Source organism: Kitasatospora sp. NPDC034023, assembly GCF_055575795.1.
Genome location: NZ_JBVIRY010000004.1, coordinates 338,706 through 394,566, shown reverse-complemented (window position 1 = coordinate 394,566; position 55,861 = coordinate 338,706). Strand labels below are relative to the sequence as shown.

The 55,861-nt window shown below is 73.8% G+C and carries 50 protein-coding genes (2 of these 50 only partly in view); 25 read left to right on the top strand and 25 right to left on the bottom strand.

Annotated elements, in window-relative coordinates; all coding sequences use genetic code 11:
• Positions 1–198: the start of a hypothetical protein gene (locus ACZ52R_RS08905; protein ID WP_360494747.1), read on the bottom strand. It extends 207 nt beyond the left edge of the window; the window shows 198 of its 405 coding nt (coding positions 1–198); its start codon is at positions 196–198; its stop codon lies off the left edge, out of view.
• Between the two features lie 110 nt (positions 199–308).
• Here ACZ52R_RS08905 and ACZ52R_RS08900 point away from each other — a divergent pair, with 110 nt between their 5' ends.
• Complete coding sequence (locus ACZ52R_RS08900; protein ID WP_360494744.1) at positions 309–560, top strand: hypothetical protein; 252 nt, start codon at positions 309–311, stop codon at positions 558–560.
• A gap of 16 nt (positions 561–576) precedes the next feature.
• On the opposite strand, the gene ACZ52R_RS08895 is transcribed toward ACZ52R_RS08900, so the two are convergent.
• On the bottom strand, positions 577–3,078 hold the full coding sequence (locus ACZ52R_RS08895; protein WP_465753229.1) for a helicase-associated domain-containing protein: 2,502 nt from the start codon (positions 3,076–3,078) through the stop codon (positions 577–579).
• A 352-nt stretch (positions 3,079–3,430) separates the two neighbouring features.
• On the opposite strand from ACZ52R_RS08895, the gene ACZ52R_RS08890 reads away from it, so the two are divergent.
• A complete protein-coding gene (locus tag ACZ52R_RS08890; protein ID WP_465753228.1) occupies positions 3,431–4,201 on the top strand; it encodes a hypothetical protein in 771 nt (256 codons plus the stop codon).
• Positions 4,202–4,410: 209 nt separating this feature from the next.
• The gene (locus ACZ52R_RS08885; protein ID WP_465616402.1) at positions 4,411–5,487 is read left to right on the top strand and encodes a fatty acid desaturase family protein; all 1,077 of its coding nucleotides are present in this window, start codon (positions 4,411–4,413) and stop codon (positions 5,485–5,487) included.
• 147 nt (positions 5,488–5,634) lie between these two features.
• Here the strand turns inward: ACZ52R_RS08885 and ACZ52R_RS08880 are convergent, their stop codons facing one another.
• Positions 5,635–6,003: a nuclear transport factor 2 family protein gene (locus tag ACZ52R_RS08880; protein WP_360494735.1), complete on the bottom strand. Its 369-nt coding sequence runs from the start codon at positions 6,001–6,003 to the stop codon at positions 5,635–5,637.
• A 70-nt stretch (positions 6,004–6,073) separates the two neighbouring features.
• On the opposite strand from ACZ52R_RS08880, the gene ACZ52R_RS08875 reads away from it, so the two are divergent.
• Positions 6,074–6,949, top strand: a complete 876-nt coding sequence (locus tag ACZ52R_RS08875; RefSeq protein ID WP_465616404.1) for a LysR family transcriptional regulator — start codon at positions 6,074–6,076, stop codon at positions 6,947–6,949.
• Between the two features lie 231 nt (positions 6,950–7,180).
• Here the strand turns inward: ACZ52R_RS08875 and ACZ52R_RS08870 are convergent, their stop codons facing one another.
• Entirely contained in the window at positions 7,181–7,768 is a 588-nt protein-coding gene (locus ACZ52R_RS08870; RefSeq protein ID WP_465753227.1) for a TIGR03086 family metal-binding protein, read from the bottom strand.
• 65 nt (positions 7,769–7,833) lie between these two features.
• Between ACZ52R_RS08870 and ACZ52R_RS08865 the strand changes: the two genes are divergently transcribed.
• On the top strand, positions 7,834–8,634 hold the full coding sequence (locus ACZ52R_RS08865; RefSeq protein WP_465753226.1) for an AraC family transcriptional regulator: 801 nt from the start codon (positions 7,834–7,836) through the stop codon (positions 8,632–8,634).
• Here ACZ52R_RS08865 and ACZ52R_RS08860 read toward each other — a convergent pair.
• From ACZ52R_RS08860 to ACZ52R_RS08840, 5 genes are all read right to left on the bottom strand, one after another.
• Positions 8,616–9,317 (bottom strand): VC0807 family protein, encoded by a 702-nt coding sequence (locus ACZ52R_RS08860; RefSeq protein WP_465616410.1) that lies wholly within the window; start codon positions 9,315–9,317, stop codon positions 8,616–8,618. The genes ACZ52R_RS08865 and ACZ52R_RS08860 overlap by 19 nt on opposite strands.
• Positions 9,318–9,450: 133 nt before the next feature.
• A complete protein-coding gene (locus ACZ52R_RS08855) occupies positions 9,451–10,437 on the bottom strand; it encodes an ABC transporter substrate-binding protein (protein WP_465753225.1) in 987 nt (328 codons plus the stop codon).
• An 83-nt stretch (positions 10,438–10,520) separates the two neighbouring features.
• Positions 10,521–11,357 carry an ABC transporter ATP-binding protein gene (locus ACZ52R_RS08850; RefSeq protein WP_465616417.1) on the bottom strand — a complete coding sequence of 279 codons (837 nt, stop codon included), beginning with the start codon at positions 11,355–11,357 and terminating at the stop codon, positions 10,521–10,523.
• Positions 11,357–12,424, bottom strand: coding sequence for a FecCD family ABC transporter permease (locus ACZ52R_RS08845; protein WP_465753224.1), 1,068 nt, complete (start codon positions 12,422–12,424; stop codon positions 11,357–11,359). Before ACZ52R_RS08845 ends, ACZ52R_RS08850 begins: the two co-directional genes overlap by 1 nt.
• Positions 12,421–13,494 (bottom strand): FecCD family ABC transporter permease, encoded by a 1,074-nt coding sequence (locus tag ACZ52R_RS08840; RefSeq protein WP_465753223.1) that lies wholly within the window; start codon positions 13,492–13,494, stop codon positions 12,421–12,423. Before ACZ52R_RS08840 ends, ACZ52R_RS08845 begins: the two co-directional genes overlap by 4 nt.
• A 99-nt stretch (positions 13,495–13,593) precedes the next feature.
• On the opposite strand from ACZ52R_RS08840, the gene ACZ52R_RS08835 reads away from it, so the two are divergent.
• Complete coding sequence (locus tag ACZ52R_RS08835) at positions 13,594–14,220, top strand: HAD family hydrolase (protein WP_465616423.1); 627 nt, start codon at positions 13,594–13,596, stop codon at positions 14,218–14,220.
• A gap of 60 nt (positions 14,221–14,280) precedes the next feature.
• Here ACZ52R_RS08835 and ACZ52R_RS08830 read toward each other — a convergent pair whose 3' ends face one another.
• Positions 14,281–14,511, bottom strand: a complete 231-nt coding sequence (locus ACZ52R_RS08830; protein ID WP_360494711.1) for a hypothetical protein — start codon at positions 14,509–14,511, stop codon at positions 14,281–14,283.
• A 474-nt stretch (positions 14,512–14,985) separates the two neighbouring features.
• Here ACZ52R_RS08830 and ACZ52R_RS08825 point away from each other — a divergent pair, with 474 nt between their 5' ends.
• Positions 14,986–15,369, top strand: coding sequence for a cold-shock protein (locus ACZ52R_RS08825; protein ID WP_360494708.1), 384 nt, complete (start codon positions 14,986–14,988; stop codon positions 15,367–15,369).
• Positions 15,370–15,386: 17 nt separating this feature from the next.
• Here ACZ52R_RS08825 and ACZ52R_RS08820 read toward each other — a convergent pair whose 3' ends face one another.
• The 4 genes from ACZ52R_RS08820 to ACZ52R_RS08805 all read right to left on the bottom strand — a co-directional run bounded on the left by ACZ52R_RS08820 (position 15,387) and on the right by ACZ52R_RS08805 (position 18,995).
• The gene (locus ACZ52R_RS08820) at positions 15,387–16,241 is read right to left on the bottom strand and encodes a 1,4-dihydroxy-6-naphthoate synthase (protein ID WP_465616426.1); all 855 of its coding nucleotides are present in this window, start codon (positions 16,239–16,241) and stop codon (positions 15,387–15,389) included.
• Complete coding sequence (locus tag ACZ52R_RS08815) at positions 16,234–17,028, bottom strand: futalosine hydrolase (RefSeq protein ID WP_465753222.1); 795 nt, start codon at positions 17,026–17,028, stop codon at positions 16,234–16,236. Before ACZ52R_RS08815 ends, ACZ52R_RS08820 begins: the two co-directional genes overlap by 8 nt.
• A 10-nt stretch (positions 17,029–17,038) precedes the next feature.
• The gene (locus ACZ52R_RS08810) at positions 17,039–17,569 is read right to left on the bottom strand and encodes a hypothetical protein (protein WP_360494699.1); all 531 of its coding nucleotides are present in this window, start codon (positions 17,567–17,569) and stop codon (positions 17,039–17,041) included.
• A gap of 73 nt (positions 17,570–17,642) precedes the next feature.
• On the bottom strand, positions 17,643–18,995 hold the full coding sequence (locus tag ACZ52R_RS08805; protein WP_465664679.1) for an MFS transporter: 1,353 nt from the start codon (positions 18,993–18,995) through the stop codon (positions 17,643–17,645).
• A 653-nt stretch (positions 18,996–19,648) separates the two neighbouring features.
• Here ACZ52R_RS08805 and ACZ52R_RS08800 point away from each other — a divergent pair.
• Entirely contained in the window at positions 19,649–20,533 is an 885-nt protein-coding gene (locus tag ACZ52R_RS08800) for a DUF3027 domain-containing protein (protein ID WP_360494844.1), read from the top strand.
• A gap of 180 nt (positions 20,534–20,713) precedes the next feature.
• The gene (locus ACZ52R_RS08795; RefSeq protein ID WP_465753221.1) at positions 20,714–24,010 is read left to right on the top strand and encodes a sacsin N-terminal ATP-binding-like domain-containing protein; all 3,297 of its coding nucleotides are present in this window, start codon (positions 20,714–20,716) and stop codon (positions 24,008–24,010) included.
• Between the two features lie 82 nt (positions 24,011–24,092).
• On the opposite strand, the gene ACZ52R_RS08790 is transcribed toward ACZ52R_RS08795, so the two are convergent.
• Positions 24,093–26,579 (bottom strand): HAD-IC family P-type ATPase, encoded by a 2,487-nt coding sequence (locus ACZ52R_RS08790; RefSeq protein ID WP_465753220.1) that lies wholly within the window; start codon positions 26,577–26,579, stop codon positions 24,093–24,095.
• Between the two features lie 52 nt (positions 26,580–26,631).
• Positions 26,632–26,934 carry a DUF2530 domain-containing protein gene (locus tag ACZ52R_RS08785; RefSeq protein ID WP_360494690.1) on the bottom strand — a complete coding sequence of 101 codons (303 nt, stop codon included), beginning with the start codon at positions 26,932–26,934 and terminating at the stop codon, positions 26,632–26,634.
• 221 nt (positions 26,935–27,155) lie between these two features.
• Here ACZ52R_RS08785 and ACZ52R_RS08780 point away from each other — a divergent pair, with 221 nt between their 5' ends.
• Entirely contained in the window at positions 27,156–28,616 is a 1,461-nt protein-coding gene (locus tag ACZ52R_RS08780; RefSeq protein WP_465616434.1) for an NCS2 family permease, read from the top strand.
• Between the two features lie 121 nt (positions 28,617–28,737).
• Here ACZ52R_RS08780 and ACZ52R_RS08775 read toward each other — a convergent pair whose 3' ends face one another.
• Positions 28,738–29,187 carry a VOC family protein gene (locus tag ACZ52R_RS08775; protein ID WP_360494685.1) on the bottom strand — a complete coding sequence of 150 codons (450 nt, stop codon included), beginning with the start codon at positions 29,185–29,187 and terminating at the stop codon, positions 28,738–28,740.
• 131 nt (positions 29,188–29,318) lie between these two features.
• Here ACZ52R_RS08775 and ACZ52R_RS08770 point away from each other — a divergent pair, with 131 nt between their 5' ends.
• Both ACZ52R_RS08770 and ACZ52R_RS08765 read left to right on the top strand, forming a co-directional pair.
• Entirely contained in the window at positions 29,319–30,242 is a 924-nt protein-coding gene (locus tag ACZ52R_RS08770) for a DUF4231 domain-containing protein (RefSeq protein ID WP_360494682.1), read from the top strand.
• A 210-nt stretch (positions 30,243–30,452) separates the two neighbouring features.
• Positions 30,453–32,165, top strand: a complete 1,713-nt coding sequence (locus ACZ52R_RS08765) for a hydrogenase maturation protein (RefSeq protein WP_465664668.1) — start codon at positions 30,453–30,455, stop codon at positions 32,163–32,165.
• Positions 32,166–32,260: 95 nt separating this feature from the next.
• Here the strand turns inward: ACZ52R_RS08765 and ACZ52R_RS08760 are convergent, their stop codons facing one another.
• Entirely contained in the window at positions 32,261–33,100 is an 840-nt protein-coding gene (locus ACZ52R_RS08760; protein WP_465664669.1) for an MHYT domain-containing protein, read from the bottom strand.
• A 289-nt stretch (positions 33,101–33,389) separates the two neighbouring features.
• The gene (locus tag ACZ52R_RS08755) at positions 33,390–33,806 is read right to left on the bottom strand and encodes a VOC family protein (RefSeq protein ID WP_465753219.1); all 417 of its coding nucleotides are present in this window, start codon (positions 33,804–33,806) and stop codon (positions 33,390–33,392) included.
• A gap of 122 nt (positions 33,807–33,928) precedes the next feature.
• Here ACZ52R_RS08755 and ACZ52R_RS08750 point away from each other — a divergent pair, with 122 nt between their 5' ends.
• Together ACZ52R_RS08750 and ACZ52R_RS08745 are read left to right on the top strand one after the other, a co-directional pair.
• A complete protein-coding gene (locus ACZ52R_RS08750; protein ID WP_030057117.1) occupies positions 33,929–34,363 on the top strand; it encodes a MarR family winged helix-turn-helix transcriptional regulator in 435 nt (144 codons plus the stop codon).
• Positions 34,309–36,009 (top strand): MFS transporter, encoded by a 1,701-nt coding sequence (locus ACZ52R_RS08745; RefSeq protein ID WP_396287940.1) that lies wholly within the window; start codon positions 34,309–34,311, stop codon positions 36,007–36,009. The genes ACZ52R_RS08750 and ACZ52R_RS08745 overlap by 55 nt, the downstream gene beginning before the upstream one ends.
• A 54-nt stretch (positions 36,010–36,063) precedes the next feature.
• On the opposite strand, the gene ACZ52R_RS08740 is transcribed toward ACZ52R_RS08745, so the two are convergent.
• Positions 36,064–36,582 (bottom strand): GNAT family N-acetyltransferase, encoded by a 519-nt coding sequence (locus ACZ52R_RS08740; RefSeq protein ID WP_465753218.1) that lies wholly within the window; start codon positions 36,580–36,582, stop codon positions 36,064–36,066.
• A gap of 46 nt (positions 36,583–36,628) precedes the next feature.
• Here ACZ52R_RS08740 and thpR point away from each other — a divergent pair, with 46 nt between their 5' ends.
• Positions 36,629–37,219, top strand: a complete 591-nt coding sequence (gene thpR / locus ACZ52R_RS08735) for an RNA 2',3'-cyclic phosphodiesterase (RefSeq protein WP_465753217.1) — start codon at positions 36,629–36,631, stop codon at positions 37,217–37,219.
• Between the two features lie 249 nt (positions 37,220–37,468).
• Here the strand turns inward: thpR and serC are convergent, their stop codons facing one another.
• Both serC and ACZ52R_RS08725 read right to left on the bottom strand, forming a co-directional pair.
• Entirely contained in the window at positions 37,469–38,587 is a 1,119-nt protein-coding gene (gene serC / locus ACZ52R_RS08730) for a phosphoserine transaminase (protein ID WP_360494663.1), read from the bottom strand.
• A gap of 150 nt (positions 38,588–38,737) precedes the next feature.
• Entirely contained in the window at positions 38,738–39,838 is a 1,101-nt protein-coding gene (locus ACZ52R_RS08725; RefSeq protein ID WP_360494660.1) for a citrate synthase 2, read from the bottom strand.
• A 417-nt stretch (positions 39,839–40,255) separates the two neighbouring features.
• Between ACZ52R_RS08725 and pdxH the strand changes: the two genes are divergently transcribed.
• The 10 genes from pdxH (at position 40,256) to ACZ52R_RS08675 (ending at position 54,509) form a co-directional block, all read left to right on the top strand.
• The gene (gene pdxH, locus ACZ52R_RS08720) at positions 40,256–40,888 is read left to right on the top strand and encodes a pyridoxamine 5'-phosphate oxidase (RefSeq protein ID WP_360494838.1); all 633 of its coding nucleotides are present in this window, start codon (positions 40,256–40,258) and stop codon (positions 40,886–40,888) included.
• 205 nt (positions 40,889–41,093) lie between these two features.
• A complete protein-coding gene (gene fxsA / locus ACZ52R_RS08715; RefSeq protein WP_360494658.1) occupies positions 41,094–41,291 on the top strand; it encodes an FxSxx-COOH cyclophane-containing RiPP peptide in 198 nt (65 codons plus the stop codon).
• A gap of 222 nt (positions 41,292–41,513) precedes the next feature.
• Positions 41,514–42,908, top strand: a complete 1,395-nt coding sequence (locus ACZ52R_RS08710; RefSeq protein WP_465616450.1) for a TIR-like protein FxsC — start codon at positions 41,514–41,516, stop codon at positions 42,906–42,908.
• Positions 42,898–46,911, top strand: coding sequence for an FxSxx-COOH system tetratricopeptide repeat protein (gene fxsT, locus ACZ52R_RS08705; RefSeq protein WP_465753216.1), 4,014 nt, complete (start codon positions 42,898–42,900; stop codon positions 46,909–46,911). Before ACZ52R_RS08710 ends, fxsT begins: the two co-directional genes overlap by 11 nt.
• 58 nt (positions 46,912–46,969) lie before the next feature.
• A complete protein-coding gene (locus tag ACZ52R_RS08700; RefSeq protein ID WP_465616452.1) occupies positions 46,970–48,199 on the top strand; it encodes an FxsB family cyclophane-forming radical SAM/SPASM peptide maturase in 1,230 nt (409 codons plus the stop codon).
• A 325-nt stretch (positions 48,200–48,524) separates the two neighbouring features.
• Positions 48,525–49,637 (top strand): aKG-HExxH-type peptide beta-hydroxylase, encoded by a 1,113-nt coding sequence (locus tag ACZ52R_RS08695; protein WP_465753214.1) that lies wholly within the window; start codon positions 48,525–48,527, stop codon positions 49,635–49,637.
• Between the two features lie 318 nt (positions 49,638–49,955).
• Positions 49,956–50,141, top strand: coding sequence for a hypothetical protein (locus tag ACZ52R_RS08690; protein WP_465616456.1), 186 nt, complete (start codon positions 49,956–49,958; stop codon positions 50,139–50,141).
• A gap of 64 nt (positions 50,142–50,205) precedes the next feature.
• Complete coding sequence (locus ACZ52R_RS08685) at positions 50,206–52,632, top strand: FxsB family cyclophane-forming radical SAM/SPASM peptide maturase (protein ID WP_465753212.1); 2,427 nt, start codon at positions 50,206–50,208, stop codon at positions 52,630–52,632.
• A 167-nt stretch (positions 52,633–52,799) separates the two neighbouring features.
• On the top strand, positions 52,800–53,519 hold the full coding sequence (locus ACZ52R_RS08680; protein WP_465753210.1) for an AAC(3) family N-acetyltransferase: 720 nt from the start codon (positions 52,800–52,802) through the stop codon (positions 53,517–53,519).
• A gap of 123 nt (positions 53,520–53,642) precedes the next feature.
• Positions 53,643–54,509 (top strand): hypothetical protein, encoded by an 867-nt coding sequence (locus tag ACZ52R_RS08675; RefSeq protein ID WP_465753208.1) that lies wholly within the window; start codon positions 53,643–53,645, stop codon positions 54,507–54,509.
• A gap of 19 nt (positions 54,510–54,528) precedes the next feature.
• Here the strand turns inward: ACZ52R_RS08675 and ACZ52R_RS08670 are convergent, their stop codons facing one another.
• The 3 genes from ACZ52R_RS08670 to ACZ52R_RS08660 form a co-directional block, all read right to left on the bottom strand.
• The gene (locus tag ACZ52R_RS08670) at positions 54,529–54,864 is read right to left on the bottom strand and encodes a hypothetical protein (protein WP_465753206.1); all 336 of its coding nucleotides are present in this window, start codon (positions 54,862–54,864) and stop codon (positions 54,529–54,531) included.
• The gene (locus ACZ52R_RS08665; protein WP_465753204.1) at positions 54,845–55,423 is read right to left on the bottom strand and encodes an RNA polymerase sigma factor; all 579 of its coding nucleotides are present in this window, start codon (positions 55,421–55,423) and stop codon (positions 54,845–54,847) included. The genes ACZ52R_RS08670 and ACZ52R_RS08665 overlap by 20 nt, the downstream gene beginning before the upstream one ends.
• Before the next feature lie 221 nt (positions 55,424–55,644).
• Positions 55,645–55,861: the 3' portion of an RICIN domain-containing protein gene (locus ACZ52R_RS08660; RefSeq protein ID WP_465753202.1), read on the bottom strand. The gene runs 380 nt beyond the window's last position; only the last 217 of its 597 coding nucleotides appear in the window; its start codon lies off the right edge, out of view; its stop codon occupies positions 55,645–55,647.

Sequence of the window (55,861 nt, the reverse complement as noted above, 5' to 3'; positions counted from 1 at the left end):
GACGCCCTGGCCCTCGCCGAAGAGGGAGCCGTCGGCGCGCAGTTCGGACTCGTAGGTGCCGATGGTGTTGACCGCCGTGCCGTAGTAGCTGGCGGTGCCCCGGATGGACACCTCGACGATCGGGTGCCCGTCGCCGACGGAGAGGACCCGTCGACCGGTCTCCTCGCCCTGGATCTCGCCGATGAGTTCGCCGAGCATGGTGGGTGCCTCCTTTGTCGAGAACCCCCCTGTTCCCGGACTACGCCGGTGGGAGCGGGCCGTCAAACGGGCCGAGTGACCACCGTGCGTACTCGCTCGTTGAGCTGGTCATGAAGAAGTCGAAGCGCGTTCTCACCGCCCTCGCCCTGATGGGCACGGCCTTCGCCGCCACCGCCTCCTCGGCCGGGTCCGCCCACGCTCTCGCGGGCATCGGCGAGGGGCCCGGCGGCCTGCTCGCGGCGCCGGGCTTCCTGCTCGCGGACACCGTCACCGGGGGTGAGATGCCGGTCGGGCAGGGGCAGATCGGCAGCCTGGCGGACCAGGCGGTCAAGGAGAAGATGAAGGAGTCGCAGGGGCACTGACGGCCCGACCGGCGCCCTACTCCTCCAACTCCGCGACGCCGGTGATGCGGTGGAGGGCGAAGGTGCGGAGTTCGTCGGCGTGGTGGTCGAAGGCGGTGACGAAGCCGCCCTCGACCTTGACCGGGTCGATGATGCGCTGGCTGGCGATGCCCTCGGCGTTGAGGTAGCCGATCCACATCCGCTCGCCGAGGAGGACGGCCGTCTGGAGGGCGGCCAGGGTCTCGGCGGCGGCCGTGCGCGGGAGCCGGCGCGGGTCGGCGGTGGGTTCGCGGCGGGTGGCGGTGGCCGCGCGGTCGCCGGCCCGGATGGCCTTGATGGCGGCGGCGAGGAGGACGTCGTCGGGGGTGGGCGGGCCGTCGGGGACGGGGACGGGCGCGGTCCGGGGCGGGGTGCGGTGGCTGTCCGGGCGGGTGATCAGCACGTCGCCCTCGGCGGATTCGGCGGCCGGCGCGTAGCCCATGGCGCGGAGCGTCGCGAGCAGGACGTCCGGGGCGGCCTGGGAGGCCAGGACGGTGGAGGCGAGCAGTCGCAGCCGCAGGTCGGCGGAGCGGCGGTCGGCGAGCACCTCGTTCAGCAGGGCCGGGTCGTCGCAGCGCAGGTAGGAGGAGGCGGCGCCGACCCGCAGGATGCCGTGCCGGCGGGCGACGTCGTCGATCAGGTACGTGAGCGGCTGCGGGACGGGCGTACGGCTGTGCTGCTCCAGGAAGGTGAGCAGGTCGGCGGCGGTGCGCCCGGCGTCGAGGGCGCGGCGCACGGACGCCGGGGTGAAGCGGTAGACGGTGGCGCCGCCCTTGGACTCGACGTCGGCGCACAGGGCGAGGGCGTGGGCGAGCGGGGTGAGCAGCGGGCCGGGGGCGATCGCGGTGAGGTCCGGCTGGAGGATCACGTGGTCCAGCGGCTTCGGGAGCAGCGGGGCGAGCACCTCGGCCGGGTCGGCCTCGGCGGTGAGCAGGGCACGGGCGGGGGCGGCGAGGGCGCCGCGGCCGGTGACGCCGAGGAGTTCGGCCTCGTCGAGGGTCCAGGCGGTGAGTTCGTCGCGCAGGTCGCGGCCGTCCGGGCCGGTCGGGCCGCCGCGCAGCGGGCGCTGCCAGCGCAGGGCGGGGAGCAGCTCCTCGGCGGTGGCCGCGGTGCCGGGCGGGAGTTCGGCGAGCAGCGCGAGGGCGGCGCGGCGGACGGACGGGGCGAGAGTGCGGTCGAGTTCGGGGCCGAGGGCGGCGCGCGGCCTGCCCTTGCCGTCCTGGGTGCCGGTGAGGGCCGGGACGCGGGTGGCGGCGAGCCAGGCGGTGGCGAGGACGGACCAGCGCTCGGCGGTGTCCAGCTGCAGCCAGGCGTCGTACCGGGGGGTGGGGGCCCAGCGTTCGTCCACCCCGCCGTCGGGGGCCAGCAGGCCGGCGGCGTAGGAGAGTTCGAGCCAGAACGCGGTCTGCTGCTCGGTGGCCTCCAGGGCCTGGGCGGCGCGCTTGAGGTCGCGGACGCCGAGGCCGCCGGCGCGCAGGGTGAGCGGCGGGGTGAGGCCCCAGCCGTCCAGCAGCTCCTCGATCGTCTTGACGGCGGTGTGGGCCTGCCCGGCCGCGGCGCTGTCCACCACCTGGGGATCGCGCGGGGCGGCGGCGGGCGCGAGCTCGGGCTGGACCGGTTCGACGGTGCGGTGGGTGCGGCCGCCGCGCAGGTGCAGGGCGAGTTCGCGGGGCAGCACGACGCTGCCGGGGCTGGTGGGCAGCAGCAGGCCGCGGGCGAGCAGCCACTCGACGGGGCTCTGCGCGTCCTCGGCGGTGACCGGGCGGACGGCGTCCGGGACGGTGCCGGTGGGCGGCCCCCAGACCAGCCGCTCCAGCAGCCGCAGCGCGGGCTCGGGGGCGGTGTCGAGCAGCGCGGTGCAGGCGTCGCGGTCGGTGAGCAGCGCGGTGAGCGCGGCGACGGCGGTGACCGGGTCCGGGGTGGCGGGCCGGCCCGCCGAGGCGAGCAGCTGCTGCAGCCGGGCCGGGGACATGCCGACGGTGGCTTCGGCGAGGGTCGGGCCGAGGCCGGTGCGGCCGGGATTGGCGGCCGTCGGGGCGAGTGCCTCGCGGACGGCGAGGACCAGTCGCAGGCCGTTGTCCGGGCCCCAGAGCAGCGCCCGGTCGCGCAGGGTGGCGATCGCGCGGGGCAGGGCGGCGGCCACGGCGGACCGGTCGGCCGGGGTGAGCGGGGTCGCGCCGGGGTGCGGCTTGACCTTGGCCGGGCCGGTCAGCAGGGAGCGGACGGTGGCCAGGGAGGTGCCGTCCGGGGCGGTGGCCAGTGCCTCGGCGGCCTGCAGGGTGAAGCGGTCCAGCCGCTCCAGGGCGCGCAGCGCGGAGGCGCGCGAGGAGAGCCGGGCGGACAGCTGGGTCAGGTCGCCGGGGACCGGGTTCAGCAGGTCGGGACGGGAGCGGAGCAGGGCGGCGAGCGCGTCGTCGGGACGGGCGCGCAGCTCCTCGGCGAGGGTGCGCGGGCCGGCGGCGGACCTGCCCCGGCGTTGGTGGCCCTGCTGTGTGGTCATTCGACCTAGGTTAGTCGGGCGGGCGGACGGCGAGGTGTCCCGCACACCGCCCGGACCGGCCGGTGCCCCGCGCCGGCCGTCGGACTCGCGTGGGTGGGGGCGGGGTGGGTAGCGTCACGCCGAGGGCGGTTCGGTGGGCGGCCGCGCTCTCCATGGGCGAGCCGGGCGAGGCGGGGTGTCGGTGATGACGGACGGCGAGTGGTGGCGCAAGAGCGGGCCGTGGAGCGAGCGTCCGGTCGGGGGTGCGGAGGACCGGGCCGCGCGGGGCGGAGCGTCGGGGGCGTCGGGCGCCGGGTCCGTGCCGCCCGCGCCGTCGGTGCCGCCGGCCGTGCCCGCTCACGATCCTGACAGCGTGTACGACCCGCCGGCGCCGAGCGCGGCCGGGATCCCGTCCGTCCCGCTGAACCCGCCGGACGTGGTGGACGCCGAGGCGCGGGCGTCCGCCATCCCGCCGCCGACGGTGAGCAGCACCGGCCCGTGGACCATGACGGTGTTCGACTTCTCGGACGGGCCGGAGCCCGCGCCGAAGCCGATCCCCGATCAGCGTGCGCCGGGCGAGCCCGCGGACCCGGCCGAGTCCGCCGCGCAGCCGGTGGAGCCCGGGGCGGACCCGAAGACGCTGCGGAAGTCGAAGAAGCTGCGGAAGGCCAGGGGCAAGGCGGCTGGGCAGGCCCCCGCCGCCGGAGCGCCCAAGGTTCCCGCAGGGGGGAAGGGCGCAGGGAAGGGCGCGGGCAAGGGCGCGGGCAAGGATGCCGGTGCCCGCAAGGTGTCCCCGCTGATCCTGCTCTCCAGCGTCCTGCTGGTCGGCGGCGCGGTCACCGGCTTCTTCCCGGTGATGCTGGCGGGCTGGGGCCTCGGCTACCTGTCCCGCCAGCTCTCTGATCTGATGCGCAAGTTCGCGATCCTCGGGATTCCGCTGATCACGATGAGCGCGACCACCCTGTACGCCATGCAGCACGCCAAGCAGGGCGGCGGCCAGGGCGGCGGGCTGCAGTCGGGCTCCCCGCTTGGGCAGATCGGCTGGTCGTCGGCCCCGAACGTGCTGCGGGTGTCGGCGGTGATCTCCGCGGTGGTCCTGCTGCTGGTCGGCATGCGCCGCCGTCCGCCGCAGCAGCAGGGCTGAGGCGGGGGCGGGGGATCGCGCAGCGGGAGCGCCTTGACGCCGGAGAGCACCGGGATGAGCTGGAACCGCCGAGCTGTTCCGACCGTCGGGCGCGGGGTGAAGCACCGCCGCGGCAGGGCCGGCACCCCTTCCCGTACGGGGGTTAACACCCGTACGGGAAGGGTGCTTTCCCCGTTCTTCGGGCCGCCCGGCCGCACCAGACTCGGGGCATGCCCACACAGCCCTTGACGATGACCGAGGCCCCTGCCACCACCACCGCCCCCACCATCACCACCCCGCAGGCGGGCAGCGGTGGCAGCGACTTCGCCCAGTTGAGCCGCCGGATCGCCGCCGAGGGCCTGCTCGACCGGCGCCCCGGCTACTACGCCGCCCGGATCGCCCTGGTGCTCGCCGCGTTCGTCGGCGGCTGGTACGCCCTGTTCGCGCTGGGCGACACCTGGTGGCAGCTCGGCCTGGCGGCGGCGATGTCCCTCGTCTTCGCCCAGGTCGCCCTGCTGTCTCACGATCTGGCGCATCGTCAGGTCTTCACCCGGCGCCTGCCGAGCGAGATCGGCGGCCGGATCGCCGCCAACCTGCTGATGGGCATGAGCTACGGCTGGTGGATGAACAAGCACACCCGCCACCACGCCAACCCGAACCACGAGGAACGGGACCCGGACGTCTCCCCCGACCTGGTCGTGTGGTCCAAGCGGCAGGCCCGGGAGGCCGGCGGCCTCGCCCGGTTCATCGGCCGCCGACAGGCCTACCTGTTCGTCCCGTTGCTTCTGCTGGAGGGCCTCAACCTCAGCTTCAACAGCTTCCGCGCGCTGCGCAGCCCCACGATGAAGCGGCCGCTGCTGGAGGGCGTGCTGCTGGTCGTGCACTTCGTGGCCTACTTCGGCCTGATCTTCGCCGCGCTTCCGACCGGCAAGGCGATCGCCTTCTTCGCCGTGCACCAGGCGCTGCTCGGGGTGTACCTGGGCTGCGTCTTCGCCCCGAACCACAAGGGCATGCTGATGGTGACACCCGAGATGAAGCTGGACTTCCTGCGCCGCCAGGTGCTCACCTCGCGCAATGTGCGGGGCGGCGCGGTCGTCGACTCGGTGATGGGCGGCCTCAACTACCAGGTGGAGCACCACCTGTTCCCCAGCATGCCGACTCCGGCGCTCGGCCGGGCCGCCCGGATCACCCGGGAGTTCTGCGCGGAGCAGGGCATCCCGTACTACGAGGTGGGCCTGCTCCGTTCGTACCGCGAGATCTTCGCCCACCTGCACCGGACGGGAGAGCCGATCCGCTCCGGCGAGTGAGGCAGGGGAGTGGGAGTGGGAATGGGAGTGGAGGTGGGGAGTGGGAAGTCGGTGGGGCCGACTTCCCACTCCGGCATGCCGGGCGGCGTGGTGGTCGAATTCGTCGGCTTTGGCACCCCTGGAGGAGGGCCGTCACCGCCCCCCGGCTCAGCTCTTCTTCTCGAATCCGGCGAGCAGGGCGCGCGGGTCGAAGGTGACCCGGATCCGGGCGATCTTCCCGTCCTCCACGTGCATCCAGTTCACCGTCGGCGTGGGCTCCGCGATGCTGGTGTTCAGCTCGAACCAGGTGATCACCTCGTCGCCCTCGGCGACGCGCACCTTCACGTCGATCTTCTCCAGCACCCGGCCGAGCCCCTGCAGTCCGGCCAGTGCCTGCTCCACGCCGCTGGCGGTTCCCAGTGCCCCGACGAAGTCCACGTCGTCGGCCAGCAGTCCCCGGATGGTCTCGAAGTCGCCCGCCTCCCAGGCGGTGAAGTAGGTCTCGGCAAGCTCGCGTGCGTTCTTCGTCGTCGTCATGTCTCCATCGTTCTGCGCGGCGGGCAATCCGTCCAACAGATGGATCCGATACCTTCTATCATCATGAGTTATGGAGATGCACCAGCTGCGCTACCTCGCCGCCGTGGTCGACGAGGGGACCTTCACCGCCGCCGCCCGTCGCCTGCACGTGAGCCAGTCCGGTGTCAGTACCCAGGTGGCCAAGCTGGAAAAGGAGTTGGGCCAGCAACTGCTCGACCGATCCGGCCGCCAGGTCCGCCTCACCCCGGCCGGGGAGGCCGTTCTCCCGCTGGCGAAGAGCGCCCTCGCCACCCTGGACGCCATCCGGCACACCGCCGCCGAGTTCGCCGACGCGGTGCGCGGCCGGGTCCGGCTCGGCATGATCATGGGCTGCTCGATCCCGCCGTTCCTCGACGTGGTCGCCGATCTCGGCCGTACCCACCCCGGCATCGAACTGAGCCTGCACGAGGGCCACTCCGACCTGCTCCAGGCGCAGGTCCTGTCCGGTGCCCTCGACCTGGCCCTGATCGGCTACGCGGGCGAGGCTCCGGCGGGCCTCGACGCCGGCGTCGTCGTGGACGAGCAGATCGCCGCCGTCGTCCCGACCGGGCATGCGCTCGACCGGCCCGGACTGACCCTCGCCGACCTGCGCGGCGAGAAGATCCTCTGCCTCTCCCCGGGCACCGGCATCCGCTCCGCCTACGAGCGATCCTGCGCGCAGCTCGGCCTCGACCCGCGGGTGGACATCGACGCCAGTTCCCCGGTCGCCGTCCTCCGTCTCGCCGAACGCGGAGCCGGCGTCGCGGTCCTCAGCCCCTCCTCCGTCGAGGGCCCCGGCCTGAGCACCATGGTGATCGCGGACGCTGCCGTCCGTTCCTGCCTCGCGCTCGTCAGCCGCCCCGACCAGCACTCCCCGGCCGTCCGGGTCCTGCGCGCCAAACTCCGGGCGGCGTTGGGCTCCGAGTGATCGTCGGACAACCCCCTCCCCGCCCGCCTCTTCAAGGACGCCACCAGCCCGTCCGACAACCTCACGTGGAACTCCTCGATCTTCACGGGCCGGGGCACCCGGGGGTCTGCCTCGACGCCGGCAACACCCGTGACAACATCGTCCAGCGCGGCTCCAGCAAGCTCGCGGACACCCTGTCCTGACGGACTCCCCGGGGGGCTGCGGCTTCTCGCGGCTCCCCCCGGGTGGGGGTCAGGCCTTCCAGTGCGGGTCCCGGCCCGAGGCGGCGAGCGCGCGGTCCCAGGTGGAGGCGTCGTCCGGCAGTGCCACCGCTTCGGCGAAGCCCTCGTACTGCCGGTACAGCTCGGCGTTCTCCGCGACGATCTCCAGTGCCATCGCGGCGAGTTGCTCATCGACCGAGATCTCCGCACCGACGGTCCGGGCGACGTCCCAGCCGTGCAGCACCAGCTCCAGGATCAGCATCCGGGCGATGCCCACCGCCGGCATCGGCGAGCCGCCGAGGTCGACGTCGCCCTCCCAGGCGGCCGGATCGGCCCAGGCGGCGACCGCCCGCTCCAGCTGCGCCCCGTACGCAGAGCGCCAGTCGGCCTCGGCGGTGAAGTCCCGCTCGATCAGCTCCTGGGGCAGCTCGGTGCGCCGGGCCCGGTGCTCCAGGCCGTGGGAGGTGTAGAGCACCCAGTGATTGATCAGCGCGCGGGTGTCGAAGCCCGTGCAGGGCGTCGGGGCGTCCGACGCGAAGCCGGCCGGGACGGCGGTGGCGACCTCGGCCGCAGCGGTGGCGGCGCGGGCCAGGACGGGGTGCATCGGGTGGACGTTCATGTGACCGATCCTGCACCGGCCGGAAGGTCCGGGTCTTGAAGAAACGCGACGCTACCCTGGCGGCCATGGACTCCGCCGACTCTCCCGATCTCGGCCGCGGCGTGCTGCACCCGGCCCGGGCAGCCGAGCTGATCAGCGTGGAGCGCCTGGCGCCCGATCCCGCGGTGGCGCGGTTCGTCGAGTACTACTGGCTGGTGCGCTGGGACCTGCACGGCCTGCCGTCGTACGAGCAGAAGGTGCTCGCCCACCCGAACGTCCATCTGGTCTTCGAGGCCCCACGGGCCCGGGTCTACGGGGTGGACCGCTCGCTCTTCGTCCGTCGGCTGGAGGGGGCCGGGCACGTGTTGGGCGTGAAGTTCCGCCCCGGGGCCTTCCGCCCCTTCGCGGGCCGTCCGGTGAGTGCGCTGGCCGACCGGTCCGTCCCCGCCGTCGAGTTCTTCGGGCCCGCTGCCGACCGCCTCGACGCGGCCCTGCTGGGCGGCGAAGGGGCCGGCCCGGCGGCCCTCGCCGACGCCTTCCTGCTGCCCCGGTTGCCCGCGCCCGACCCGGTCGCGGACGAGGTCGCCGCGATGGTGGAGCGCATCACCGGCTCGCCGGATCTCTGCCGGGTGGACGATCTGGCCGCCGAGTTCGGGCTCGGCGTCCGACGCCTCCAGCGCCTGTTCGCCGAGTACGTCGGTGCCTCCCCGAAGTGGGTGCTGCGCCGTGCCCGGCTCCACGAGGCGGCCGAACGGGCGAGCGGCGGCGGCGAGTTGGACCTGGCCGCACTCGCCGCCGAACTGGGCTACGCCGACCAGGCCCATCTCACCCGCGACTTCACGGCCGTGGTCGGCGAGCCCCCGGCCCGTTACGCGGCGGCGGGCTGACCGGCTTCCGCCGCGGCGGCAGCAGCGGCCCGGCCCTTGGCGCTGGCCCGCTTGGCGTAGGCGATGGTGAAGTACACCAGCCCGCCGAGCACCACGTACGGAAGGATGTTGTTGACCGTCACCACCGTGCCGTGCGACAGGGTGTAGACCAGCACGATCCGCAGCGCGGCCTCCAGGATGAACGCCACGCCCCACACGATGGTCAGGTTGCGCTGGACCAGGCGGAAGCCCGGGTACTGCCACATCGAGTTCCACCAGGCGACCATCTCCGGCGTGCCGTCGGTGGCGAACTTGCGCCCGAAGTAGAACATGATCGGCTTCGGTGCGGCGAGCGAGCCCAGGTAGAACACGCCGAGCAGGCCGGAGACGAAGGAGTCCTTGGCCAGCAGCATCTTCGGGTCCTGCGGCCCGATCAGCGCGACCACCAGGGTCAGGGCGACGAACACCAGGGAGACGACGGCGAACTCGTCGATCCGGCGGTGCCAGAGGAGGTAGATCACGGTGTCGACCACCGGTCCCAGGCCCGAGAGCAGGATCGCGGTGGATTCGCTGTAGCCGTGGTCGTGCAGCTGGTTGTAGATCAGGATCGGTGCGACGACGTTGAAGCCGATGCTGATCAGCCAGCCGAGGGCGGCGGCCCCGCCCTTGCGGGCAGGAGCCTGTGGAGCTGCGGTAGTTGACACGGTGTCGTCCCCGGAGAGTGAGCGGCGAGTTACCGGCTCATTCTGACGGGCCCGCAGGTCAAGCGCCTAACTCCAGAACCGAATCGTGATCGATCGTGCCCGAGCGGGCCGCTGCCTCGGCCCGCCCGTGCGCTCACGCCCCGAGGAAGCGCTGCAGTTCGTCCAGCAGGTAGTTGGCCCCGGTGTAGCCGATCCCCTGGAACCACAGCTGGTCGTCCACCGGGAACGCCCGGTGCGCCCGGACCGCCCCCAGCGCCTGCCAACCCGGGCTCGCCAGCGTCGCGTTGAGGCCCGCCGGCTCCGGGTCGCCGTACGTCGCGTACAGCAGCAGGTCGCCGTCGGCCTTCCCGATCTGGTCCGGGGGGACCTCGAAGTCCGACTGGTCGACGTTCTGCGGGTCCGGCCGTCCCACCTGGGCATCGGCGAGCACGCTGCCGGGGAAGCTCTGCCGGCCGTACAGCCGGATCCCGCCGCCCTCCACGAACCGCACCAGGCTCACCTTGCGCCCGGACAGTTTCGCCGCGGACAGGGCCTGCGCGACCTGGCCGGCGTGCTTCTGGTACGCGCCGACGAAGGCCGCGCCGGCGGCCTCCCGGCTCAGTGCCTGGGCGTGCAGCTGGAAGTTGGCCCTCCAGGGGGCGCCGGTGGTCTGGGTGAGCACGGTGGGGGCGAGTTCGCGCAGTTGGTCGTACCGGTCGCCGTCGCGGGTCTGGTTGGAGAGGATCAGGTCCGGTCGCAGGGCCCGCACGGTCGGCAGGTCGGGTGATCCGGCGGGGCCGACGAGCCGGATCCCGGCGGTCCGGAGGGTCGGCCAGTAGTCGGGGTACCGGGTGTCGTGGGCGGGGAGCGCGGCGCCGATCGGGGTGATGCCGAGGGTCAGCGCGGAGTCGAGCACGTCGGTGTCCAGGACGACCACCCGCATCGGCTTGCCCGGCACCAGGACCGGCCCGGTGGCGGTGTTCACGGTCACCGGGGGCAGCTGGGTGGCGGTCGGGGAGGCGGTCGCGTCGAGGCTGTCGGCGGTGGCCGGGGCCGGGGGCCGGGTGGTGCCGCCCGTGCAGGCCGCGAGCGCGGCCCCGCCGAGGCCGGTGAGCAGGGTGCGGCGGGCGATCCGGGGCATCGGCGGTCCTCAGGGGGCGCGGCGGAGTCGGGGTGCCGTCGATTATGTCCGAAATGGCACCTGAAGTGCCGTTAAGCGTGCCGTCAGGCGTCCACCGCCGCCGTCGCCGTGGTTGAGGCCCACGGAGCGCCCGGAACGACCAGCGGTGTGCCCGTCACCGGATCCGGCACCACCACCGAGTCCAGCCCGAACACCTCCCGCACCAGCTCCGCCGTCACCACCTCCCCGGGCGCGCCCTGCGCCACCACCCGGCCGTCCCGCATCGCCACCAGATGATCGGCGTAGCGGGCGGCCTGGTTGAGGTCGTGCAGCACGGCGACGACCGTCCGCCCGCGCTCGACGTTCAGCCGGCGGACCAGGTCCAGCACCTCCACCTGGTGCGCGATGTCCAGGTAGGTGGTCGGCTCGTCCAGCAGCAGGATGTCGGTGCCCTGGGCGAGCGCCATCGCGATCCAGGCGCGCTGGCGCTGGCCGCCCGACAGCTCGTCCATGCTGCGCTCGGCGAGTTCCGCGGTGGAGGTGCGCTCCAGCGCCTCCGAGACCGCCGCCTCGTCCTCCGGCGACCACTGCTGCCACCAGCTCTGGTGCGGCTGGCGGCCGCGCGAGACCAGGTCGGCCACCGAGATGCCCTCCGGGGCGGTCGGCGACTGCGGCAGCAGGCCGAGCCGCTGGGCGATCCGCTTGGTCGGGATCCGCGCCAGCTCCTCGCCGTCCAGCAGCACGGCGCCCCGGACCGGCTTCAGCAGCCGCCCGAGGGCCCGCAGCAGGGTCGACTTGCCGCAGGCGTTCGGGCCGACGATCACCGTCACCCGCCCGTCGGGGACGCGGATGTCCAGGCCCTCGACGACCGTGCGCGCCTCGTAGGCCAGGGTGAGGCCCCGGGCCTCCAGACGGTGAGCGGACGGCTGGTGGGCGGACATCAGGAACCTCCACGGCGGGATCGGATCAGCAGCCACATCAGGTACGGCGCGCCGACCATGCCGGTCACCACGCCCACCGGCAGCTCGGTCGGCGCCAGCAGCCGCCGGGCGATCAGGTCGGCGAGGACGACCACCAGCGCGCCGGTCAGCGCCGAGCAGAACAGCGGGACCTGCGCCGAGCGGGCCAGCCGCAGCGCGATCTGCGGTGCCATCAGCGCGACGAAGTCCACCGGCCCGGCGGCCCCGGCCGCGCAGGAGGCCAGCACGATGCCCAACAGCGCCATGCCCAGCCGGATCCGGTCCAGCCGCAGGCCCAGGCCCACGGCGGTCGCGTCGTCGAAGGAGATCGACCGCTGGGCGCGGGCCGCCCACAGCGCGACCGGGACGGCGGCGAGCAGCACCCAGGCGAGCCGGCCGGCCTGCTCGTAGCCGGAGCCGTTCAGGCTGCCCGTCATCCAGACCTTCGCGGCCTGCGCCTGGAAGCCGTCGCCCTTGGTGAGGAAGACGGAGGTGAGCGAGGACAGGGCGACGCTGATCCCGATGCCGATCAGCACGAAGCGCTGCGCGTGCAGCCCGCGCCGCCAGGCCAGCGCGTACACCAGCAGCCCGGCGACCAGCCCGCCGGCCACCGCCGCGTACGGCGCCTCGCCGGTCGAGCCCACCACCCCGTACGCCATCAGGCCGACCACGGTCGAGGTCGCGCCCCAGGTCACGCCCACCACGTCGGGGCTGGCCAGCGGATTGCGGGCGACGGTCTGGATCAGCGCCCCGGCCAGGCCGAGCGCCGTGCCGACCAGCAGTCCGACCACCACCCGGGGCAGCCGGAACTCGCCGACCACCAGTTCGTCCGGGCTCGGCTGCCCGAGCACCACCTTCACCACCTCGGCCGGCGACACGGTGGACTCGCCGAGGCACAGCGAGGCCACCACCGTCCCGGCGAGGGCCACCAGCAACCCGGTCGCGACGAACGCCGAGCGCCGGTGCAGCAGGAGGGAAGCCCGCCCGGCCCGCACCACGGAGTAGCCGCGCAGCGAAAGGCCGCTCCCGCCGGAGGAGAGGGTGTTCACGCGGCGACCACCTTCCGGCGGCGGACCAGGGCCACCAGCACCGGGACGCCGACCAGGGCCGTCATCACGCCCGCCGGGACCTCGGACGGCGGGAACAGGACCCGGCCGAGGGTGTCGGCGAGCAGCAGGAGGGCCGGGCCGAGGACCGCGGAGAAGGCGAGGATCCAGCGGTGGTCGGCACCGGCGACGGCGCGGGCCGCGTGCGGGACGGCGAGGCCGACGAAGGCGATCGGGCCGGCCGCCGCGACCGCCGAACCGGTCAGGACGGTCGCGCCGAGGGCGCCGACCGCCCGGGCCAGGCCGGTCTTCGCGCCCAGCCCCTTCGCCGTGTCGTCGCCGAGCGCCAGCGCGTCCAGTCCGCGCGCCACCGCGACGACCAGGACGGTGCCGACCGCCAGGAACGGCAGCAACTGCCAGGCCACGTCCGAGGTCCGTCCGGAGAGCGAGCCGACGTGCCAGAAGCGGAACCGGTCCATGGTGGCCGCGTCCGTGGTCAGCACCAGGGCGATGAGCGAGGCGATGAAGGCGGACATCGCCGAGCCGGCCAGCGCCAGCTTGATCGGCGTCGCCCCGCCCCGGCCGCGTCCGGCGAGGCCGTAGACCAGCACGGTGGCGATCACCGCGCCCGCGAAGCCGAACCAGACGTACCCGGTGAGGGTGGAGATGCCGAAGCCGGAGATGGCGACCACCACGCCGGCCGCCGCGCCCTGGGAGACGCCGAGGATCCCGGGGTCGGCGATCGGGTTGCGGGTCAGGCCCTGCATGACGGCCCCGGCCAGGCCGAGCGCGGCGCCGACGGCCAGGCCGACCACCGTGCGCGGCACCCGCAGCTCGCGGATCACCACGGCGTCGGCGGTGCTGCCGCCGTGCAGCAGGGCGTCGAGGGTCTCGCCGAACGGGACGGTGCGGCTGCCGACCGCGAGGCTCAGCAGCACCGCGGCGGCCAGCACGGCCAGTGCGGCGGCGAGCCACGGTAATCGGCGCCGAGGCGCGCGGTACGGCGTGCCGGGCGTGCCGGGCGTGCCGGGCGGGCCGGGTGGGCTGGGCGGTGCGGTGGTGTCGTCGGTCATGGGCCCTCTCCGCAGACAACTCAGGTAAACCTAAGTTCCGCCGCGAAGCCGGGGCAAATCGCCTCGTGGAGCGGGCTGCGCGTTGGATAGCCTGGCGGCATGCCCGCGACCTCACAGGCCCCGCTCACCGTCGGCTTCGACCTCGACATGACGCTGCTGGACACCCGACCGGGTATCCGCGCCACCTATCTGGCGCTCTCCGCCGAGACCGGAACCCCGATCGACGCCGACCTGGTGGTCACCCGGATCGGCCCGCCGCTGCTGGACGAGATCCGCAACTGGTTCCCGGAGGAGGAGGTGGAGCGGGCCGTGACGCGCTACCGCGAGCTCTACCGCGACCACGCCTTCGCCCCGACCGTGGCCCTGCCCGGCGCACACGCCGCCGTCGAGGCGGTCCGCGCCCACGGCGGCCGGGTCGCCGTGATCACCGGCAAGTACGAGCCGAACGCCCGCCTCCACCTGGAGCACGCCGCCATGGCGGCGGACGTGCTGATCGGCGACCTGTGGGCGGAGACCAAGGGCGAGGCGCTGCGCGAGCACGGCGCGAGCATCTACGTCGGCGACCACCTCGGCGACATCCGGGGCGCCCGGCACGCGGGCGCCGTCGCGGTCTGTGTGCCCACCGGCCCGTACGGCGCGGACGAGCTGCGCGAGGCGGGCGCGGACGTGGTGCTGGCGGACCTCACGGCGTTCCCGGACTGGCTCACCCGCCACCTGGCCGGCTAGGACCCGCCTGGGAACCGGCTTGGGCCGGTCAGGGCGCTTCCCGGGCCGGACCTGGTCCGGTCAGGGCCCGACCCGGCGGCGCTGGGCGCGCGCGTTCAGGAGCAGCCCGGTCAGCGCGGCCAGGAACCCCGCCGGCATCAGCATGCTCAGCCAGTACGCGGCCGTCGGCAGCGGCGTCAGGTGCAGGAACAGCGGGACGAAGGTGACCAGGGTGGCGAGTGCGCCGAGACCGAAGACGATCGCCCCGGCCTTGACGTACACGTCGCCGGGATCGGCGCTCTGGCTGCTCACGTCTGCTCACTCCTCGGGGCGGGGCCGGACCGACCCCAGTCTGGCAGAGCCGCCGTCGGGGCCGCCCATCGGAGCGGCTCCGTCACGTTGCGCAGTTTCCCGGCAGCTCAACGTTTTGATCCCTGCTGGGCGGGGGTATGCAGGGGGTGCCGAGGGGCGCTGCAGGTGCGCCCCGTGTCCTCAGACCCGGGGGTGTGAGCCGATGGACAGCGCCGAGACGCGACCCGGCCGTGCCAGTACCGGGTTGCCCGTGGGCCCGAGAACCCCGCGCCCCGACCGCCCCGAGCGGGCCTCGGAACGCGGATCCTTCGCGGAACGCGGATGAGGCAGTCACGGACCGTTAGTCTGCTCCTGACAGCGAGCTGACCATGAGCGCCTGCGGGCGCCGAGCCGAGGTCGCCCGCGGCTTTCCCACCACCCAGTGATCCCCGGCCAGGGCCGGGATCCCTCACACCCATTCGAGGACTGTTCGAGATGCCCACCGGCCAGGTCAAGTGGTTCAACGAGACGAAGGGCTTCGGCTTCCTGTCGCGCGACGACGGCGGCGACGTCTTCGTCCACACCAAAGCACTGCCCGCCGGTGTCACCGTGCTGAAGCCGGGTCAGCGGGTCGAGTTCGGCGTGGTCGCCGGGCACCGCGGCGATCAGGCGATGGCCGTGCAGCTGCTGGACGCGCTGCCCTCGGTGGCCGTCTCCCAGCGCCGCAGCGCGGACGACATGGCCCCGATCGTCCAGGACCTGATCACCACCCTGGACGCGGTGCTGCCGGGCCTCCAGCGCGGCCGCTACCCCGCCAAGCCCACCGGTCAGAAGCTGGCCGGCCTGCTGCGCGCGGTGGCCGACCAGTTCGACGTGTAGGACGGTGCGGGGAAGCGCTACCCGAACGCGAGCGCACCCGGGTCGAGCGGGGGCACCAGCCCCTCCGCGGCGGCCCGGGTGAGCAGTGCGCGGACGGCCGCGTAGCCCTCCTCGCCGAGGTCCTCGGTGAACTCGGTGACGTACAGCCCGATGTGCTGCTTCGCGACGTCCAGGTCCATCTCCTGGGCGTGCGCCAGCACGTACGCGCGGCTCGCCTCCGGGTCCGCCCAGGCCTGGCGGACGGAGGCGCGGATCGCCTCGGCGACCGCCCGCAGCCGCTCGGGGCCGAGCGAGCGCCTGGCGACGATCGCGCCGAGCGGGATCGGCAGGCCGGTCTCCTGCTCCCAGGCCTCGCCCATGTCGGCCAGGCTGTGCAGGCCGTACTGCCGGTAGGTGAAGCGGGCCTCGTGGATCACCAGGCCGGCGTCCACCCGGCCGTCCCGGACGGCGGGCATGATCTCGTGGAACGGCAGGACGACGATCTCGCCGAAGCCGCCCGGCACCGCCTTCGCCGCCCAGAGCCGGAACAGCAGGTACGCCGTGGAGCGCTCGGAGGGCACCGCGACGGTCTTCCCGGCGAGGTCCGCGGGGGATTCCACGCCCGGCACGGTGAGCACCAGCGGGCCGCAGCCGCGCCCCAGCGCGCCGCCGCAGGGCAGCAGGGTGTACTCGTCCAGGACCCACGGCAGGGCGCCGTAGCTGATCTTCAGGACGTCCAGCTCGCCGCGCTCGGCCAGGCCGTTGGTGATGTCGATGTCGGCGAAGGTCACCTCGGGGGCGTCCGCCCCGGGCACCAGGCCGTGCGACCAGGCATGGAAGACGAAGGTGTCGTTCGGGCAGGGCGAGTACGCGATGCTCAGCCGTTCAGCCACGGCCGGCCTCCTCGATCGTTGTGTGGCCGGCGGCCAGTTCGTGGACGGGCAGCGCGGCGAAGGCCCGCTCCAGGGCGGCCAGCGCCTCGCCGATCCGCCACGCGGCCCGGTCGCGCGGGCCCACCGGATTGGACACGGTGCGCAGTTCGAGGGCCGGTACGCCGTACCGGGCGGCGGCCTCGGCCACGCCGAAGCCCTCCATCGCCTCGGCGGCGGCGCCCGGGTGGCGGGCGGCCAGCGCGGCGGCCCGCTCGGCGCTGCCGGTGACGGTGGAGACGGTCAGCACCGGGCCGATGACCGGGCCCGGGCCGGTGGCGGCGCCGGGGGCGGCCAGCGCGGTCGCGACGAGCGCGACGACGGCCGGGGGCGGGGTGTGCCGGACGGTGCCGAAGCCCAGCTCGGTGACGTCGGCGAAGCCCTCGGGGGTCTCGGCGCCGAGATCCGCGGCGACGATGGCGTCGGCCACCACCGTGGCGCCGACCGGGGCGTGCGGCGCGAAGCCGCCCGCGATCCCGGCCGAAACGGCCAGGGCGTACGGGTGGGCGGCCAGCGCGGCGGAGGCGGCGGCCGCGGCGGCGGCCGGGCCGACCCCGGCGGCCAGCACGTCCACCGGCGCGCCCTCGGCCCGGTGCAGGGTGCCGCCGGGCAGCGGCAGGGCGGCGGCCCCGCCGGGCAGGCCGCGCAGCACCGCCTCGGCCTCGGCGGCCACCGCGACGACGACGAGCAGCCGGGCCCGCGCGGGGCCCGACTGCTCGTGCTCGCCGTTCCCGGCGTCCTGCGCGGTCATCGCGGGACCGTCAGCTGTCCTGGGTCTTCAGCTGGAAGTACCAGACGGCGATCGGGTTGTCCGAGTTCTGGTCGCCCTCGACCACGGTGACCAGGGTCTTGCCGCTGGCGTTGAGCACCTTGTTCGCCGGCTGGGCACCCGTCCAGGTCTGGCCCTTGGCGTACGCGGACAGGCTGGTGCGCCCGCCGCTGCTGGACGAGCCGCCGTTGGAGAAGGCCCACCAGCCCGACTTGGCCACGTTCGGGGAGACACCGACGCCGACCCGGTCGCTCGCCACCACGTCCGAGGTGGGCAGGGTGCCGTCCTTCAGGGCCTTGGTGGCCTTGTCCTGGCAGTCCTGCTGGAGGTCCTCGGTGATCGCGCTGCCGCCGTTCCAGCACAGCGGGTCCGCGACGATCGAGGAGTTGCCGACCGTGAGGGTGGCACGGTGCGAGATGTGCTCGGTCTGGTTGGAGGCGACGGCGACGGAGGTGCCCACCGTGGCGGCGCCGACCACGACGACGGCGCCGAGGGCGGCGATGGCACGGGAATTGAGGCTCATGCGTCAGAATCTACCGGGCCTGGCCGATCACGCTACGCGGGGGTCGGCCACCGCGTGTTGCCGCACCGCCCGGTCAGGCCACCCGGGGCGCCGCGGGGTGCCGGCGCAGGCCCACCCGGAAGAGCGAGCGCAGCGTCCACAGCAGCGCCAGGCCGACCACCGCGGCGGCGACCGACAGGCCCAGCTCCCCGTTCAGCGGCATCAGGATGCCGACCGCGCCGCCGGCCACCCAGGACAGCTGCATCAGGGTCTCCGAACGGGCGAAGGCCGAGGTCCGCACCGCCTCCGGGACGTCCCGCTGGATCAGCGCGTCCAGCGCCAGCTTGCCCAGCGAGGCCGCCATCCCGGCGATGCCGGCGACCAGAATCACCGTCACCACGCCGTACCAGAGCGCGGCCGCCGCCGTCACACCGGTCGCCAGCAGCAGCATCGCGGTGACCGTCGCCTCCGGGCCGCGGGTGCGCAGCCAGGAGCCGAACACCGAGCCGAGCGCGTTGCCGGTCCCCGCCGCCAGGGCCACCAGGCCCAGCGCCAGCGTCGGCTGCAGGCCGCCGATCGGCTCCTCCCGCAGCAGGAAGGCCAGGAACATCACCAGGAAGCCGACCAGCCACTTCATCGCCGACATCGCCCGCAGCGCCAGGATCACCGACGGGCCGACGGTGCGCAGCGAGGCCTTGACCGGCGGCGGCCTGTGGTGGATCAGGTGCGAGCCCTCGCCGTGCACCTCGGCGTGCAGCACGGCGCGCTGCTCGCCCTTGGCCGAGTCCACGGCGTGCGGCAGGTGGAAGGCCATCAGGGTGCCGACCACGAACACCAGGAAGGCACCGCGCAGTGGCCAGCCCGGGCCGATCAGGTGCAGCAGCCCGCCCACCCCGGCCGCCACACCGGTGGCCAGCAGCCCGGCCAGGGTGACCCGGGAGTTCGCCTTCACCAGGGACAGCCGGCTCGGCAGCAGCCGGGGCACCACGACGCTGCGCACCACCCCGTAGGCCTTGGACGCCACCAGCACGCCGAGCGCCTCCGGGTAGAGCGCGAGGCCGCCGCCGGAGATCACCCCGGCCATCGTCCAGGCCAGCACCGCCCGGGCCAGCATCGCCATCGCCATGGCCGCCCGGCGGCCGTGTGGCAGACGGTCCAGCAGCGGGCCGATCACCGGGGCCAGGAGGGCGAACGGGGCCATCGTGATCAGCAGGTAGAGCGCCACCCGGCCGCGGGCCTCGCCGGTGGGCACCGAGAAGAAGATGGTGGAGGCCAGGGCGATGGTGATCAGCATGTCGCCGAACGAATTGAGCGCGTGCAGCTCGATCAGCTTGGCGAGGCCGGACTCGCCCGCGCCCTCGGCGGAGGTGGCCCGGCGGATCCGGCGGCCGGTGCCGTGCACCACCTTGCCGGTGCGGGCGCCGACGGCGGAGGCGGTGCGGATCAGGAAGGGGCGGCGGGACTCGGGGACCTCCTCCTCCGGGACCTCGTCGAGGGCGGCGAGGTGGCGGGCGCGGGCGCCGTCCGGCTCGGGGACGCCGTCGTCAGGCGCGTTGCCGGGTGCGTCAGGTGTGGCAGGCGCGTCGGGTGTGCCGACGGCGTCGGGCGGTGCGTGGTCCCCGACCGGCTTGACCAGGCTCACGGGGGCGGCGGACGCCTCGGTTCCGCCCGCCGGCTGCGGTTCGCCCGAGCCGGGGACCGGAGGCTGCCGTCGCGGCACGGCGTCCGCCTGGTCGGGGCTGCCGGCCTGCGAGGCGCGCACTGCGTGCTGCGACGAGTTGTCGTCCGCCACAAGCCCATCCTGCCCCAGATCCGGCGCGCCGACGCGGGATTGCACTCCGCTCGGCGCGGCCGTTCCGTGCCCGTGGAACGCACGCGTCCGCCCCGGACTGTGCCGGGGTGCCGACCGGCGGGTAGCCTGCCCAAAGTCCGCCCGCCGGGACGCCGGGGCGCCGGCAGGCCGGTCGAGCGGCGCGGTCGGTACCCGAGGGGGCCTCCGGTCGCGCAGAATGGATGAGGGACTACCAAGCCGCGACGGAATGGGCAACACGCCGTTGGCGACAGAAGAACTGGGAGAGAATCGACGCCGTGAGTGCTGCGATGCGAAGCCGTACCCCCGACCGGCTCTGTGCCGAGGCCGTCGAAATCGCCCGCCAGGCAGCCGAGGAGGCCGTCGGAGCGGCGGCCGTCGGGCCGCACCTTGACGTCCAGGCGGACGCCGAGCGCGTCGTCACCCACACCTTCGAGTGCCGGGACGCCGCGTACCGCGGCTGGCACTGGGCGGTCACGGTCGCCCGCGCCCCGCGCGCCAAGAACGTCACCCTGGACGAGGTCGTGCTGCTGCCCGGCCAGGACGCCGTCCTCGCCCCCCAGTGGGTGCCGTGGAGCGAGCGGCTGCGCCCCGGTGACATGGGCCCCGGCGACCTGCTGCCGACCGGTGCCGACGACCTGCGCCTGGAGCCCGGCTGGACCGGCGAGGACGAGCCCGCGCCGAACTCCGCCGCCGCCGCCCTCGTGGACGACGAGGACCTGGTCGTCACCGACCCGCACGTCCAGCCGGCCCCGGCCCGCGCCCGGATCAACGCCATCGCCGAGGAGCTCGGCCTGGGCCGCAGCCGGGTGCTCTCCCGGCTCGGCCTGCACCTGGCCGCCGAGCGCTGGGAGAAGACCCACGGCTCGCAGACCCCGATGGCGCAGGCCGCCCCGGCCTCGTGCGGGAGCTGCGGCTTCCTGATTCCGATCGGCGGCTCGCTCGGGCAGGCCTTCGGTGTGTGCGGCAACGAGTTCGGGCCGGCCGACGGCCAGGTCGTCTCCTTCGCGTACGGCTGCGGCGGGCACTCCGAGGCGGCCGTCATCCCGGCCCCGCCGGCGCCGTCCGAGCTGATCCTGGACGAGCTGGTGGTCGAGCCCCTGCAGCTCCACCCCGACCGCGCCTCCGGCTCCGTCGAGCCCGACGCCCCCGCCGAGGAGCTCGGCCACTCCTGAGGTCTGTGCTCCACGGCCCGCCCCGGCGACGATCCGGGGCGGGCCGTGGTGTTTCCCGAACGGGCCGCGCCGATTCGGGGCGGGTGCCGCAGGCCCCGGCCGGGGCCGTGGTCGGGAGCAGTCAGTGGGGCAGGGAAGAATGCCCTACGACGTACAGGGCGGCGGAAGGCGGCAGGTCCAGTGGAACCTCGGATCATCGGCAGCAGCACGGACGAGCACCTCGCGGACGCCTTCGGGAGCGCCGCGCTGCGGCGGCGGGTGCTGGACGCCTGGGCCGCCTCGCCGGCCCGCTTCCGGGAGGACGCCAACGCCGAGGAGGAACTCGCGCTCGGCGGCTACCGGGACCGCCTGGTGGTCGAGTTGGCGCAGAACGCGGCCGACGCGGCGGTCCGCGCCGGGCGCGGACCCGGGCGGCTGCGGCTGACCCTCGCCGACGGCGTGCTCGCCGCCGCCAACACCGGCGCCCCGCTGGACGCGGCCGCCGTCGAGTCGCTGTCCACCCTGCGCGCCTCCTCCAAGCGCGGTGAGCAGCCCGCCGTCGGCCGGTTCGGGGTCGGCTTCGCCGCCGTCCTCGCGGTCACCGACGAGCCCGCCGTGCTCGGCGCCACCGGCGGGGTGCGCTGGTCGCTCGGCGAGGCCCGGTCGCTCGCCGAGGCGCAGCCCGCGCTGACCGAGGAGCTGCGCCGCCGGGACGGCCACGTGCCGCTGCTGCGGCTGCCGTTCGCGGCCGAGGGCCCGGCGCCCGAGGGCTACGACACGGTGGTCGTGCTGCCGATGCGGGACGCCGCCGCCGAGGACCTGACCCGCCGGCTGCTGGCCGGGATCGACGACGCGCTGCTGCTCACCCTGCCCGGCCTCGCCGAGGTCGTGGTGGAGACCCCGGAGGGCACCCGGACGCTCACCCGGGCCGCCGCCGAGACCCGCCCGGACGGCGTCACCGAGGTCACCGTCACCGACGACGCGGGCGGGCGGCTGCGGCAGACGGTCTGGCAGACCGCCGGCGCCTCCGGCCGCCTGGACACCGAGCTGCTGGTCGACCGGCCCACCGAGGAGCGCGCCCGCCCGTACTGGACGGTGACCTGGGCCGTCCCGGTCGGCGTGGACGGCGCCCCGCAGCAGCCCGGCATCGCGTCCGTGCTGCACGCGCCGACCCCCAGCGACGAGCCGGTCGGCCTGCCCGCGCTGCTGATCGCCTCCTACCCGCTGGACTCCACCCGCCGGCACGTCGCGCCCGGCCCGCTGGCCGACTTCCTCACCGAGCGTGCCGCCGACAGCTACGCCGACCTGCTGCGCGCCCGCGGCGCCGACCTCGGCTCGCTCGGCCTGGTGCCCGGGCCGCTCGGCAAGGGCGCGCTGGACAACGCGCTGCGCGCGGCGGTGCTGTCCCGGCTGCCCGGCACGCCGTTCCTGCCGCACCCGGCGCCGGTCGAGGAGGGCACGCCCGCGCTGCGGCCCCGGGACGCGACGCTGCTGGAGGGGGCGGACGGCTCGGTGGTCGAGGCGCTCGCGCCGATCTTCCCCGGGCTGCTGCCGGCCGGCCTGGAGCGCCGCACCGAGCTGCGGGTGCTGAACGTGCGCCGGGTGCCGCTGGCCGACGTGGTGGACCAGCTCGGCGGCCTGGACCGCGAGCCCGGCTGGTGGCGCAACCTGTACGCGGCGCTCGGCGGGGCCGACCCGGAGGCGCTCGGCGCGCTGCCCGTACCGCTCGCGGACGGCCGGACGGTGACCGGGCCGCGGCGCGTCCTGCTGCCCTCGGAGGACGCCGACTGGGCGGCCTTCCCGGGCTACCCCGAATCGCTGGCCGGCGCGCTCGCCGCGCTCGACCTGCGCCTGGCCCACCCCGAGGCCGCCCACCCGCTGCTGGCCAAGCTCGGCGCGGGCACCGCGACCCCGGCCGGGGTGCTGGACACCCCCGAGGTGCGGGCCGCCGTCGCCCGCTCCTACGAGGTGGCCGAGGACGACCTGGACACCGCGCTCGAACTCGCCGACGCCGTCCTGGCGTTGGTGAAGGCCGCCGCCCCGGAGCCGGGCGACCACCCGTGGCTGGCCCGGCTGGCGCTGCTCGACGACGAGGGCGAGCCCGCCCGCGCGGGCGAACTCGTGCTGCCCGGCAGCCCGTTCGCCGCGCTGGCGCGCGAGGAGGACGCCGGCTGGGTGGACGACGACCTGCTGGAGCGCTGGGGGCCCGAGGTGCTCGCGGCCGTCGGCGTCCTGGCGGACTTCGTCCTGGTGCGCGCCGAGGACGTGGTGCTCGACCCGGACGACCTGGAGCGGCTCGACCCCACCGTCCCCGCCGACCGGGCGGCCGGCGGCCACCCCACCGGCCTGGTGGACGAGGCACCGGACGGGCTCGCCGACTGGGCCGAGGACGCCCTGGAGGCCCTGCAGGCCGACGAGGCGATCGGCGTCCCGCCGGTGGCCGCCGAGCTGCTGGCCGTACGCGACCTCGACCTGGTGGACGACGACGCCTGGCCCGAGGCGCTCGCCGCGCTGGCCCGCCCGCCGTACCGGGACGCCGTGGTCAACCCGGTGCGCACCCTGCTGCCGGACGGCTCGTACGCCGACCTGCCGCCGTACACCGCGTGGTGGCTGCGCGACCACCCGGTGCTGGCGGGCCGCGAGCCCGCCGGGCTGCGCGCCGCCGGGGCCGACCCGCTGCTGCGCGGCCTCTACGACGAGGCGCGCACCACCCTGGACGACCAGTTCCTGCACGCGCTCGGGGTGCGCACCACGCTGACCGCGCTGCTCGCCGAGCCGCACGGGCCGGACGAGGTGCTGGACCGGATGACCGATCCGGCTGTCGAGGTCGCCCACCGCCAACTGCACGGCCTGCACAGTGCGTTGGCCCGGGTGGAGCGCGAGCGGATCGAACCGCTGGACGTGGTGCGGGCGCTGCCGCCACTGGACCCGGCCACCGGGCGGCGGCCCGCCCACACCGTGGTGGTGGACGCCACCGAGGCGGTCGTCGCGGACGCCCCCGACCTGGTCCAGCTGCTGCACTCCCACCCGCTGCTGCCGGTCGCCCCGGCGCTCGCGGCCGACCTCGCCGAGCGGCTGCACGTGTCGCTGGCCAGCGAGGTGGCCGGCGGCCGGGTGCTCTCCGAGGGCGTGCTGCACCGGGTCCCGGCCGTGGTGCGCGAGCTGCTGCCCGGCTGCCCGGTCGCGTACGAGGAGCACGAGGAGCTGCTGGTCGTCGGGCCGGACGGCGACGAGGCCGCGGTGGACTGGCGGTGGGACCCCGGGGCGGACGCCCCGGAGCCGCCGTACGACCCGGAGCTGGCCGAGGCCGAGGACGAGGACGACGAGTTCGAGGTCCCGCCGGTGCCGGGCCTGCTGCACGCCGCCACCCCGGAGGGCCTCGCGGCCGGCCTCGCCTGGTCGGTCGGACAGTGGCACCGGCGCTTCGAGGTGCTGGCCGCGCTCAGCGAGCCGGACCGTGCGTACGAGCTGTCGGCGGCCCGGGACTTCGAGGGCTGAGCCGCCGTACGGGCCGGGCCCGCCCCGACCGGCGGCTCCGGTCCGACCGGCGGGCCCGTGTCGATCGGCGGGTGCGGCGGGCTCACTCCAGGCCGCGGCGCTTCATGAAGCGCCAGACGAGCTCCAGGAGGATGCCGCAGACCACCGCGATGGCGACGCCCAGCAGCGGGTCGCGGATGCCGACCAGGGAGAGCTGGAAGAACTCCTTCAGCGGGGGGATTAGCAGCACCAGGGCGAACGCGCCGCACATCGTGCCGATCAGCAGCAGCCGCCACCAGGAGTACGGGCGGGCGACGATGGCGAGGACCCAGATGGCGATCAGGAAGAGCGTCAGGGTGGCCACGCTGGTGTCGGCCTTGAGGTCGGTCGCGTGGTCGGCGCGGGCGAGCGCGTAGGCGACGAAGGTGCCCGTCCCGGCGATGACGCCGCCGGGGATGGCGAGCCGCAGCACGCGTTTCACGAAGCCGGTGCGGGCCCGCTCGTTGTTGGGGGCGAGCGCGAGGAAGAAGGCCGGCACGCCGATGGTCAGGGAGGACAGCACGGTGGAGTGCCGGGGCAGGAACGGGTACGGCGAGTGGGTGAAGATCACCAGCAGCGCCAGCAGCACCGAGTAGACCGTCTTCACCAGGAAGAGCGACGCGACCCGCTCGATGTTGCCGATCACCCGGCGGCCCTCGGCGACCACCGACGGCAGGGTCGCGAAGGAGTCGTCGAGCAGCACGATCTGGGCGACCGCCTTGGTGGCGTCGGAGCCGGTGCCCATCGCCACGCCGATGTCGGCGTCCTTGAGCGCCAGCACGTCGTTGACGCCGTCGCCGGTCATCGCCACGGTGTGGCCGCGGGACTGCAGCGCCCCGACCAGCAGGCGCTTCTGCTGCGGGGTGACCCGGCCGAAGACGCTGGTCCGGTCGGCGGTCTCGGCGAGCTGCTCGGGGTCGGTGGGCAGGGTGCGGGCGTCCAGCGGCTGGTCGGCGCCGGGCAGGCCCAGGTGGCCGGCCACCGCGCCGACCGAGACCGCCGCGTCGCCCGAGATGACCTTGGCCCGGACCCGCTGGCCCTCGAAGTACCGCAGGGTTTCGGCGGCGTCGCCGCGCAGCCGCTGCTGCAGCACCACCAGGGCGAGCGGGGTGAGGTCGGCCGCCGGGTCGGGGGAGTCCAGCGGGACGGGCGTCCGGCCCAGCAGCAGCACCCGCAGGCCCCGCGCGCCCAGCTCGTCCACCTCGGCCAGCGCCGGGTGCCCGGCGGGCAGCAGCACGTCGGGGGCGCCGAGCAGCCAGCTGGCCTCGCCGCCCTGCGGCTCCAGCAGCTGCACGCCGCTCCACTTGCGGGCGGAGGAGAAGGGCATCGCCTCGATCACCCGCCAGCCGTCGCGGCCCGAGGATCCGCCGGAAGGACCGTCCGAGGCGTCGTCACCGCCGTCGCCGCGCCCGTACGCGTCGATGACGGCCTGCATGGACGGGTTGGGGCGGGGGTCGGCGCCGGCCATCACGGCGAGCGCGCGCCGGACGGTCTCGGCGTCGACGGCGGCGGGCTCCCCGTCGGAGAGCACCCGCAGGTCGATCACGTCCATGCCGCCCTCGGTGAGGGTGCCGGTCTTGTCCAGGCAGACGGTGTCGACCCGGGCCAGGCCCTCGATCGCCGGCAGCTCCTGGACCAGGCACTGCTTGCGGCCGAGCCGGATCACGCCGATCGCGAAGGCCACCGAGGTCAGCAGCACCAGGCCCTCGGGGACCATCGGGACGATGCCGGCCACCATCCGCCGCACGGCCTCGCGCCAGTCCCGGCCCTCGACGGCCAGCTGGCTGATGATCAGGCCGATCGCGGTGGGGAACAGCAGGTAGGTGATGAACCGCAGGATGCTGTCGATGCCGCTGCGCAGCTCCGACTTCACCAGGGTGAACTTGCTGGCCTCCTCGGCGAGCTGCGCGGCGTAGGCCTCGCGGCCGACCTTGGTGGCGGTGAACGCGCCCGCGCCGGCCACCACGAAGCTGCCGGACATCACCTGGTCGCCGGGCTGCTTGAGGACGGGGTCGGGTTCGCCGGTGAGCAGCGACTCGTCGATCTCCAGGCCGTCCGCCTCGGTGACCTCGCCGTCCACGATCACCTTGTCGCCGATGCCGAGCAGCACGGTGTCGTCGAGGACGATCTCGGAGACGCCGATCTGCTGGACGGCGCCGTCCCGGCGGACCTGCGGGCGGGCCTCGCCGATCAGGGCCAGGCTGTCCAGGGTCTTCTTGGCGCGCAGCTCCTGGATGATGCCGATCGCCGTGTTGGCGACGATGACCAGGCCGAACAGGCCGTCCTGGATCGGTCCGACGATCAGGATGATCCCGAACATCACGCCGATGATCGCGTTGAAGCGGGTGAAGACGTTGGCCCGGACGATTTCCCTGGTGGAGCGGCTGGACCGGACCGGGACGTCGTTGACCTGTCCCTGCGCGACCCGCTCGGCCACCTCGGCGACGGTCAGTCCGCCGCGCCGCCCGGGCAGCAGCCCGAGGGGGTGGGCTCCGTCGGGACGGTCCCCGTCGGTCGGCCGCTCTTCCGCTGGCTGGGCAGGCTGCGTCATGGCACCGACTCTACGGGTGCCTTATGTCCGATGCGTGCTACTAAAGGGCTATTCAGTCCGACCGGGTGGCCGGGTCCTGACCGTCGCCGTCCGTCATGCGTCCGGCCGCCTCGGCGGCGCGGCTGCGGGCGATCGCGTCGCGCCGGGCGCGGCAGTACCAGAGGCCGATCAGGCCGAGCAGGCCGCCGGAGAGGCAGATCCACGGCCAGGTGCCGTGGCCGTGTTCGGAGAGCGTGCCCTGGAAGGGGAGCAGGGCGAGGAAGGCGACGAACCACACCACCGTGCCGCCGCCGACGATGGCGACGTCGTTGGCCTCCAGCGGAGGGGGCGAGGGGTGCAGCGGCGTCTTCGGCATGGGGCCTAGCGTACGGTGCGGTGGGGGCCGGTCGTCGTCGCGCAGCCGCCGCGCACGGGCCAGGCGGGGGCCGCGCGGGCGGCCTGTGGGCCTGCCGCGGGCTCTACGCGCGAAGATAGCGCGTGTGCGATGGGGAAACCATACTTAAAGGTCTGACGCCGAGCCGCCGTCGCCTCGGGTGTCGACCCCCTCTCCTCAGCTCCCCCACAGAGGACGCACGCATGCCTGTGGTCCAGCCGACCACCGAGTCGCCCGAACCCGCCGACGCCGCGCCCAAGCCCCCCACCGGCGCCGTCGACCGCTACTTCCGGATCAGCGAGCGCGGCTCCACCCTGCCGCGCGAGATCCGCGGCGGCGTCGCCACCTTCTTCACCATGGCGTACATCCTGGTGCTGAACCCGATCATCCTGGCGAGCGCCACGGACATGACCGGGGCCCACCTGGACAGCGCCCAGCTGGTCACCGCCACCGCCCTCACCGCGGGTCTCACCACCCTGCTGATGGGTGTGATCGGCAACGTCCCGATCGGCCTGGCCGCCGGCCTCGGCGTCAACACCATCGTGGCGCTCCAGCTCGCCCCGAAGATGACCTGGCCGGACGCCATGGGCATGGTCGTGCTGGCCGGCCTCGCGATCATGCTGCTGGTCGCCACCGGCCTGCGCGAGCGGGTCATGAACGCGGTCCCGCTCGGCCTGCGCAAGGCCATCGCGATCGGCATCGGCCTGTTCATCAGCCTGGTCGGCCTGGTCGACTCCGGCTTCGTCAGCCGCGTCCCGGACGCCGCGCACACCACCGTCCCGCTGCAGCTCGGTGGCAACGGGCACCTGCTCGGCTTCCCGGTGCTGGTCTTCGTCGTCGGCCTGCTGCTCACCCTGATCCTGGTCATCCGCAAGGTGCCCGGCGCGATCCTGATCAGCATCGTGGCCTCCACCGCGCTCGCCGTGGTGCTCGACAAGGTCGTCGACATCCCGGCGCTCAAGTGGGGCCTGACCGTCCCGGCCTGGCCGGGCAACCCGGTGGCCGCGCCGGACTTCGGGCTGGTCGGCAAGGTCAGCCTGTTCGGCGGCTTCGAGAAGGTCGGCGTGCTGACCGGCGTGCTGTTCGTCTTCACCGTGCTGATGTCGTGCTTCTTCGACGCGATGGGCACCATCCTCGGCGTGGCCGACGAGGCCCACCTGCTGGACGAGAAGGGCGACCTGCCCGGCATCAACAAGGTCCTGATGGTCGACGGCATCGCCACCGCGCTCGGCGGCGCCACCTCCTCCTCCGCCAACACCTGCTTCGTGGAGTCCACCGCCGGCGTCGGCGAGGGTGCCCGGACCGGCTTCGCCTCGATCGTCACCGGCCTGCTCTTCGTCGTGGCGCTCTTCCTCACCCCGCTCGCCACCATGGTCCCCGCCCAGGCCGCCACCCCGGCCCTGGTCACGGTCGGCTTCCTGATCCTGGCCAACTCGATCAAGGAGATCGACTGGGCCGACTACACGATCGCGATCCCGGCCTTCCTGACCATCGTGATGATGCCGTTCACCTACAGCATCACCAACGGCATCGGCTTCGGCTTCATCGCCTTCTGCGTCCTGCGCGTGGCCGCCGGCCGCGGCCGCGGCGTGCCGGCCCCGCTGTACGCGGTGGCGGCGGTGTTCGCCTTCTACTACCTGATGCCGGCCTTCGGCCTGCTCTGACGCCGTACGGCGCCGCCGCGGCCCCGTCCTCCCCCGTGCGGGAGGGCGGGGCCGCGGCGTTTCCGAAGTGCCACCGTGCTCCGAAGTGTCACCGGCCGTGGTGTCACCGGACCCCGTGGTGTCACTGGACGTCGAACTCGTTGCCCTCGGGGTCGGCCATGGTGGTCCACTCGCCGCCCGGCTCCTTGACCTCCCGCAGGACGGTGGCGCCGAGGGCTTCGAGGCGGGTGACGGTGGCGGCGCGCTCGCCCGGGGCGGGGTGGACGTCGAGGTGCAGTCGGTTCTTGGCCCGCTTGGGCTCGGGGACGGCCTGGAAGAGGATGCGACGGCCGAGGCCGGTGTCCGAGGCCGGGTCGAACGGGTCCTCGGGGTGGCGGACGGCGGCCAGGGTGCGCCAGGCGGGGTGGCCGTCCACCTCGGTGGTGGCGTCGGGGCCGACCGCGCCGGCCTGAAGCAGGCGGGTGACCAGCGGGCCGTGGTCCTCCCGGGTGTACTCCAGGGCGGCGGCCCAGAAGGCGGCCTGGCGGTGCGGGTCGGCGCAGTCGATGACGAGCTTCCAGTGCAGCGGCATGTAACCGTTTCTATCGGTTACCGGATGGTCGGGCAATCAGCCACTGTCGGAAGCTGTCAAAAAGGCGCCCGTGTAGGCCAGTTGACGGTGGGAATACTGGCTGGACGGAGAAGGGGGAGGGGACTCGACCGATGGTGCAACAGGATCCGCCCGGGGGCGTCGAGGCACAGCTGCTGCCGGAGCTGTTCCGGACGGCGGACAAGGCCTCGCTGGACGGCCAGCGCGAGACGCTGCGCTGGTACCGAGGCCTGATCGCGATGCTGGTGGTCGCCGCGCTGATCGGGTCGTTCCCCGGCCCGGACCACAAGGGCGACTTCGACCCCTGGCCGCTGTTCTCGGTGGCCGCCTTCCTGCTGGCCGGCTACTTCTGGTCCCGGCTGCGCCGCAGCAACCCGCAGGGCCGCTGGTACGAGGCGCGGGCGGCGGCCGAGTCGGTCAAGACACTGGCCTGGAAGTACACCGTCCGGGCCAGCCCGTTCGACGGCGAGGGGCAGTCCCCGGACGTGGACCGGGGCTACCTGCTGCAGGTCGAGGACGTGATGCGGGCCTTCGAGGACCCGGCGATCGTGCCGCCCGACACCGTCGCCGAGATCACCCCGGAGATGCGGCGGCTGCGTGCCGACAGCCTGACCGCCCGGCGCACCCTCTACCTGCGCACCCGGGTCGAGGGGCAGCGCACCTGGTACCGCTCCCGGGCGGACGCCTGCGAGTCGCAGGCGGTCTCCTGGGGGCTCGGCATCGCGGTGCTGATCATCCTCGGCGCGGCGGCCGCCATCGCCCAGGCCACCGGTGCGCTGCAGGTGCACATCTTCGGCGCCAGCTCGGCCGCGGCCGCGGCGATCATCGCCTGGACGCAGCTCAAGCAGCTCCGCCCGCTGGCCGCCGCCTACCAGTTGGCCGCGCGCGAGCTGGAGAACGTCGGCAACCAGCTCTCCGACCTGGACGTCAGGGCGCCGGACGCCGAGGCGCGCTGGGCCCGGCTGGCCGCCGAGGCGGAGGACGCGGTCTCCCGCGAGCACACCACCTGGCGGGCCCGGCGGGCGTTCCCGCGGTAGGGCGGGGCGTTCCGCACTGGGCCGGGGGCGCTCCGCGCTAGACCAACTCTGGGAAACAGCTGGGGAGATCGGGCGAAGGGGGAGCACGCCGGGACCACAGGTGTGCGGGGTACGTGAGGGTAGAGCGCCGAGGTACGGACCGTAATCGTTACGTGTCCATGCCCTGGTTTCATCACCTCCGCGCGACCCCTGTACCGCCGGAGGCCCCCCTTGCGCATTCTCCTGATCGCCAGTGCGTTCAACAGCCTGACCCAGCGCGTCCATGCCGAGCTGCGCGAGCGCGGCCACCAGGTCGCCGTCCAGCTCGCCCTCGGGGACGAGCAGATGCGGGCGGGGGTGGCCCGGACCGACCCCGAGCTGATCATCTGCCCGATGCTGACCAAGGCCGTCCCGCAGGACATCTGGTCCAGCCGGACCGTCCTGATCGTGCACCCCGGGCCCACCGGCGACCGCGGCCCCTCCTCGCTGGACTGGGCGATCACCGAGGGCGCGGAGCGCTGGGGCGTCACGGTGCTGCAGGCCGTCGAGGAGATGGACGCCGGTGACATCTGGGCGTCCGTCGAGTTCCCCGTCCCCGACTGCGGCAAGAGCGAGCTGTACCGGGGCGAGGTCGCCGACGCCGCCGTGGAGGCCGTCCTGCTGGCCGTCCAGCGCTACGAGGGCGGCCTGTTCACCCCCGAGCCGCTGGACTACGGCCGACCCGACGTCCACGGCGAGCTGCGGCCCTTCCTGCGCCAGGAGGCGCGCCGGATCGACTGGGAGCAGGACGACACCGCCACCGTGCTGCGCAAGCTGCGCGCCGCCGACTCCCAGCCCGGCGTGCTGGACGAGCTGTACGGGCGCGAGTTCTTCCTGCACGGCGCCCACCCCGAGGACGAGCTGCGCGGCCCGGTGCCCGGCGCCGTGCTGGCCACCAGGGACGGCGCGATCTGCCGGGCCACCGTGGACGGCGCGGTGTGGATCCCGCAGCTGCGCCCGCGCCGCACCCCCGGCGGGCCGGCCACCTTCAAGCTGCCCGCCGCGACGGTCCTCGCCGACGAGCTGTACCGGGTCCGCGAGGTGCCGGTGCGCCCGGCGGCGGCCGCCCGTCGCGACACCTGGTCGGAGCTGCGCTACCGGGAGGAGGGCGACGTCGGCTACCTCGAATTCGCCTACCCGGGCGGGGCGATGAGCACCGAGCAGTGCCGTCGGCTGCTGGCCGCCTACCGGGAGGCGGCCGCCCGGCCCACCTCGGTGCTGGTGCTCGGCGCTCCCCGGGACTTCTACTCCAACGGGATCCAGCTCAACGTCATCGAGGGCGCGGCCTTCCCGGCGCTGGAGTCCTGGGAGAACATCAACGCGATGGACGACTTCGTCGAGGCCGTCCTGACCACGACGGACAAGGTCACCGTCGCGGCCCTCGCCGGGAACGCGGCGGCCGGCGGGCTGATGATGGCGCTCGCCGCCGACGAGGTGTGGTGCCGCGACTCGGCGGTGCTCAACCCGCACTACCGCCTGATGGGCCTGTACGGCTCCGAGTACTGGACGTACACCCTGCCGAACCGGGTCGGTGCCGAGCAGGCCGAGCGGCTCACCACCGAGGCGCTGCCGGTCGGGGCCGAACACGCCCGCCGGATCGGCCTGGTGGACCGGACGTCCGGCGGGGACGCGGCGGAGTTCCGCCGCTGGGTGGCCCGGGAGGCGGCCGGGATCGCCGGCTCGCCCGAGCTCACCGGGCGGCTGGTGGACAAGAAGCGCCGCCGCGCCGCCGACGAGGAGGCGAAGCCGCTGGCCGAGTACCGGGCGGAGGAACTGCGGCGGATGCACGCCAACTTCTACCGGACCGACGAGCCGTACCACGGGCTGCGGCGGGACTTCGTGCACAAGGTCTGCCCGGTGGCCACGCCGGAGCACCTGACCGGGCTGCTCGGGCGGCCCGCGTAAGGGGCCGGCGGGCCGACACACGGCGACGCCCGGCCGGGTCCCCCACCCCGGCCGGGCGTCGCTCTGTGTCTCCCGTTCTGTGTCTGTCGGCCCGCTCAGCGCCGGACGCCGGCCCCGCCCAGCCGCTGCTGCGGGACGCGGGGCGGCCGGGGCGGCCGGGGTGCCCGCGGGGGCAGCGGGGCGGCCGGTCCGGCCAGCAGGGGCTGCGAGTCGGGGCGGCTCGGGGAGACGGCGAAGGCCAGTGAACCGAAGAACACGTAGCAGCCGAGTCCGACCCCGAGCGGGAAGATGAACTGCAGCGCCATCACGCCGCCCTGGGTGGAGTGCGAGAGGTCCACCCGGACCGACAGCGCCGCCATGCCCGTGTAGTGCATCGCGCAGACCGCCACGCCCATCACCGGCGCCGCCGCCAGTACGGCGATCGTGCCCCGGATGTTCAGCGCGGCCCAGAGCGCGGCCGTGGCCGCGAAGACGGCGATGGCGACCGAAAGCGCCACCGTCGTGTGGTCGTAGCCGAGCCGGCCGGGCAGGACCATCGCGGCCATGCCCATGTAGTGCATCGCGGCGACCCCGAGGCCGGTGGTCAGCCCGCCGACCATGAGCGCCAGCGCCGGGTGCTTGCGCCAGTACCCGACGGTGAAGAGCCCGACGCCGACGAAGGCGACGGCGACCAGCAGGCTGATCACGGTCAGCCCGGGCTGGTAGGTGATCTCGACGCCGGTCACCGAGAAGCCGAGCATCGCGATGAAGTGCATGGACCAGATGCCGGCCCCGAGCGAGGTGGACGCGAAGAGCAGCCAGACGGCCCGGCTGCGGCCCTTGGAGACGAGTGCCCAGCGGGCGCCGCGCAGCGCCACGAAGGCGCCGAGGCAGGCGACGAAGTACGAGACCGCCGGCGTCACCCAGCCGTGGTCGGCATGATGGATCTCACCCAATTGAGCTCCCTGGACGAGGGGTTGAGGGCGCCAGGGCTCGGGCGGACGCGGTCGACCGGGGCGGTCGGGAAGCGTGCGGAAACGGGCACGGAAACGGAACGGGGTCCGCCGGGGGGAGCCTGGCGTGTGGTGCCCCTGACAACGGGGGAGAGTAGCCACTACCCGCCGGTCGCACAATGTTCGTGCTTTTGGTGAAATCCCAGGTCAGGATGGACCTTTACCGCTCCTGCATGATCTTGGCACCAAGCCCTGACACCGCCTGCGCACGCTCCCCGGGCCCGTTCGTGCCTTACTCCAAGGGCGCTAGCCCGAACGGGTGGCCGGCCGGGTCGATCAGCACCTTGAGCGTGCGCCCGTGCTGGTACGCGGGCTGGGTCGCGCCGAGCGCGAGGGCCTTCGCGGTGGACTCCTCCAGGTCGTCCACGTAGAAGTCGAGGTGGAAGTGCTTGCTCCCGTCCGGCTCCGTCCACGGCTCCGGCTGGTACCCCTTCACCCGCCCGAAGCCCAGCGGGCTGCCACCCTCCGGGTTGTCCAGGATCGCGAAGTGTTCGTCCACGTGCCGGGTCTCCCACCCCAGCAGTTCGCCGTAGAACGACGCCAGCGCGACCGGGTCGGCGCAGTCGATGGTGACCATGGCGAGCCTGGCGAACCCGCCGTCGTTCGGCGTGGACTGTTCGGCGGACTGCTCAGCGGCGAGGTCGGACATGTCTGGTCGGCCCTTCCGGGAGTCGGGAACGATCACCCATCACCAATATGGCACCGGGCGGATGCTCCGGCGCGGCGGGACGCCGATTTTCTTTAGCGAGAGTAATGACGTAGTCTAAAGAGATGCCCGAGATGTCCGAGCAGGACCTCGCAGCCGTCAATCAGCTGCGATCGTCCACGATGCGCCTCTCCCGACGACTCAAACACCAGCGGGTGGAGGAGTCGCTCAGTCCCACCGAGATGGGGGTGCTGGGCACCCTCGCCCGGTGCGGAAAGGCGACGCCGGGTGAGCTCGCCCGGAAGGAGCACGTGCAGCCTCCTTCGATGACCAGGATCGTCGCGATGCTGGAGGAGAAGGGGCTGGTGCGGCGGGAGCCGCACCCCGAGGACCGCCGACAGGTGGTCGTCAGCAGCACCGAGCAGGCCGAGACGATCCTCGCGGAGAGTCGTCGGCGCCGAAACGTCTGGCTCGCCGAGCTCGCCCAAGGGCTCGACGAGGAGGAATGGGCCGTCCTCCGGGAGGCCGCGCCCGTGCTCTACAAGCTCGCACACCTCTGAGGCACACCGAACCCGGCCGGCCGCCGGGAGACAAAGGAGCCCGCATCACCGCAGGACCGACCACCGACACCAGGAGCGCGACGGCCACCGCCATGGCCGTCGCGCTGCGAGGGGAGAGCACCGTGACACCGCCGGCCGCAGCCAGCGCCGCCGCCATCCGTACCGACGACCCGACCAACGACCCCGCCGCGGCCAACACCGCGGCCGCCGACACCCAGGCACCCGCCCCCACGGGGCTGCCGGGCAGCGGCGACGACGACCCCGACGAACGCACCGCGGCGGACGACCCCGCCGCTCCCGGCCGCAGCCACGCGGCCTCATCTCCCACAGGCGCCCGTTTCACCCGGCCCGGGGGGATGTTCTCCTCCCTGCGCGTTCGCAACTACCGCTACTACTTCGCCGGCCAGGTGGTGTCCAACACCGGTACCTGGATGCAGCGGATCGCCCAGGACTGGCTGGTACTGAGCCTCACCGGCAGCCCGCTCGCGGTCGGCATCACCACCGCCATGCAGTTCCTGCCGATGCTGCTGCTCGGCCTCTTCGGCGGCGTGCTCGCCGACCGGATGCCCAAGCGCCGGCTGCTGATCTACACCCAGGGCGCGATGGGCCTGCTGGCCGCGGGCCTCGCCGTGCTGACCATCGGCGGTGTGGTGACGCCGTACTACGTGTACGCGTTCGCGCTGCTGCTCGGCCTGGTCACCGTGGTCGACAACCCGACCCGGCAGGCCTTCGTCTCCGAGATGGTCGGACCCAAGGACCTCGCCAACGCCGTCAGCCTGAACGCCGCCAACTTCCAGACCGCCCGCCTGGTCGGCCCCGCCGTCGCGGGCCTGCTGATCGCCGCGGTCGGCAGCGGCTGGGCCTTCGCCGTCAACGCGCTGTCCTTCGCGGCCGTGATCGGCGGACTGCTGGCCATGCGGGAGAGCGAACTGCGCCCGACCGCGCGGATCGCCCGCGAGAAGGGGCAGCTGCGGGAGGGTCTGCGGTACGTGAAGGAGCGGCCCGAACTGCTCTTTCCGATGGTGCTGGCCGGATTCATCGGGACCTTCGGCTTCAACTTCCCGACCCTGCTCTCCGGCTTCGCGTACGACACCTTCAAGGTGGGCGCCGGCCAGTACGGCCTGCTGAACACCGCGATGGCGGTCGGCTCGCTGGCCGGCGCGCTGCTCGCCGCCCGCCGGGGCGCGCCGAGGCTGCGCCGGCTGGTCGGCGCGGCGCTGGCCTTCGGCACGCTCGAGGTGGTCGCCGCCTTCGCGCCCGACTACTGGACCTTCGCGCTGCTGCTGATGCTGATCGGGGTGTTCGGGCTGAGCTTCAACACCTCGGTCAACTCCATGCTGCAGCTGGCCACCGACCCCGAGATGCGCGGCCGGGTGATGGGCCTGCTGGTGCTGGTCTTCACCGGCGGCACGCCGATCGGTGCCCCGATCGTCGGCTGGGTGACCGCCTCGTACGGGCCCCGGCTCGGCCTGCTGGCCTGCGGACTGGTGTCCGCGCTGGCGGCCGGTGCGGTCGGCCTGGTGCTGGCCCGCGGCGCGGACCTGCGGGTGCGCTTCGACCTGCACCCGGGCCGCGGCGGCCGGGTCGTGGCCGTCGTGCCGCGGACCGCTCCGACGCGCAAGTCGGAACTGGCCGCCGCCTGCTGACGATCCGTCAGATATGTCAGCCCCCCGAGGGTTCGCCTCGGGGGGTTCGTGGCGTCAGAGCCGGATGGCGAGGACCTGGCCGGGCCAGACGCCGCTCGGCTGCTCGACCTCGAAGCTCTCGGTCTCGGTGAAGCCGAGCGCCCGGTACCGGCCGACCAGCTTGCGGTCGTTCCCGGCGTAGCAGTCCACCCGCAGCAGGCCGATGCCGCGCTGACGGGTCTCCTCGACCGCGTCGGCGATCAGCGCGGAGCCGATGCCCGAGCCCTTGCGGCTGCGGTCGGTGACCAGCAGCCGGACGTACAGCTCGGGCTCGTCCACGGCCGGGATCCACTTGCCGCGGTCCTCGTTAAGCACGCAGCAGCCGACCGTGCGGCCGTCCTCGTCCACGGCGAGGCGGATCAGGAAGGGCTCGGAGGCGTACGAGGTGACCTGGTCGACGCGGGCCGGGTTGGTGCTGAAGGGCTGGTCGCCCCACTGGCCGGTGCGGTCGTCGGCCGCCAGCCAGGAGACGGCGCCGTCGAGTAGGGACAGGATGTCGGGGACGTCCGCGGGCCCCCCGGTGCGGATCTTCATGAAAAACGTTTCTACACCGAAAGGCCGACCGCGGGAAGATGGGTCCATGAGGCTGTTCGTGGCGGTGCTCCCCCCGGTCGAGGCGCTGCAGGGGCTCTCCGACGCGGTCGTGCCGGTGCGCGGGCTGCCCGGGGCGGACCGGCTGCGCTGGACCACCGTCGAGGGCTGGCACCTGACCCTGGCCTTCCTCGGCGCGGTGCCGGCCGAGCGGCTGCCCGAGCTGGCGGCGGGCCTGGCGGCGGTGGCCGAGGTGCACGAGGTCCACCGGCTGCGGATCGCCGGCGCCGGGCGGTTCGGCGACCGGGTGCTCTGGGCCGGCGTCGAGGGCCAGACCTGGGCGCTGCGCCGGCTGGCCGAGGCCGTCGCCGAGGTCACCGCCGAGGCGGTCGGGGAGACGGCCGACACCTTCGTCTTCCACCCGCACCTCACCCTCGCCCGGGCCGGCTCCCACCGCGGCCACCGGCGGGCCGTCCAGCGGCTCGCGGCGGCCGAGCTGGACGGCCTGGCGGCGGCGCTGGCGGACTACCGGGGGCCGGAGTGGGAGGCCACCGAGCTGCACCTGATGAACAGCGACCCGGACGGCGGCTTGGCGCACTACGAGTCGCTGGGTTCCTGGGCCCTGGCGGACTGGAGCTAGCGTCGGGCTGAGCGGAGCTACCGGGACCTCCGCTCCGTCCGGGCGTGGGGCGGAGGTACGCTCGTTGACCGTGGATCCCAAGACTCGTATGCGTATCGTCTCCGGCACCCTGGTGCTGCTGCTGGTCGTCGTGCTGATCAGCTCACTGGCCGGCCGGTAGACCGGAAACGGCCGTGAGGGCCACCACCCGGGTGGGTGGTGGCCCTCACGCACGCCTCAGCGGGTGCTCAGGTGGTGCTCAGCGGGTGCTCAGAGCTGCTCGACCACGTAGTCGATGCACTGGGTGAGCGCCTCGACGTCCGCCGGGTCGATCGCCGGGAACATCGCGATGCGCAGCTGGTTGCGGCCCAGCTTGCGGTACGGCTCGGTGTCCACGATGCCGTTGGCACGCAGTGCCTTGGCGACCGCGGCGGCGTCCACCGACTCGTCGAAGTCGATGGTGCCGACCACCTGGGAGCGCTCGGCCGGGTTCGCCACGAAGGGGGTGGCGAAGGAGGACTTCTCGGCCCAGGCGTACAGCCGGGAGGAGGAGTCGGCGGTCCGGGCGACGGCCCAGTCCAGCCCGCCGTTGCCGTTCAGCCACTCCAGCTGGTCGGCCAGCAGGAAGAGCGTGGCGATCGACGGGGTGTTGTACGTCTGGTCCTTCGACGAGTTGTCGATGGCCGTCGGCAGCGAGAAGAACGGCGGGATGTAGCGGCCGGAGGCGGCGATCTCGGCGGCGCGCTCCAGGGCGGCCGGGGAGAAGGTGGCCAGCCACAGGCCGCCCTCGGAGGCGAAGGACTTCTGCGGGGCGAAGTAGTAGACGTCCGTCTCGGTGATGTCGACCGGCAGGCCGCCGGCGCCCGAGGTGGCGTCCACCAGGACCAGCGAGCCCTCGTCCGCGCCGGCCGGGCGCTTGATCGGCATCGCGACGCCGGTCGAGGTCTCGTTGTGGGTGAGTCCGTAGACGTCCACACCGGCCTCGGCGACCGGCAGCGGGTGGGTGCCCGGGGCGGTCTTGATCACGCTCGGCTCGGCGAGCCACGGCGCGGCCTTGACCGAGGCGCCGAACTTCGAGGAGAACTCGCCGAAGTCCAGGTGCTGGGACTTCTCCCGCACCAGGCCGAAGGCGGCGATGTCCCAGAAGGCGGTGGAGCCGCCGTTGCCGAGGACGACCTGGTAGCCCTCGGGCAGCGAGAAGAGGCTGCTCACGCCCTCGCGTACGCGCTTGACCAGGTTCTTGACCGGGGCCTGGCGGTGGGAGGTGCCGAGCAGGGAGGTCTGGGTGGCGGCGAGGGCACTCAGGGCCTCGGGGCGCACCTTGGACGGTCCGCAGCCGAAACGGCCGTCTGCGGGCTTGATGTCAGCGGGGATCTGGATCTGAGCCACGCGCGCAGCCTACCGGCCGGGGGCCGGGCGGGGGTACGGTCGTCCGCCCGCTGAGACTGTGATCTTCGCTGCTCAGAGATGCCGACAGCGGGCCCGGCCGAGGCCGGACCCGCTGGTCAGGGGCACTGTGCGGACGGTCGTCCGGTGCGGTCAGCGGGCGATGGCGTCCCAGCCCTCGATCGCCTCGGGACGGCGCGGGCCGGGGCCGATGTAGCGCGCGGAGGGGCGCACGAGCCGGCCCGTGCGCTTCTGCTCCAGGATGTGCGCCGACCAGCCGGCGGTGCGGGCGCAGGTGAACATCGAGGTGAACATGTGGGCCGGAACCTCGGCGAAGTCCAGCATGATGGCGGCCCAGAACTCGACGTTGGTGGCCAGCACACGGTCGGGGCGGCGGTTGTGCAGCTCCTCCAGCGCGGCCTTCTCCAGCGCCTCGGCGACCTCGAAGCGCGGCGCGCCGAGCTCCTTGGCGGTGCGGCGCAGCACGCGGGCGCGCGGGTCCTCGGCGCGGTAGACGCGGTGGCCGAAGCCCATCAGGCGCTCGCCCTTGTCCAGGGCGTTCTTGACCCAGGCGGTGGCGTCGCCGGTGCGCTCGATCTCCTCGATCATGCCGAGCACGCGGGAGGGGGCGCCGCCGTGCAGCGGGCCCGACATCGCGCCGACCGCGCCGGAGAGGGCGGCCGCGACGTCGGCGCCGGTGGAGGCGATGACCCGGGCGGTGAAGGTGGAGGCGTTCATGCCGTGCTCGGCGGCCGAGGTCCAGTAGGCGTCGACGGCCTTGACGTGCTTCGGGTCCGGCTCGCCCCGCCAGCGGATCATGAACCGCTCGACGACCGTCTCGGCCTTGTCGATCTCGCTCTGCGGGACCATCGGCAGGCCCTGGCCGCGAGCCGACTGGGCGACGTAGGACAGCGCCATCACGGCGGCGCGGGCGAGGTCGTCGCGGGCCTGCTCGGCGGAGATGTCCAGCAGCGGCTTGAGGCCCCAGACCGGGGCGAGCATGGCGAGCGCCGACTGCACGTCGACCCGGATGTCGCCGGAGTGCACCGGGATCGGGAACGGCTCGGCGGCCGGCAGGCCGGGGTTGAACTTGCCGTCCACCAGCAGGCCCCAGACGTGCCCGAAGGAGACGTTGCCGACCAGGTCGTCGATGTCGACACCGCGGTACCGCAGGGCGCCGCCTTCCCGGTCGGGCTCGGCGATCTCGCTCTCGAACGCGACGACTCCCTCAAGCCCGGGTACGAAATCGGACATGCGACGGCTCCTTCAGTTCTGTGTTCGGCGCTCCGCCGTGGTGGGGCGGCATACCAGTGACCGAATCGTGGTTGGCACTCGGTGCCAGAGTGACAGGCACGGGGTGCATTGCGCCATACACCACCGTGGTGATGTTTGCCGTAGGCCCGCTCGATTTTCCCGTCGAGGGTCGGTCGTGCCCGGGAGAAACCCGGAACCAAACCCCCGGTTCCGGACAATTCTCCGCACGACGGGCGGCCAAGCGGTGGCGAGACACCTTATCTCCCGCCGGGATTTGTCCGGAGGTAGCGGTGCCCGTTGCTTGTCGTACGGGATGATGTTGGCGTGCAGACCCCGGAACCCGCCCAGTCGACACCCCCGAGCCCCGTCACCCGGACCCTGGCCGACGAGGCCCGCCCCGGCCCGGACCTCACCGTGATGCGCAAGCACTACGTCCACGAGGGCCTGGTCGAGGAGCAGCTCGCGCCCGAGCCGATCGGCCAGTTCACCCGCTGGTTCCACGAGGCGGACGACGCCGGGGTCACGGAGCCCAACGCCATGGTGCTCTCCACCGCCGACGCCGAGGGGCGGCCCAGCTCCCGCACCGTCCTGCTCAAGGGCTACGACCTGCGCGGCTTCGTGTTCTTCACCAACTACGGCTCCCGCAAGGGCTCCGAACTAGCCGCCAACCCGTACGCCGCGCTGCTGTTCCCGTGGATCGCCCTGGCCCGCCAGGTGACCGTCCAGGGCCGGGTGGAGAAGGTCGGCCGCGACGAGACCGCCGCCTACTTCCGCACCCGCCCGCACGGCTCCCAGCTGGGCGCCTGGGCCAGCGAGCAGTCCAGCCCGGTCGGCGGGCGCGAGGTCCTCGAACAGCGCTACGCCGAACTGGAACGCCGCTACCCGGAGGGCGAGGGCGTGCCCGTCCCCCCCTTCTGGGGCGGGTACCGGGTGGTCCCGGAGAGCGTCGAATTCTGGCAGGGCCGCGAGAACCGCCTGCACGACCGGCTCCGCTACCTCGCCGACCCGGCGAGCCCGACGGGGTGGCGGGTGGAACGGCTCTGCCCGTGAGTGCGACGGGGCCCGCGGGCGTTGCGGGCGTTGCGGGTTCCGGGGGCCTCGCGAGCCCGGTGGGCCGACCGGGTCGGTCCGGGCGCGGCGGCGGCGTGAAGCTGATGGACCGTCACGCCTCGGGTGTAGGATGCCCGTCGCGGACCTGGGTCGAGGCACATCCGGCCAGCAACGCGCTGTGCCGGCACGATCGAGTGAGGGACTGATGAGCGTCACCGGTGCGGAAGCCGCCGCTGGACTCGACTCTGACCTGGTCGACGTCGCCGCCCTGTCGCTCGAAGAGCTCGACGCCCTGCCCGACACCGTCCTGGGCGACCTGCTGCGCCGGGTGGTGGCGGACGCCCTGACTCCCGGCGCGGAGCCGCTCGCCGCCTTCCAGTCGTCGCTCGACGGTAGCCGGTAGCGCGGCTCCGGCGCCCGCGACTCCTTCGGCGCGCCCACGCCCCCATCGGTGCGCCCCCGAGCGCCGGAGCGGCGCCCGGCTGCGGGCGTGCGCCTGATCACCGGCTAAACCACCGGGGCGGCCGAATCCGCCAACTCGCCAGCGCGGCCGGTGGAGTTCACGACATGCTGGGGTATGAAACCAGCGCCGTCGCGGCACCGTCGGGCACGGGGGGAACGGGTGATGGAGCAGGAACAGCAACGGCCGTACTTCTTCTTCAGCTACGCGCGTCGTGACTTCGAGGCCGAGGACGCCTTCGTCAACCAGTTCTTCAACGACCTGCGCGACGAACTCGGCCGGCTCGTCGGGACGGGTGTACGCGTCGAGGAACTCGCCTACCGCGACACCGAGCAGCTGCGGCTCGGCGACGACTGGGCCGAGAAGCTGGCGACGATGCTGGGCCGCAGCCGGACCATGATCGCGCTCTACTCCCCGGCCTACTTCACCAGCCTGTACTGCGGCAAGGAGTGGACCGCCTTCCGCGGCCGGGTCCGGCGCCACCACGAGGACAGCGGGGAACTCATCCCGGCCCTGATCCCGGTGCTCTGGGAGCCCGTCGTGCCCGGCGAGCTGGCCGACGAGGTGACCAAGATCCAGTGGGCCCAGCCGGACATGGGCGAGGCCTACGCCCGGTACGGCCTGCGGGCCCTGCTGCGCACCGCGCAGAGCGAGGCGTACGAACAGGTCGTCCGGGTGGTCGCCGAGCGGGTCCGGGAGGCGGCCGCGCGCCGGCTCGGCGAGCTGCCCGAGTTCGACCTCGGCACGGTGCGCGGCTACTTCCCGCCCCCGGCGGCGCCGGAGGTGGTCTCCGCCCCCGGCATGGTGCGGCTGTTCATCGCGGCCGGGCGCGCCTCGGAGGCCGCCGCCGAGGGCGGCTCGCGCGCGGGCGGCTGGTACGGCGCCAAGCCGTGGCATTGGGCGCCCTACCATCCGCCCACCAACCCGTCGCTGGTGGCGCGCGCCCAGCAGGTGATCACCGCCGCCGGGCACACCACCACGCTGGAGGAGGTCGACGGCGGCCTCGGCGGGAAGCTCGACCAGGCCCGCGAGGACAGCCAGGTCAGCATCCTGCTGGTGGACCCGTGGGTGGCCGGCGGCGAGCGCTACCGCTCCGCGCTGCGCGAGTACGACGACCAGAACCACCCCGTCACCGGCGTGATGGTGCCCACCGGCAGCGCCGACCCGGCCGACGGGCCGGAGCGCGACACCCTGTGGGCGGGCGTACGCGACGTGTTCCGGCGCAACTGGCTGCGCCGGAGCGACATGGAGCACTTGTTCCGGGTCAAAGTGAGCCGGGAGAGCTTCGACAACGACCTCACCATCATGGTGACGGTCGCTCAGAACAAGCTCATGGACGACAACCTGGATTGGGGGGACGATGGCAGCGACGCCTTCGGCTTCGGCCCCGGCGGCGGCCCGGCCATGCCAGGGCTGTCCATCCCGGCCGGCCCGCCCGGACCCCGCCAGGGCCCGCCCGCGCGCCTCGATCCGAGCCCGGGCCGCACGGACCTCCCGCACCAGAGTCGTGGCAAGGACAACGCTGTCCCGTTGAGGGGAGACCAGGACGATGACCACTGAGCCCGGCGCAGAGTCGGAGCGCGGCGGACCGGGTTCGGTCGTCACGTTCTACTCCTTCAAGGGCGGCACCGGCCGGACCATGGCCCTGGCCAACGTCGGCTGGATCCTCGCCAGCCGGGGCCTGCGCGTCCTGGTCGTCGACTGGGACCTGGAGGCCCCCGGCCTCCACCGGTACTACCACCCGCTCCTGGTCGACCCCGAACTGCACTCCACCGACGGCCTGATCGACCTGCTGCGCTCCTACGTCAAACAGGCGCTGCCCTCCGCCACCGGCCCGGTCGGCCTCTCCCCGGCCGCCTGGCTGGACGAACCCGGGCGCCTCGACGGCTACCTCTGCGGCCTCGCCCTCGACCTGCCGCCCGGCGGCCGGCTCGACTTCCTGCCCGCCGGCCGCCAGAACGCCGCCTACGCCGCCGCCGTCACCAGCTTCAACTGGCGCAGCTTCTACCACGGCCGGGACATCCGCGGCGGCGAGTTCCTGCGCGAACTGCGCGAACGCTGGGCCCGCGGGTACGACTACGTGCTCATCGACAGCCGTACCGGCGTCAGCGACACCTCCGGCATCTGCACCGTCCTGATGCCCGACACCGTCGTGGACTGCTTCACCTTCAGCGCCCAGAACATCCGCGGCGGCGTCGACGCCGCCCGGGCCATCGCCGAGGCCGAGGAACGGGCGATCCGGGTGCTCCCGGTCCCGATGCGGGTCGAGGACGCCGAGCAGGAGCGCCTGGAGGCCGGCCGCGACTACGCCCGCGAGGCCTTCGCGCCCTACCTCGGCCGCTGGCTGCCCGGCGACCGGCGGGCCGCCTACTGGGCCGACGTCGAGGTGCCGTACAAGCCGTTCTACGCTTACGAGGAGGTCCCCGCCACCGTCGCCGACCGGCCGCAGGAGGCCCGCAGCCTGCTCAACGCCTTCGAACGGCTGGCCGGTTGGATCACCGACGGCCGGGTCCGCACCCTGCGCCCGCTCACCTCCGAGACCCGCCGCCGGCTCTACGGCGCCTACCTGCGCTCCGCCCGCGCGGTGCCGCGCCAGGTCTTCGTCAGCTACGCGCCCGAGGACCGGATGTGGGCCGAGTGGGCCGCCGGCACCCTCACCCGCTTCGGCTACCAGACCTCCCTGCACAACGCCGCCGATCCGTACACCGGCCCCCGGCCGCCGGAGGTCGCCGGACCGCTCGAAGGCCAGGGCCGGCTGCTCGCCCTGCTCTCGCCCGAGTACACCGCCCTGCCTCGTGCCGCCGAGGTCTGGCAGCTCCTGCAGGGCCGGGAACTCGCCTCCGGCTCACCGGCGTTGGTCGCCCTGCGGCTGCAGGACTCGGACGAGCCGGTGCCCCGTCCGTTCTCCGGACAGGCTGCCCCCGACCTGGTCCGCTCCGCCGCGGCGGGCGCCGAGTCCCAGCTGTACGGCGAACTCGGCCCGCCACCCGGCAGCACCCGCCAACTCGACACCGACAGCGGCGAGATCATCGCACCCGCACGCTTCCCCGGCACCGCGCCGCAGGTCCAGGAAGCGCCCTCGCGCAACGCCGCCTTCATCGGCCGCGGCCGACTCCTCGAACTGCTCCGCAACCGCTTCACCGGCGGCCCCGCCGCCGTGCTCAGCCAGGTGCTCTACGGCTTCGGCGGCGCCGGCAAGTCCCAGATCGCCGCCGAGTACGCGCACCGCTTCAAGGCCGCGTACGACGTGGTCTGGTGGGTGCCCGCCGAGGAGCCCGCCAACATCCCGCAGAAGCTCGCCGAACTCGCCCCCCGGCTCGGCGTGCCCACCAGCGACGACGTCGCGCACACCGCCGCCGCCGTCCTCGACGCGCTGCGCCGCGGCCAGCCGTACCGCCGCTGGCTGCTCGTCTTCGACAACGCCGGCACCCCCGAGGAACTCGCCCCCTGGCAGCCGGCCGGCTCCTCCGGCGGGCACGTGCTGATCACCTCCCGCAACCAGGGCTGGGCCCGGCACGCCGGCCTGGTGGAGGTCGACGTCTTCCTCCGCGAGGAGAGCGTCCGGCTGCTGCGCCGCTTCAACAGCGGCCTCTCCCCGGAGGACGCCGACCAGGTCGCGCAACGCCTCGGCGACCTGCCGCTCGCCGTGGGCCAGGCCGCCGTCTGGCTCCAGGAGACGTCGATGCCGATCGCCACCTACCTCGAACTCCTCGACGAGGAGCTCACCGAGATGCTGGAGCGCACCCGGCTGCGCACCGCCGACTACCCGCACTCGGCCGCCGCGACCTGGCGCATCTCCGTCGAGGAACTCCGCCGGATGAACGCCCCGGCCGCTCAGATCCTGGAGATCTGCGCCTTCTTCGGCCCCGACGCCATCCCGATGCGACTGCTCTACAGCCGGGCCGTCACCCGCGCCCTGCGGCTGCCCCCGCGCGCGCCCCGCGACAAGCTCGCGATCGGCGAATTCCTGCGCGCCATCAACCGGTTCGGGCTCGCCCGCACCGACCAGGGCAGCGAGACCATCACCGTGCACCGGCTGGTCCAGGCCGTCCTCCGGGACCAGGTCGAGGAGGAGCGGCGGGCCGAACTGCGCGGCGTCGTCCACGCCGCACTCGCCACCGCCAACCCCGGCGACCCGGACGTCCCCGCCAACTGGTCCGAGTACGCCGAACTCCTGCCCCACCTCTGGCCGTCCGGGGCCGTCGACAGCGCCGACGAGGACGTCCGGCAGTGGATCATCGACTCGGTCCGCTACCAGTGGAAGCGCAGCCTGCACGAGTCCGGCCGCGAACTGGCCGAACGGACCCTGGAGCACTGGCGCCAGGACGGCTACGGCGGCCCCGGCTTCGACGCCGACAACGACGCCCAGACGCTCATGCTGCGCACCCAGCTGAGCAACATCCGCCGCTCCCAGGGCGCCCTCCAGGAGGCCTACGAGATGGACCGGGACATCCTGGACCGCTTCACCGCGACCCTGGGCCCCGAGCACTCGCACACCCTCGCCGTCGCCAACAGCCTCGGCGCCGACCTGCGCTTCCTCGGCCGCTACGACGAGGCCCGGGCGCTCGACCGCCGGACCCTGGACGCCGCCCGGCGCACCCTCGGCCCCGACCACCCGCGCACCCTGATGATCACCAACAACCTCGCCGTCTCCGACTACCTGGCCGGCGACCGCCGGGCCGCCCTGGAACGGCACCGCAGCAACTACCTCCAGCAGCGCGACGCGCTCGGCGCGCACAGCCTCTACGCGCTGTCCTCCGCCTCCAACTACGCCCGCGACCTGCGCGAGACCGGGCGGCTGCGGGAGGCCCTGGACCTGCTGGAGGAGACCGTCCGGATCTACCAGCAGACCATCGGCGACGGCCACACCGACACCCTGCGCGCCCGCAAGAACCTCGCCGTGGCACTGCGCCGGGCCGGCCGCTACCACGAAGCCCTGGAGATAGACGAGGACATCTACCAGCGCTACCTGGACATCAACGGCGCCGAGCACCCCGACACCCTGGCCGCCGCCACCAACCTCGCCAGCGACCTGAGCGCCCTCGGCGACACCACCCGGGCCATCCCGCTGGCCGAACGGGCGCTCGCGCGGTACCGCGACTACCTGGGCGAGAACCACCCGGTGACGCTGGCCGGCGCCAACAACCTGTCGGTCTACCTGCGGCTGGCGGGACGCACCCAGGAGGCCCTGGAGCTGTCCGGGCGCACCCTGACGCAGTTCCGGGCCGTCCTCGGCGCCCACCACCTCTACATCCCGATCGCGATGATGAACCACGCGAACGACCTGGCGCTGTCCGGCCGGACCCAGGCCGCGCTCGACCTGGAACTGGAGGCCGCGCCGCTGATGTCCGAAGCCCTCGGCCCGGACCACTACGACTCCATCGGCATCAAGTCCAACCTCTCGCTGTCGCTGGCCGCCTCCGGACAGGCCGAACGCGCCGCCGAGCTGCGGGCGGACTGCATCCGGCGGGCGCAGGTGACACTGGGAGAGGAGCACCCCACGACGGTGGCGGTGCGGGCGGGAGCGCGACTGGACTCGGACGTGGAGCCGCCGCACGTGTGACGGCACGTCAGGAGACGGCGGCTCGGGAGGCTTGTCGGGCGGCGCTAGGCTCACGGGCATGGTGCCGTTCCGGCAGTTCCTGCTGAAGATCCACAGTCGGTGCAACCTGGCCTGCGACTACTGCTACGTGTACGAGAGCGCGGACCAGAGCTGGCGTCGGCGGCCCCGGCGGATGGAACTCGCGACGGTCCGCCGCACCGCCCGGCGGATCGCCGAACACGCCGCCGAACACGGGCTGGACGAGATCTCCGTGGTGCTCCACGGCGGCGAGCCGCTGCTCGTCGGAACAGGCCATCTGGACGCACTGCTCGGCGAGTTGAGCGGCGCGGTGGCGGGCGGGCCGCGGGTGCGGTTCAGCCTGCAGACCAACGGGCTGCGGCTGCTGGAGGAGCCCTCACTCCTCGACGTCCTGCACCGGCACCGGGTCGCGGTCGGGGTGTCCCTCGACGGCACCCGGGCCGACCACGACCGGCACCGCCGGCTGCCCTCCGGCGCGGGCAGCTGGGCACGGACTGCCGAGGCGGTGCGGCTGCTCGGCACGGACCGGCACCGGGAACTGTTCGCCGGCCTGCTGTGCGTCGTCGACCTGGCGGCCGACCCGGTGGACACCTACGAAGCGCTCCTGGAGTTCGCGCCGCCCCGACTCGACCTGCTGCTGCCCCACGGGACCTGGCACACCCCACCACCCGGGCTGCGCGCACGGCCCGTGCCCGGCGCGCCACCGTCCGGCGCGGACCCGGCGCCGTACGGGGAGTGGCTGATCGCCGCCTTCGACCGCTGGTACGGCGCGCCGCGGCGGGAGACCGGAGTGCGGCTGTTCGAGGAGCTGGCCGTCCTGCTGCTCGGCGGCCGGGCCGCCAGCGAAGCGGTCGGCCTGACCCCGGTCGACCTGGTGGTGATCGAGGCGGACGGCACCATCGAGCAGGCGGACAGCCTCAAGGCGGCGTACGACGGCGCCCCGGGGACCGGCCTGGACGTGTGGCGGCACGGCTTCGCGGAGGCGGCCGCGCACCCCGCCTTCCGGGCCCGCCAGCGCGGCCTCGCCGGGCTCGGACCGGTCTGCGCCGGGTGTCCGCTGGCCCGGGTCTGCGGCGGCGGGCTGTACGCGCACCGGTGGGCGGGGGACGGTGCGGGCGGGGGCTTCGGGCACCCGTCGGTGTACTGCGCGGACCTGGACCGGCTGGTCCGGCACATGGGGGGGCGACTGCGGGAGGGGCTCCGGGGGTGGGGCTCCCGGGAGGGTGGGTGCGGAGCGGCTCCGGGGGTGGCCGCTCCGGGGGCTGGATGATTTTCCGACTGCCGACTCTGTGGGTGGGGTGCTGATCGCCGTAGGCAGTCTGAAAATCACCCGCAACGCCCCTCTCCGGGCCACCCCCTGCGCCGCCCCTCCCGCAGCGCGTCCCTCTCGCTGGTGGAGGGGGGAGGAGGGGAGGGGGAGGGGGGCGTTGGTGTTGCTGGGGGTGGGGGGTGGTGGGGGTGCAGCTGGGGTGGGGGTGTGGGTGTTGCTGGGGGTGTGGGGTCGTCCGTTTGGGTCATGCGCGGTCGTTGGCCGGATTGTTCGGTACGCCGGGGGGAGACTGCGGGGCGGATGCGGGCGGTATGGAGGAGGAGCGGTGGCGGGTACGGGCGAGGCGGTGGCGGGTACGGGCGAGGCGGTGGCGGCCGGGGTTCCCGGCGCGCGTGGGGTGGACGGGCTGCCCCGGCATGGCGTGGATCGGGCGACGTTCAGGGCGATCGCTGGCGCGCGCGGCGGGCCGGAGGCCGTCCGGGTGCTGCGCGCCGGGCAGTTGAGCAAGCGCGCGCTGCTGCTGCTCGCGCTGCTCCGGGCGGCGCCGGAGCACGAGGGTTACCGCGAGGCGTACGGGCGGGTGCGGGTGCTGCGGCGCGAGGACCGGGCGCGGTGGGAGGAGGTGCTGCTGCGGCCGGAGTTGGACGCCTGGGCGGCTGACTGCCTGCGTGCTGTCGCGGGTGGCACGGACGGTCCGTCGGGAAGGGCTGGTGAGTTGGGCGGCCTGGGGGAGTTTCTCCGGGCGGATGGTGGCCGGGCGCTGGTGCTGGAGTGTGACGGGCTGCGCTGGGCGCCGTCCGTCGACCATGCCGGGCCGCGCCGGGTGGACTACGGGCGCCCTCCGGCCGGGCCGTTGTCGGAGGCCGAACTCGCCTGCTGGGAGGAGCGGTTGTCCGAGGCCTGGCGGATCCTGGTGCGCCGCCACCGGCGCCACGCCGAGGCGGTGGCGGCCTGCGTCGCCACGGTCGTCCCGCTGCGCCCGGCCCCCGGTGGGGAGGCGGTCAGTGCGGCGGCCCGGCGGGCGTACGGGGCGGTGGCGGCCTCGCTGCCGGACGATCCGGTGTTGCTGGCGCTGGCGTTGGTCCACGAGTTCCTGCACGTCCAACTCGGCGCGCTGCTGGACCTGGTGCCGCTGCACCGGCCCAACGGCCCGGCCGTCTACCACGCCCCCTGGCGGCCCGACCTGCGTCCGGCGGGCGCGCTGTTGCAGGGCACGTACGCGCACCTGGGCGTCGCGGACTTCTGGTGCGCGGAGGCGGCCGCCGGTGCGGGTGGGGCGGGTCGTGCGGAGCGGGAGTTCGTGCGCTGGCGGGCGCACACCCTGGCGGCCGCCGGAACCTTGCTGGAGTGTGGCGAACTGACGGCGCAGGGGAGGGAGTTCACGGAGGAGTTGGTTCGTTCCGTTCACGAACTGGGTGGTGGGGGGCGGCGTGGTTGAGCCGTTCGGGGGAGGGCCGTCGCGCCCCGGCGGGTGTGGATGAGGGGAATCAACCGGGGGATTCGTACGCTGACCCGGGTGGCGGCCCTGGCGCTCGGCCCGGCGACACGCTTCGGCGCGCGCCACGGCGAAGTGCGCGACCGCTGAACGGGTGAATTCTCGGGGGTTCTGCGGGCCGTCGTGCGACGTCGGCCGCCCGGGGAGCCCAACTTGAGTCCGCAAGGTGCCGCGCGGAGTCTTCGCGGGCACTACATTTGGTCTCAATCGGGTGGGCTTACCCGCCCTCGGCAGGTCCTAACCGCGCCTAAGGAAACGAATATGACACCGGTAACCAGCACCAAGCCGGCCGGCAAGCTCACTGACACTCAGGAGACGCCGGAACGCCCGTCCCTCGCCGACCTCGCCGCCCTCGGAGCGGGGGAACTCGCCTCCCGCCTCCAGCGCGCGCTCCCCGGCGCGGATTCCGGCCTCGTGCCGGTAGCGGCCTTCAACTCCTCGATCTGACCCGGCCCGGACCACCGAGCCGCGCTCAGACCGAGCCGATCCGAACGGATCTCCGAACAGTTCCATGACGACGTCAATTCCGCTGCCCCTGACGCAGTTCGTGGTCAAGATGCACAGCAGGTGCGATCTCGCCTGCGACCACTGCTACGTCTACGAGCACGCGGATCGCAGCTGGAGCTCCCGCCCGAAGGTCCTCGCGGACGGGATCCTGGCCAAGGCCGCCGAACGCATCGGCGAGCACGCGGCCGCCCACCGGCTGCCCGCCGTCCGGGTCGTCCTGCACGGGGGAGAACCCCTGCTCGCCGGCCCGGACCGCTTGCGCCGCGCCGCCGAGGCGTTCCGCGCGGCGCTCCCGCCCGGCTGTGCGCTCGACCTGCGCATCCACACCAACGGCGTGCTGCTGAGTCGCGCCTTCTGCACGCTGTTCGCGGAGCTGGACCTCAAGGTCGGCATCTCGCTGGACGGCGACAGGGCCGCCAACGACCGCCACCGGCGCTTCGCCGACGGCCGCACCAGCCATCCGCAGGTGCTGCGGGCCGTCGCACTGCTGAACGAACCCGAGTACCGGCACCTCTTCGCCGGGCTGCTCTGCACGATGGACGTCGAGAACGACCCGGTGGCCGTGTACCGGGCGCTGGCCGAACTCCGCCCGCCCGCCGTGGACTTCCTACTCCCCCATGCCACCTGGGTCGAGCCGCCCAAACGCCCCGAAGCCCTGGGCGCCACCCCGTACGCCGACTGGCTGCTGACCGTCCACCGGCTGTGGGAAGCGGACGGCCGCCCGTTCGCCGTACGGACCTTCGAATCCGTGCACCGCACCCTGCGCGGACTCTCCAGCCTCACCGAGTCGCTCGGGCTGGAGCCCTCGGACCTGGCGGTCCTTGAGACCGACGGCACCTTCGAGCAGGCCGACAGCCTGAAGACCGCGTACGACGGCGCGCCCGCCACCGGGATGAACGTTTTCGCGCACAGCCTCGACGACCTCGCCCGCCACCCCGGCATCGCCGCCCGCCAGTCCGGCCTGGCCGGACTGAGCGAGGCCTGCCGCGCCTGCTCCGTGGTCCGCTCCTGCGGTGGCGGGCTGTACGCCCACCGCTTCCGGAGCGACGATGGGGGAGACAGCTTCGACCATCCCTCCGTCTACTGCGGTGATCTCATGGCGCTCATCAACGGTCTCGCGGGGAGCGGCCCTTCGGCTGCCGTGCCGGTACGGGCGGGTGAACCGCCACTGCCCGCGGCCGAGTTGTTGCCACCCGGTGCCGAGCCGTTGCTGCCGGACGCGCTCACGTCGTCGCAACTCGACGAACTCGCGCGCGGGTACGGCGGCGCGGACACCGTCGCCGCACTCGGCCGCTCCCAACTCGCCCTCACCCGGGCGATGCTGGCCGCCGCCTGGGACGCCTCCGGACAGGGGCGGCCCGAGGCGTGGGCCCTGCTGTCCGCACTGGACGTCGAAGCCCCCGCCGCTGTCGACGCCGTCCTCACCCACCCGTACGCCCGCGCGTGGGCGGCCCGGCGGCTCGCCGGCGACCTCCCGGTCGGGCTCGGCCCGCTGGCCGCGCTGGCCGCAGCCGCGGCGGTGCGGGCCGGGCGGGGGGACGCGGTGCCGGTGCCCGTGCGAGGCGGGTGGCTGCACCTGCCGACGCTCGGGCGGATCGCCGTACCGGACGGGGAGGTGGTGGTCACCGGTCGGCCGGACGGCTTCGAGGTACGGGCCTGCGACGGCTCGGTGCGCACGGGGCTGGACGAGCCGCTGCGACGGATCCGGCTGGCCGGCGGGTGGACCCTCGCCCTGGAGGACACCGACCCGCTGCGCGACTGCCACGACCACCCGGTCGCGGACCGGCTGCCCGGCGGCGAACTGCTCGACTGGACCGGCGCGTTGCGCGAAGCCTGGGAACTGCTCGGGCGGGACCTGCCCGCGTACGCGGAAGGCATCCGGACCGGACTGGCGACGGTCACCCCGTTGCGGCCTGGCCCGGCAGGCCGGGACGTCAGCTCGGCGGCCCGGCAGGCGTACGGCGCCGTCGGCATCGCCCGGCCGGCCACCGCGCCCACCCTCGCGCTCCTGCTCGCGCACGAATTCCAACACGTCAAACTCGGCGCCGTACTGGACCTCACGGACCTGTACGACCGCGACGACACCACGCTGTACTTCGCGCCCTGGCGGCCCGACCCCCGGCCGCTCGAAGGGCTGCTCCAAGGCACGTACGCCCACCTGGCCGTCACCGAGTACTGGGGCACCCGCACCCTCGCGTACGACGGCCTGCCCGGCGAAGCCGCCGACCGGACGCGCGCACAATTCGCGCTCTGGCGGCAGTACACCGCCGAAGCCGTGGAACGGCTCGCCGAGTCCGGAGCCCTGACCGGGACCGGCTTGCGCTTCGCCGACGGCATGCGTGCCACCGTCACACCCTGGCTCGCCCTGTCGCTGCCCGCCGCCGCCGAGCACGCGGCCGACCGGGCACGACACGAACGGGCCGGGGTCTGATCTCCCACTCCGCCCGCCCCCGGACCTCCCTCGCCCGGGGCCCTCAACCCCGGGGAACCGTCATCCTCACCGAACCCCGTGTCGGCAGCGTCGCCGTCGCCGACCCTGTCCGCTCCCACGTCCGCCCACTGCGCCGCGCATTCGCCGACCTCGGGGTCCGCCCGGGCATGGTGCTGCACGTCCAGGCGTCCCTGCGCACCCTCGGCCCGGTGCCGGGCGGGGCCGCCGGCGTGATCGACGCCCTGCTGGACATCCTGGGCCCCGACGGCACCCTGGTCGCCTACACGGCCACCCCCGAGAACTCCGCCACCTCACGCATCCACCAGGCCGCGGTGGCCGGACGCTCCCCGGAGGAAGTCGCCGACTACCAGGCCCGGATGCCGCGCTTCGACCCGTCCACCACCCCGGCGTCGCCCACCATGGGCGCCCTGTCGGAGGCCGTCCGCACCCACCCCGGCGCGCTCCGCAGCCGCCACCCGCAGACCTCCTGGGCGGCGTTCGGCCGCCACGCGCAGGAGATCACCGGCCGACACCCCGACGAATGCCACCTGGGCCTCGACTCCCCCCTGGGCCGGCTCTACGACCTGGACGCCCGGGTCCTGATGATCGGCGTCCCGATCGACCGCTTCACCGCCTTCCACCTCGCCGACCTGCGGCTGCCCGACGTCCCCGTCCGCGAGTACCGCTGCGTGGGGGAGGACGGCTGGACGGTCTTCAAGGCACCGGACTTGGACGACCTCCACTTCGCCGGGCTGGGCGCCGAGGTCCTGCGCCTCGCCCACGGCATCACCACCGCCCACATCGGCGGCGCCACCTGCCGCCTCGTCCCGGTCCGGGAGGCCGTCGACCTGGCGGAGCAGATCCTCCGTCGCACCCGCACCACCTGAATCCGCCCGGTCGCCCGTCGCCCCGAACCGCCGTGCGCAGGAAGTCGGTCAGGCCGACTTCCTGCGCGGACCGAAGCCATCGGCCGAGGTGACCGACCAGGCCGGACAGAAGTGAGGCGCCCGATGACTTCCCCACCCCCGGTAGTACCGAGCGCGCTCACCGGCCGCTATCGGGCAGTGCGGCCCCGCGTGGACAACGGTCCGGGCCACCCCCCGGCCGAGAACGTGGAGACCGCCGTCGAGTTCGCCTTCCGGGCGCCGTCGCTGTGGCGGCTCGACTTCGGCGGTCGTGTCGTCGTCCGCGATGGCAACCACGCTCCGTGGGTGTCGCCGGGGCTTTCCTTTCCCGGTGCCGGCTGGCCGTGGAGTTTCGACCCCGACCCTGCCCGGCTCGTCCTCCCCGTCCCGTCCGATCTTCGGGTCGGCCGTCGGATCCGGACCAACGGGCGGGAGGCCGTCCAGGCGGAGACAGCCGGGCCCGGGGGCGCGCGGCTGCACCTGGTGATCGACAGCGACACCGGCATGGTCCTGCGGGCGAGTGCCCCGGGTACGGCCTACACCGAGGAACTCACCGACCTCGGATTCCCCGGGTCGTTGCCGGACGAGCCGTTCGTCCGACCCGAGTACGACGAGGACCAGCCTGGTCGGTGGGAACGCATCCGCGAGTACTGCCGCACCCGGCCGCTGCCTGTGCCCGCCTCCTGGCCCGGCCCGCTCGGTCGTCCGTCGCCGATCGACGGGGACCCTGGCACCGGCTTTCTCGTCCTGGATCTCGATGCCCGGCCGTCGCCGGGCGCCCCGACGGCGGCCCAGCTGGTTCGCCAACCTCTGGACGACCCGCCGTACCTGTCCGGTTGGGCCCTCGATCCCGGTCACCACCTCCAGCGCTGGCGTGACCCTCACTGGCAGTGGACCCTCGTCCTCTCCGACCATCCGCTGACCGCCGGGCAGTTGGGCCGCATTCGTGAGGAACTGGCGGGCGCCGGTTAGGCACTCCGTGTCGGGGCGGTCAGGCCACGGGCACCTCGTCCCGCTCGGGGAGCTGCGTGCGTGGTCCGATGAGCTGCTTGTCGTGGCCGGCCACGGTCAGTTTGCACTGGCCGTCCTCGCAGGAGCGCTGGAGGCGGCCCCGCGAGACGGTCTGCACCAGTCCGATCGCCCAGCACATCGGGCAGCCGCGCAGGGCGAGCAGACCGACCGGCAGCAGAACCAGGCTGAGGGGCCCGACCAGCGGCAGGAGGGCGACCGAGCCGACCAGCGAGCCGAATCCCACCACACCGCGCACGAGGTGCTCGGACAGGGACGTGCTCGCGAAATCGGGGCCCTCAGGCTTCGTGCCGGTCATCGTTCCCTCCAGAGACTGTGACGGGGGTGGCCTGCAGCGCCCGTTGGAGCGCCGTACGGGCCCGGTGCAGACGGGACTTCATTGCGGCCATACTCAGGCCCAGCGCATCGGCGGCCATCCGGCCGCTGTAGCCCTGGACGTCCCGCATGATCAGCACGCGGCGCTGGTCCGGGGGCAGGGCGGCGACCGCAGCCGCCACCCTGGCCGCTTCCAGGCGTTGCAGGACCTCGTCCTCGGCCGAGGCCACCGGGGTGTCCCGCGAAAGGGGCACGGTGCTGTCCCGCAACCGGGCCCGCGCGCGCCGGAGGCACTCGTTGCGCACGATGCGGAACATCCACGACGCCAGGGCGCCGGAGGCCCGCAGCATGCCGATCTTGCGGTACAGGATGATCAGGGCCTCCTGCGCCGCGTCCTCCGCGTCCTCCGGGGAGGCGCAGAGGGATCGGGCGAACCGCTGCACGTTCGGGTGCGAGCCCGACACCAACGCGGCGATCGAGTCGACGTCGCCGCCCTGCGCTGCGGTGATCAGTTGCTCACCAGGCCAGGACGAGTCAGCCACGCCCGGCTCGCTTGCGCTTCACGACGAGCATGCAGGTGCAGAGCAGCACCAGGACGACGGTGATACCGATTCCGATGACCACGACTACCTCCGGTTTCCGTGCCCGACGTTTGCCGGCACGTCCATAAGAGGCGCGGGCCACCGAAAAGGATTCAGCCGATCAGCACCGTGCCCCGGCGGTGGGCCGCTGGGGCACGGGGATGCGGGTCTGGCGTGGCGGATCAGGAGGCGAGCCGCCAGAGGTGGTCGTCGAAGCCGGGGATGTAGCCGCCGGTCCACGAGCTGTTGTAGCAGGGGTACACGGTCAGGGGCAGGTTGTCGGCCCGGTCGCTTCCGTCTCCGGCCACGCCGGAGACGTCGAGGCAGAGACCGTCCTTGTAGTTGACGATCTCGTAGTCCTGGTTGCCGGTCACGTCGACGAAGTACCACTCCTGGTTG

Bases quoted from the DNA above. Each gene is read 5' to 3' on its own strand.
- ACZ52R_RS08800 (WP_360494844.1), top strand. From the start codon at position 19,649: ATGCGAAGCCGTACCCCCGACCGGCTCTGTGCCGAGGCCGTCGAAATC.
- ACZ52R_RS08840 (WP_465753223.1), bottom strand. From the start codon at position 13,494: ATGACCGACGACACCACCGCACCGCCCAGCCCACCCGGCCCGCCCGGC.
- fxsT (WP_465753216.1), top strand. From the start codon at position 42,898: ATGACCACTGAGCCCGGCGCAGAGTCGGAGCGCGGCGGACCGGGTTCG.
- ACZ52R_RS08815 (WP_465753222.1), bottom strand. From the start codon at position 17,028: ATGACCGCGCAGGACGCCGGGAACGGCGAGCACGAGCAGTCGGGCCCC.
- ACZ52R_RS08725 (WP_360494660.1), bottom strand. From the start codon at position 39,838: ATGTCCGATTTCGTACCCGGGCTTGAGGGAGTCGTCGCGTTCGAGAGC.
- thpR (WP_465753217.1), top strand. From the start codon at position 36,629: ATGAGGCTGTTCGTGGCGGTGCTCCCCCCGGTCGAGGCGCTGCAGGGG.
- ACZ52R_RS08870 (WP_465753227.1), bottom strand. From the start codon at position 7,768: ATGAACGTCCACCCGATGCACCCCGTCCTGGCCCGCGCCGCCACCGCT.
- ACZ52R_RS08875 (WP_465616404.1), top strand. From the start codon at position 6,074: ATGGAGATGCACCAGCTGCGCTACCTCGCCGCCGTGGTCGACGAGGGG.
- ACZ52R_RS08900 (WP_360494744.1), top strand. From the start codon at position 309: ATGAAGAAGTCGAAGCGCGTTCTCACCGCCCTCGCCCTGATGGGCACG.
- ACZ52R_RS08750 (WP_030057117.1), top strand. From the start codon at position 33,929: ATGCCCGAGATGTCCGAGCAGGACCTCGCAGCCGTCAATCAGCTGCGA.
- ACZ52R_RS08865 (WP_465753226.1), top strand. From the start codon at position 7,834: ATGGACTCCGCCGACTCTCCCGATCTCGGCCGCGGCGTGCTGCACCCG.
- ACZ52R_RS08810 (WP_360494699.1), bottom strand. From the start codon at position 17,569: ATGAGCCTCAATTCCCGTGCCATCGCCGCCCTCGGCGCCGTCGTCGTG.
- ACZ52R_RS08775 (WP_360494685.1), bottom strand. From the start codon at position 29,187: ATGCCGCTGCACTGGAAGCTCGTCATCGACTGCGCCGACCCGCACCGC.
- ACZ52R_RS08790 (WP_465753220.1), bottom strand. From the start codon at position 26,579: ATGACGCAGCCTGCCCAGCCAGCGGAAGAGCGGCCGACCGACGGGGAC.
- ACZ52R_RS08675 (WP_465753208.1), top strand. From the start codon at position 53,643: ATGACTTCCCCACCCCCGGTAGTACCGAGCGCGCTCACCGGCCGCTAT.
- pdxH (WP_360494838.1), top strand. From the start codon at position 40,256: ATGCGCAAGCACTACGTCCACGAGGGCCTGGTCGAGGAGCAGCTCGCG.
- ACZ52R_RS08835 (WP_465616423.1), top strand. From the start codon at position 13,594: ATGCCCGCGACCTCACAGGCCCCGCTCACCGTCGGCTTCGACCTCGAC.
- ACZ52R_RS08680 (WP_465753210.1), top strand. From the start codon at position 52,800: ATGGTGCTGCACGTCCAGGCGTCCCTGCGCACCCTCGGCCCGGTGCCG.
- ACZ52R_RS08825 (WP_360494708.1), top strand. From the start codon at position 14,986: ATGCCCACCGGCCAGGTCAAGTGGTTCAACGAGACGAAGGGCTTCGGC.
- ACZ52R_RS08885 (WP_465616402.1), top strand. From the start codon at position 4,411: ATGCCCACACAGCCCTTGACGATGACCGAGGCCCCTGCCACCACCACC.
- ACZ52R_RS08740 (WP_465753218.1), bottom strand. From the start codon at position 36,582: ATGAAGATCCGCACCGGGGGGCCCGCGGACGTCCCCGACATCCTGTCC.
- ACZ52R_RS08855 (WP_465753225.1), bottom strand. From the start codon at position 10,437: ATGCCCCGGATCGCCCGCCGCACCCTGCTCACCGGCCTCGGCGGGGCC.
- ACZ52R_RS08710 (WP_465616450.1), top strand. From the start codon at position 41,514: ATGGAGCAGGAACAGCAACGGCCGTACTTCTTCTTCAGCTACGCGCGT.
- ACZ52R_RS08780 (WP_465616434.1), top strand. From the start codon at position 27,156: ATGCCTGTGGTCCAGCCGACCACCGAGTCGCCCGAACCCGCCGACGCC.
- ACZ52R_RS08700 (WP_465616452.1), top strand. From the start codon at position 46,970: ATGGTGCCGTTCCGGCAGTTCCTGCTGAAGATCCACAGTCGGTGCAAC.
- ACZ52R_RS08690 (WP_465616456.1), top strand. From the start codon at position 49,956: ATGACACCGGTAACCAGCACCAAGCCGGCCGGCAAGCTCACTGACACT.
- ACZ52R_RS08745 (WP_396287940.1), top strand. From the start codon at position 34,309: ATGGGCCGTCCTCCGGGAGGCCGCGCCCGTGCTCTACAAGCTCGCACA.
- ACZ52R_RS08850 (WP_465616417.1), bottom strand. From the start codon at position 11,357: ATGTCCGCCCACCAGCCGTCCGCTCACCGTCTGGAGGCCCGGGGCCTC.
- ACZ52R_RS08685 (WP_465753212.1), top strand. From the start codon at position 50,206: ATGACGACGTCAATTCCGCTGCCCCTGACGCAGTTCGTGGTCAAGATG.
- ACZ52R_RS08785 (WP_360494690.1), bottom strand. From the start codon at position 26,934: ATGCCGAAGACGCCGCTGCACCCCTCGCCCCCTCCGCTGGAGGCCAAC.
- ACZ52R_RS08670 (WP_465753206.1), bottom strand. From the start codon at position 54,864: ATGACCGGCACGAAGCCTGAGGGCCCCGATTTCGCGAGCACGTCCCTG.
- fxsA (WP_360494658.1), top strand. From the start codon at position 41,094: ATGAGCGTCACCGGTGCGGAAGCCGCCGCTGGACTCGACTCTGACCTG.
- ACZ52R_RS08880 (WP_360494735.1), bottom strand. From the start codon at position 6,003: ATGACGACGACGAAGAACGCACGCGAGCTTGCCGAGACCTACTTCACC.
- ACZ52R_RS08895 (WP_465753229.1), bottom strand. From the start codon at position 3,078: ATGACCACACAGCAGGGCCACCAACGCCGGGGCAGGTCCGCCGCCGGC.
- ACZ52R_RS08770 (WP_360494682.1), top strand. From the start codon at position 29,319: ATGGTGCAACAGGATCCGCCCGGGGGCGTCGAGGCACAGCTGCTGCCG.
- ACZ52R_RS08755 (WP_465753219.1), bottom strand. From the start codon at position 33,806: ATGTCCGACCTCGCCGCTGAGCAGTCCGCCGAACAGTCCACGCCGAAC.